This window comes from Agreia sp. Leaf283 (genome assembly GCF_001422485.1).
Lineage (GTDB): Bacteria > Actinomycetota > Actinomycetes > Actinomycetales > Microbacteriaceae > Agreia.
Window position 1 is genome coordinate 971866 of the sequence record NZ_LMNF01000002.1, and the last position, 57669, is coordinate 1029534.

Below are 57669 nucleotides of genomic sequence, written 5' to 3' on the forward strand. Positions count from 1 at the left end.
CCCCCAGGAAGTATCCGAAGGTCAGAGGGCCGCGATCGGTCCCGTCTCCGATCAGAATGCCGTAGAGCAGCGGGGCGACCGAGCCGGCGATCTGGCCGAGTGCGAAGAAGTACGAGATGGCCTGGCTGCGGATCTCGAGCGGGAAGGTCTCGCTCACGGTGAGATAGGCACTGGATGCTCCGGCCGAGGCGAAGAAGAACGACACGCACCAGAAGATGGTCTGGGTCGTCGCGTCCAGCACGTCCATGCTGAAGAGCACGGCCGAGGCGGCCAGCACCACGGCCGAGACGCCGTAGGTGAGGAAGATCATCTTGCGCCTGCCCCACACGTCGAAGAGGTGCCCGAGCAGCAGGGGGCCGAGCAGGTTTCCGATCGCGAACGGGAAGAAGAAGTACTGCGTCGATGACGGAGACGTGCCGTAGAAGTTCTGCAGCACCAGCGCGTAGGTGAAGAATATGGCGTTGTAGAGGAACGACTGGGTCACCATCATCGTGGCGCCCACGAGGGTGCGCTTGGGATAGAGCTTGAACAGCACATGCACAATGGTCTTGAACGGCACCCTCTCGGTCTGTGTGACCGTGATCGCCTTGCTCTCGTCGACGGGTTCGATGTCTCCGCCCTGGTCGTGCACGCGCTTCTCGATGTCGTCGACCGTCGACTCGGCCTCCTCCCCGCGCCCATGGGTCATCAGCCAGCGCGGGCTCTCAGGGATGTGCCGGCGCAGGTAGATGATCGCGAGTCCGAGCACCGGGCCGATGAAGAAGCCGATGCGCCAGCCGACGTTCTCGTCGAAGATATCGGGGTTCAGCAGGAACAGGTTCGCGGCCGAACCCAGCGCCGCCCCGCCCCAGTAGGTGCCGTTGATGGCGATGTCGACGCGGCCTCGGTACTTCGACGGGATGAGCTCGTCGATGGCCGAGTTGATGGCGGCGTACTCGCCGCCGATGCCCATGCCCGCGAAGAACCGGAAGACGAGCAGGAACCACATGTTCGGGCTCAGGCCCGCGATGCCACTGGCGATCAGATAGATCGCCAGGGTCAGGATGAACAGCTTCTTGCGCCCGAGCTTGTCGGAGAGCCGTCCGAAGATGAGCGCGCCGGCGATCTGCCCGAACAGATAGACCGTCCCGAGCAGTCCCACCTCGGCGGCGGTCATGTCGAGCGACTTCTGGAACCCCGCCGAGGCCACGATCTGGATCTCGAGCCCATCGAGCACCCACGAGAAGCCCAGCCCGACGACGATCGACCAATGGAATCTGGTCCACGGCAGACGGTCCATGCGGGCGGGCACGAGGCTCCGGACTCCGCCATCCTTGTCGCGGGCTGGTGTAGACGTGGACACCGGAACTCCTTCTCGTCGGTTGCAGAACGTCAACAGGTTAGTAACCCCCAGAAAGTGCTCCGCAGCCGGTGCGGATCGGGCCCCGGGAGGTCTAAACTCCGCGCGGCGATTCGTGCCATCCACGCCTCGAAGCGCTCGCTTTTCCCGCGAGCCGAGCCAGGATGTTGCGCGACGGATGCTCGTGCGCCGGTCGAGCATTAGGGTCTGGATGTGACTGCTTACGTCTCCCTCTTCGACCTGTTCTCGGTGGGCATCGGCCCCTCGAGTTCGCACACCGTCGGCCCCATGCGCGCCGCACTCGATTTCGTCGACCGGCTCCGCGCATCCGGTTCTGTCGACGCCGTGCGCCGCGTGACCTGCTCGCTGTACGGCTCGCTGGGGGCCACCGGCCTCGGCCACGGCACGCCCGACGCCGTGGTCGCCGGGCTCATGGGCCTCGACCCGGAGACGTGCGATCCCACCCTCGTTCACGGCGCCTGGTCGGGACTTGTTCGCGGGTCGTCGACCGCGCTTCGCGATGCGGGCTTCCTCGAGCTCGCGTCGGGCGGCGACCGGCGGTCGATCGAGCTGGGCGGCACGCATCCGATCGCGTTCGAACAGTCCGACATCGCGTTCGAGCCGCACACCCGACTGCCCGCGCATCCGAACGCCCTCAGCCTCACGGCCTGGGGCGACTCCGACGCCCTGCCCGTGCTGAGCGAGACGTACTACTCGGTGGGCGGGGGGTTCATCCAGCGCGACGGCGACGACTCGTCGAGCATTCAGCTGGTGGAGCATCCCCTGTCGTTCGCGAGCGCCGACGCCCTGCTCGAGATCTGCGAATCGACAGGCCTCAGCATCGCCGAGGTGGCCTGGCGCATCGAATCCGAGTTGCACGGCGAAGAGGCCGTGCGGGCGCAGCTCGACCGCATCTGGAACGCCATGGAGGCGTGCATCGACGCCGGCCTGCACAACACCGGCACCCTCCCCGGAGGACTCGGCGTGCCCCGCCGGGCTGCGCGCCTGCGCGAGCGACTCGAACTCGAGCGCCTGACCGCCACGGGCGACCACGACACGTCGACCGAATGGCTGCACGCGTACGCGCTCGCCGTGAATGAGGAGAACGCGTCGGGCGGCCGGGTCGTCACGGCCCCCACGAACGGCGCCGCGGGCATCGTGCCCGCGGTCGGCCGCTACTACCTCGACTTCGTGCGCGGCGCCGACCGCGAGGGAATCCACCGCTACCTGCTGACGGCCACCGCCATCGGCTCGCTGTTCAAATCGAACGCGTCGATCTCGGGCGCCGAGGCCGGTTGCCAGGGCGAGGTCGGCTCGGCCTGCGCCATGGCGTGCGGTGCGCTCTGCGCGGTACTGGGAGGTACGCCACGCCAGGTCGAGAACGCGGCGGAGATCGCTATGGAGCACCACCTCGGACTGACGTGCGATCCTGTCGGCGGCCTGGTACAGGTTCCGTGCATCGAGCGCAACGCGATCGCCTCGTCGACCGCCGTGAGCGCGGCGCGGCTTGCCATGAACGGCGATGGCACCCATCTGGTGTCGCTCGACATGGTGATCGAGACGATGCGCCAGACCGGTGTCGACATGTCGACGAAGTACAAGGAGACGAGCGAGGGCGGGCTCGCCGTCAACGTGATCGAGTGCTGACGGCGGATTAGAAGAGCGTGGCGTCGCCGTCGTCGAGGCGGTGCGACGAGCGCAGCACTGCCGGTCCTCTGGCGAGTTCGCCGCTGCTCAGCGGTTCGCAGCGCAGCCCGCCTCTGCCGCGCAGCGCCTTGTGCGCACCCGGGGCGAGCATCACGTCCATCCACGCGCACGGGTTGGCCGGACGGTGCGCGTGGAACAGCACCGGCCCGGAGCCCGAGTCGAGAGAGAAGTCGGCTCCCCGAAGGCGGTCGACATCCACACCGCGAATCAGGATGTTGCGGCGCGTGTCGAGCGGGTCGAGTGCGTGGGCGAGACCCAGGGTTCGTTGCACGTGTTCGACCGATTCGACGGCCATGATCGTGACAGAGGCCGTGCGATGCGCCGCCTTGCCGAAATGGCGGTCGCCGACGATGCCGAGGTGCGCCCTCACGGTCACCCGCGCAAACTCTTCCGGACCGACCGCGGGCCTGGGCCCGTCTGACGGGCGACCCTCGTAGCGGTGGATGCTCGACGCCAGCAGGTGTTCGATGCTCACCCGGTACTCGAACTCGAGAGCGGTTCCGGATGCGTCCTCCACAGCACACAGGCTAGCCGAGGCTTTGTTACCCCCGCTTACAAGGGAGGCTGCGCTGTCGGTGGCCCGGGTTAGCGTATGCGTGTGAACACCGTTACCCCGCTCGCGCCCGGGCCCTACCTCGCGTCGCCCTCCGTGTCGACCCAATGGCTCGCCGACCACCTCGGGGCCGACAACCTGGCCATCGTCGAGGCCGCGAATCGGGTCCGGCTCCGCTCACTCCAGCTCGACGTCGCCGCCACCACGGTCGTCGTCTACGACGCGAGCGACGGGCTGTGCGCGCAGGAGTCGGCACGGTCGCTCCGCGAGGCCGGCTACGAACGCGTCGCGATCCTCACCGGCGGCCGCGCACGCTGGCTCCTCGAAGAGCGACCGGGCGACCTCGACTCCCTGGCGCATCGCGGCGGCAGGCCGCCTCTATACCCGGGTCACGTCGAGCCCCGCCTCGCGCAGCTCGGCTAGCGGCTTCGCGCGGGCCGAACCGCCCGTGATAACCCCGTCGACCTGCGACACCTCGGCCACGCGGCCCAGATGCACCTGGCCGATCTTCGACCCGTCGGCCAGAACGATCCTGCGGGTCGCGGCCCCGAGCATCCGTCTCTTCACCTCTGCCTCGGGCAGGTTGATGTTCGTGATGCCCCGCTCGGCATCGACGCCGTTGCATCCGATGAAGGCGATGTCGGCGTGCAATGTGTCGAAGAGGCTGTCGGCCAGCGGATTGACCAGGGAATGCTGCAGTGCCCTGAGCGTGCCCCCCGTCACGATCACGGTGAAACGGGGCAGCGCCCGCTCGAGCTCGAGGGCGATCTTCAGGCCGTTCGTGATCACGACCACGTCGTGCAGCTCACTGCGTTCGACCAGCGCTCGCGCGAGCGCCGCGGCCGTCGTTCCGACGTCGACGATCACGGAGTCTCCCGCCGACACCAGCGACGCGGCGTGGCGCGCGATGCTCAGCTTCTCCTGCCGCTGCGAGCCGAGCGCTTCTTCGAAAGCGGGCTCCGTGCGCCTCGGCGAGGCGGCCGTTACGGCGCCCCCGTGCACCCGAGCGAGGTCGCCCGACGCCTCGAGCGCGTCGAGATCGGATCTGACGGTGACCTCGGAGACGCCGAACGATGCGCTCAGCTCGGTGACCCGCACGAAACCGCCGGCCGACAGCAGGTCGAGAATGCGCGTGCGTCGAACGGCGGCGGGCGCGCTTGCGAATTCGTGGTCGACCATGGTCTGACTTTCGTTTATTTGCGATTGCTTGTCAATTCTTGCCGTGCCATACTTTCGCATGTTCTGATCTCGAGCGCGCCCCGCGCTCCCACCGAAGGGTTCGCCATGTCCGCCATCGTTGTTCGCGAGACCGTGCTCGCAGACGGGCGCCAGCTCATCTATTTCGACGACGCCGACACGACGCTCCCTCCCGAGCGCCGGCCCGACGAGCGGATTCTCGACCCTCGCCCCGTCACCGCGACCATGAGGCAGGATGTGCTCACCGGCGAGTGGGTCTCGATCGCCGCGGCCCGCCAGAACCGGGTCTTCCTGCCGTCGAACGACGCCGATCCGCTCGCGCCGGCGACCCCCACGAACCCCTCCGAGACTCCCGACAACTACGACGTGGCCGTCTTCGAGAACCGCTCCCCCTCGTTCGGTCCTCTGCTGATCGACGACAACGCCCCCCGCGGCCTGGAGGACCTCGCCGAGCTGGGACTCGAGCGCACCCGCACGTCGGTGGGCCGCTGCGAGGTCGTCTGCTTCAGCCCCGCGCACACCGGATCGTTCGCCTCGCAGACGCCGTCTCGTGCCCGCACGATCGTCGAGGCGTGGGCGCAGCGCACGGCGGCCCTGAGCGCGATGCCCTCGATCGAGCAGGTCTTCCCGTTCGAGAACCGTGGCGCCGAGATCGGCGTCACCCTCAACCACCCCCACGGCCAGATCTACGCGTATCCCTACGTCACGCCCCGCACGACGAAGCTCCTCGACTCGATCGACCGCTTCGGGCCGGACATGTTCGCTCAGATCCTCGAGCGCGAGCAGTCCTCGGAACGCGTTCTCCTCCGCGGCGAGCACTTCACGGCGTTCGTGCCGTTCGCGGCACGCTGGCCCATCGAGGTGCATATGCTCCCGCACCGCCACATCCCCGATCTGGCGGCGACGACCGCCGAGGAGCGCGACGAGCTGGCCGTGCTCTATCTGCGACTACTGCGTGGCATCGACGCGCTCTACGACACCCCCACCCCCTACATCGCCGCCTGGCACCAGGCCCCTGTGAACCGTGGCCGCGATGACGTGAGGCTCATGCTTCAGGTCACCTCGCCCCGCCGCGCAGCGAACCGCCTCAAGTTCCTCGCCGGATCCGAGGCCGCCATGGGCGCCTTCATCGGCGATGTGCCCCCCGAGACATCCGCGGCGCTCGTGCGCGGCGCGATCGCCCGCGCAGACCTGGAGAACCCCGTATGAACCACGACGATTTCACTTCGCAGGCGGCGGCCGACTTCCTCGACCGCTTCGGCCGTGCAGCCGACGGAGTCTGGTCGGCACCCGGCCGTGTCAACCTCATCGGCGAGCACACCGACTACAACGAGGGCTTCGTGCTTCCCTTCGCCATCGATCGACGCACGTGGGCTGCGGTCGGACTGCGCGACGACAACACCGCGCGGGTCACGAGCACGTTCAGCGAAGACGAGGTCGAGGTCGAGCTCGCACAGGTGAGCCCAGAGATCCTCGACGGCTGGTCGGCCTACCCGCTGGGCATCGCCTGGGCCCTCGGAGAGAACGGCATCGACCTCGCCGGCCAGGCAGGATTCGACGTGCACATCTCCTCCGACGTTCCCGTCGGCGCGGGGCTGTCGTCGTCTGCGGCCATCGAGTGCGCCGTCGCGATCGCCCTCGACGAGCGCTGGCAGCTCGAACTCGACAGGCCGACGCTCGCACGCGTCGGGCAGCTGGCCGAGAACAAGGCCGTGGGCGCTCCCACGGGCATCATGGATCAGTCGGCGTCGCTCCTCGGGCGACGCGACTCCGCAGTCTTCCTCGATTGCCGCTCGCTCCGCTCCGAGATCGTCGACCTCGGCTTCCAGGCCGCCGGGCTCGAGATCGTGATCATCGATACCAAGGTGAGCCACGCTCACGCGACGGGCGGCTACGCGGCGAGACGCGCATCCTGTGAGGCCGGCGCCGCCGCCCTCGGCGTCGAAAGCCTCCGCGACGTCGGCGTGGCCGATCTCGATCGCGCTCGCGAGGTCATGGACGACGAGACCTTCCGCCGCGTTCGCCACATCGTCACCGAGAACGCTCGCGTGCTCGCCACCGTGCGGGCCCTGCGTGAGAGCGGCCCCCTGGCCATCGGCGAGATCCTCGACGCCTCGCACGTGTCGATGCGCGACGACTTCGAGATCTCGGTTCCCGAGCTCGACCTCGCCGTCGTCGCGGCTCGCGCTGCCGGTGCCATCGGCGCCCGCATGACCGGCGGAGGCTTCGGCGGAGCCGCGATCGCACTCACCCCGTCGCACCTGGTCGCCGAGGTCACGTCGCAGGTCGCCGCGGCTTTCGCCGAGGCCGGATACAGGGCCCCGGAGATCTTCACGGTCACGCCCTCGGACGGGGCGAAGCGGGAGCTCTAGTCGTCCGTTCCACTGAGGGTCACACCCGCCAGCTCGGAACCTACCCATAGACTCGAACGGCGCTCACGTAAAGAGGCGGGCGCCACACGGTGGGAGTTGTTGGTTTAGTGACGAGACTTCGTGAGAGCGCTCCCATCCTGGGGGCGATCCTCGTTGTCGTGGCTCTCGTCTGCGCTTTCTCGGTTGCGACATCCGCATACCTCGATCGGCAGGCCACAACCGGTCTCCGTGCCGAGCTCTCCGCTCAGACGGGTGAAGACCTCGCCCTTCGCGCGTCCCTCGACATCGCCGACGACGCCGATCAGCAGGATGCCGAAGTCAGGCGCGCGATCGCGAAAACGTTCGATCGCGTCGAGGTCGAGTTCGAGACCACTCGAACGCTGGAAGCCGGCGCCATCTATTCGACGAGCGACCGGTCGGGTCCGGCCGAGGCACTCACCGTTCCCGATCTCGCGTCTCGCGCCGCCTTCGATACGGGAGCCGCACCCGTCGGCGTTGACGAAGTGGCAGTACAGGCGGATGCCGCGGCCGCTCTCGGCCTGCACCTCGGTGACGAGGTCATTCTCAATCGCGCACCCTTCACCGTCTCCGGCACATGGCGCGCCCTCGACGCCCTCGACCCGCGCTGGTACGGCGATGAGTCGGTCGAGACGGGTGGATCATCGGACCGGTTGGGCCCGTTCGTCATCACCGAAGACGCGTGGACCCGCTTCGACCTTCCGCCGAAAGCGGTGTGGACGGTGGTGCCCGCCTCGATCGACGACTTCACCTCGATCAACGGCAGTTCTGTGAGTGCGGCGTGGGACACGGTGGAACGGGCCTGGCGCGGCGAGGTTTCGGGGTTCGATTCACTGCAGGTCCAGCGCCAGCTCGCCCGCACGCTCGATGATTTCGATGACCGTGTCGAGGGGTTGAAGGCCATCGAGCCTGCTGCCGCGGTGCTGGTTGCGGGCAGCGCACTGGTCGCGCTGTGGCAGCTCGTGCAACTTCTGGTCGCCGCACGCGAACGGGAGACTCTGCTGTTCTGGGCCCGGGGCCGGTCGACGACCGCGATCGCCTCGCGCGTGACCGGCGAGGTTGCCGTCACCGCCCTGCTGGGCGCGGTGGTCGGCGTCTCCGCCGTCGCACTCGGCCTGTTCGCGGTCTCTGAGGCAGGTCAGGGCACTCTCGTTCGACCCAGCGCTTTCGCCGTTCCGGCCGTGGTGCTGATCGGTGCAATCGTGATCGCCGCAGTGTCCTCCTACCGGTCGGCCACGAGCGTGACGCAGTCGACACAGGGCGGCCGCGGCGGCACCAGGGCCCGCCGCGCGGCACTTCCCGGCGCGGTCCTCCTCGTCGCCATCGCGGCAGCGCTCTCGGTCTGGCAACTACGGCGATACGGGTCGCCGCTCACGCCCGACGCGGAGGGGACATCGAGCATCGATCCCATCGTGGTCATCGCCCCGGCCGTCGCTCTCATCGCGGTCGTGCTCATAGCGCTGGCCGCCTTTCCCGCTGTCGTCGGGCTGTACGCGAGACGCACCCGGAACTCCGGCGTGGGCACTCACCTCGCCGCTCGCACGCTCGCGCGCCAGACGACGCGCATCGCAGCCCCTCTGGTCATCGTCGCCCTGGCGGTCGGGGCCGCCACAGTGGCGGCGACCTTCTCCGCCACGTGGGCGCATCTCTACGCCCAGAACGCCGCGCTTCATTCGGGTGCAGACGTGCGCATCTCGTCGCCGCTGGCACCGCTCTCGGCCGAGCAACGCGACACGGTGGCCGGAACGAAGAACATTACCGACGTCGTCCCGGTCGACGTGCAGACTCTCTCGGTCGGCACGGTGACGGGATCGGTGGTTGCCGCAACCCCCGATGCCCTGCGACAGGGTGCAGACGACGCGGGTGGAATCTTCTCCCCCGACGATGCGGCAGACGCCATCCACGTAGATGACCCGGGACCGATCATTCCCGTCGGTGCCACGAGCCTGACACTCCGAGTCGAGGCGCGCCACTTCGACGAGTCACCCGCCGTGAGCGCCTGGATCGCCGATTCGCTCGGCAGCCTGCGCAGGGTGGTGTTCGAGAGCCCGACGATCGACGCGGATGGCGTGCTCGCCTATACGGTCGTTCTGATCGACGGTGCCGACACTGCCCCGGGGTCACTCGTCTCGCTCGACATCTCGTTCGCCAACCAATCGTTCGATGCGGTTCGGCCGAGTTTTCGCGTCAAGAGCCTCGACGCCCAGGTCGACGGTGCAGCCGAGGCTGTCGAGCTCGGCCAGTTCTGGCTGATCGACACGCTGAGCGAGTTCTCGATTCCTCCTGAGAGCACGACCACCGGCGATGGTTTCGTGCTGGATTCGCCGCTGCCCTCCCTGCGGATGACGGTGTCCAGCGACGGCACCGCGAGCGACTACCTGCGTCCCCCGATCGTCGTCTCCGAGCCGCTCGCGCGATCCCTCGACCTGCAGATCGGCGACACCATCGCGCTCAGCCTGCGCGATGCCGTCGGCGACGCCAACGCCGTGGTCACGGCAATCGTGCCGGCGATCCCTGCCGCCGACAGCGATAATGCAGCGCTCATCGACCTGTCGGTGATCAACCATCTTCACCAACGGGTCAGCAGCGCTCCGGCCGAATCCACCGATCTGTGGGTCACGACCGCCAGGCAGCAGCAGGTGCGCGACTCCGTGCGCGGCGTCGTACCCGCGAACGCCCATATCGGACTGCGCGATGACCCGGAGGCTCGCCAGGTGTTGGGCGCCGCGGCGATCGCCTTCTGGGCCGCCGCCTCAGCCTGCTTGCTGTTCGCCTTCATCGCGGTGGGTTCGGCGTCGAGTTCGCGGCTTCGCTGGGGCCGCGCCGATATCGCGGCGCTTCGCGCACTCGGAATGCGGGCGGGTGAACAGTCGGCGGTGCTCGTGCGAGAGCTGGTGCTTGTGCTCGTCGTGGCCGTTCTCGCCGGAGTTGCCGCCGGAGCGCTCGTCAGCGTGCTGACGGTGCCACAACTCGCGCGCGCCGCCGTCGACCGCGGATATCTGTCGTCCACCGCGACTCTCGCGGTGGACTGGCCCGGGCTCCTCCTGCTGCTGGGCGCGCTCGTCGTGGGAGTCGCAGTCGTTCTCATAGACCTGAGCAGACGTGTCCGATATCTGGCATCGCGGCTCCTGCCGAGTGAGGGGCACGAGTGAACGACGTCTCCTCACCCGCGCGCCTGCTCGTCGATCACCTGCGAGCCGGACTCCGGGCATCCCTTCTCGTCGCTGTTCTTGTCGCGGCGACGGTCTTGGTCTCCGCAGCGGTGCCGAGGGCGTTCGCCGCGGTCGCAACCGCGGAACTGAGCTTCGAACTCGGCCAGGAGAAGCCCGCTCGCCTCGACCTGAGCGGCGAAGGACGTATCGGCCTGCCCCCGTCAGATGAGGGAGCGACGGCCGAGAGCATGCTCGGCGAGACGGACAGCGTGATCGACGAGCTTCCGTCGACGCTGCCGCATCCGCTGGCCGATGGTGCCGGAGCCGCTGTCTGGCTGGTCAAGAGCACAACGGGCGCGAGCTCGAGCAAGGCCGACGACAGCGTGGACCTCTCGCTGCGGCTCGCCGTAGACCTGGGGGTCGACAAGCGACTGCGGTACGTCGCGGGCGAGGCCCCGCTTGCCTGGACACTCGACCAGAACGCCTCCGCAGAACAGAATCCCATCGAGATAGCCATCTCGCAGAAGTCGGCGACGGAGATGAAAGTCGGGGTCGGAGACATCCTGCCGTATTCACCGGCCGCCCTGAGAATCGCGGGGATCTACGAACCCACCGATCCCGACGATGCGTACTGGAGCCACGCCTACGACCTCGAACACCCGTTGGTCATCCGCGAGACCGGCAAACCCCCGACGATTCAGGCGTCGGTCTACGTCGCGCCAGACTCGATAGCCGCACTGCGCGAATCGTTCGCCGCAGGTGTCCTCCTTGCCTGGATCCCCATCGACGCGACCGCGTATTCCTTCGCAGACAGGGAACAGTTGGCGACGCAGATCCGCAACCTCACGGCGACACCGGTGTCGCTTCGTGAACCCGGCGCTCTCACCCTCACGTCCTCGTTCACCGACGTGATCGAGAGTACGGCGCTGAAGGTCGCTGCGATGGTCGCCCTCGTCGCGCTGTCGGTATCCGGTCTTCTCGGCGTTCTCCTGGCGACGTACGCCCTGTGTGTTCAGACCCTCGTACGCCGTCGGCGCTTCGCGCTCAGCCTCGCATCGGCCCGGGGCGCCTCGCTCGGTCAGCTGCGCGGGGTGATGGCCATCGAGGCCGCGGTGATCTCGCTTCCCGGGTCGATCGCGGCGATGGTGGTCGCCGCGATCGTTTTGCCGGAGCGGGTCGGGCTCGATGGATTGCTCGCGCCGGTGGCCCTCGCTCTCAGCCCGATCGTGCTCGCAGCGGTCCTGGTCTCGCCCGCCGGCCTGCGCGACTCGCGCCACGACATCTCGGTGCGCTCGACATCGCGCATCCGGTGGGTTCTCGAAGCGGCGCTCGCGGGGGCCGCCGTCGTCGCGCTGGTGCTCCTGCAGCGTCGCGGACTCGTCCCGTCGAGTGACGTCTTCGGCGTCGATCCGCTGCTCGCCGCAACCCCGCTGCTCCTGGCCGTGTCCGTCGGACTTCTGGGGCTGCGAGTGTTCCCCATTCCCCTGCGCGCGGTGCGCGCGGTTGTTCGCGGGAGGCTGGCGCCGGTGGCCGAGGTGGGTTCGGCCCGCGCCATCCGCGAGCCGGCCGTCGGTGCGATCGCGGCGCTCGCTCTCGTCGTCGGCGTATCCATGGTGTTGTTCTCGACGATCATGATCAGCACCGTCGACGCCAGCCAGCGGCGCGCGGCGGCCGAGATCGTGGGCGCCGACGCACGCGTCGACGCCCACGATCTTCCCGGCACACTGCTCGACGAGATCCGCGAACTGCCGGAGGTCGACGCTGTCGCGGCGCTGACGGTGCAGGAGAACCTGGCTCTGACAGACGAGGCGGGCACCACCCGCGTCGACGTCGTGCTCGTCGACCCGGCCGCGCTCGCCGCGGTGCGAGGCGACCTTCCCGAGCTCGGGTCATCGACCCGGTCGCCGCGGCCCGTCCTGGTCTCCCAATCGTTGGCCGACCTTCTGCGGGGCACGACGGTGCGGCTGGGAGATGTCCCCGTGAAGCCCGCGGGCGTCGTCTCCGACACCGCGATCCCCGGGATGCCCGACACCTGGCTGATCATCGACGACGACGCGGCCGCCGAACTCGGCGTGGACGAGCAGGGACCGAGCAGCGTTCTCATCGATCTTGCGCAGGATTACGGCCCGGCCAGCATCGACGCGATTAGGAGCGCCGTGCTGAGTGCCCAGCCCGACCGGTTCGTCGAGTCCGCAGGCATTTACGATGTGCGCTCCGAACTCCTCCAGCGAAGGACTGCGCCTACCACCGCGGCGATAGAGGCATCTCTTGTGCTCACGGCGGGGGCGACACTCGTCTTCACGGTGCTCATCATCGCGCTCGCAGCCATGGCATCGGCGGCCTCCCGAAACCGGGTGGTGGCCGTGATGAGAATCATCGGCATGACGCCGCGACAGGTTCGCGCCCTCGTGGCGTGGGAGTTCGGGCCTGTCGCGCTCGCGGCTCTTCTGCTGGGCTCGGCCCTCGGAGTAGCTCTGCCCTACCTCGTGACGGCGGTGCTCGACCTTCGCGGATTCATCGGCGGCACGACACTGCCCACGCCGACGCTCGATCCGCTCTGGATCGCCGGAGCTGTGGGCATCTACACGGTGACGATCGTGGTCGCCGTTCTCGTCGCGGCGGCACTGGGAAGACGGTTCGCCCCCGCATCAACCCTCAAGATGGGAGAGTCATGACGCTTCAGATCGAGTGTTCAGACCTGGTCAAGATCTTCTCGACAGAGGAGGTGGAGGTGCAGGCGCTGCAGGGTCTGACACTGCGGGTCGACCGAGGCGAGTTGATCGCGATCGTCGGCGCTTCGGGCTCGGGCAAGTCCACACTGCTCGCCATCCTCACCGGCCTCGAGATCCCCACGGCGGGCAGGGCGATCGTGGCCGGCCACGACCTCCTCGCCATGTCGTCGGCACAGCGAACTCAGTACCGACGACACACCGTCGGCTTCGTCTGGCAGCAGACCTCCCGCAACCTCCTGCCGTACTACACGGCGCGCCAGAACATCGCGATGCCGCTCGCGCTCGCGGGCGTGCCCCGGGCACAGCGCAAGGGCCGTACCGAAGAGCTCATAGAACTCCTCGGCATGGGCGATTTCGCGGGGCGCCGGCCCGCACAGCTCTCGGGAGGCCAGCAGCAGCGCGCATCCATCGCGGTGGCGCTCGCGAACGACCCCGAAGTGCTCTTCGCCGACGAGCCGACCGGCGAACTCGACGAAGTCAACTCACAGCTCGTACTCGATGCCCTAGGCGCGGTGAACCGCGAGCTCGGAGTCACCGTTCTCATCGTGACGCACGACGAGGAGGTGTCGACGAAGGTGCGCCGCACTGTGCAGATCCGCGACGGCCGCCTCTCGACCGAAGTGCATCGCAGCACCGAGACCGATGAGCTCGGCCAAGAGCAGCACAGGTCGCAGGAATTCGTTGTGCTCGACCGGGTGGGGCGCCTCCAGCTCCCGCAGGAGTATGTGCGCAGTCTCGGACTCAGCGGGCTTGTTCGAGTGGAACTGGCGGATGACCACGCGCAGGTGCATCCCTCCGAACAGCCGACAGCGGCCGAAGCGAAGGAAGACGATCGATGAGCGACGACGTGGTGCTGCGAGCCGAAGGTCTGACCCGCACCTACGGCAGTGGAGCAACGGAGGTCCGGGCGCTCGTCGACGCGACGCTCGAGGTTCGCGCAGGTGAACTCGTGATGCTGCGGGGGCCGTCGGGTTCGGGCAAGACCACCCTGCTCAACCTTCTCGGCGGGCTCGACGCTCCCACCGCGGGCGTGGTGTCGCTGGGCGAGCGACAGGTGACCGGGGCGAGCGATCGCGATCTCGTCGATCTGAGACGGCGGGAGATCGGCTACATCTTTCAGACGTTTGCGCTGCTCTCTGCGCTCACCGCGGCGGAGAACGTCGAGCTGCCGATGCGGCTCGTCGGGGTCGCCGCGGGGGAACGCGCCGCACGGGTCGACGAACTGTTGTCGGTGGTCGGGTTGGCCGAGCACGCACAGCAACGGCCGGACGAACTCTCCGGCGGCCAGCAGCAGCGGCTGGGAATCGCACGAGCCCTCGCCAACAACCCCCGGCTGATCATCGCTGACGAGCCCACCGGGCAGCTCGACAGCGTCAACGCGGAGGCGATGATGTCGTTGATCTCGGCCCTCGTGCACGAGCGCGATGTCGCGGCGGTCGTGTCGACTCACGACCCGCGGATGGCGGCACACGCCGACCGCATTCTCGAGATCCGCGACGGCCACCTCGTAAGACGACGCGGACGCCACTCGCTACCCCTCGGCGTTGCCGAACGCGAGCTGTAGCCCCTCGGCGTCGGTCACCGGCAGCCTGCACACGAAGTCGGTGCACAGGTAACCGGTGTGCAGCCCGGACTGCGTCGTGCGCCCTTCGAGCAGGGCGAACCCCGCGTCCGCCCACGCGCGCGCCTCGGCGTCGGTCACGACGACCGTCGGCGACCAGGCGTGAGACCGGGCTGCGTCGACGAGGTCATCGGATGCCTCGTGGCCGGTTTCCGGCAGCACGATCACCAGTTGCTCGCTCGGCTCGATCAGCCTCTGCACGAGCTCGAGCGTGGCGCCGTAGCCGATGGGGCGCTGGAACGCCTCCTCGGCGACCGAGCCGATCGCCCCCGACACCGCGTCGCGGTAACGGCCGTCTCCCGTGAGGTCGAACAGGGTGAGGGCCGCATCGCACACCGCGCTGGTGCCCGAGGGGTACGCGCCCTCCGAGGTGTCGGCGACGGCCGCGATGTTCTGCGCCGAGAGCACGGAGTCCCGACCTCCCGGAGCGACGAAGCCCGCGTCGAGCACCGCATCGACGAGCCGACGCGCTCCGACCGCGTAGTCGACCCGGCCGGTCACCGTTCCGAGCGCCAGCAGTGCGCCGGCGAACGCGCCGTAGTCCTCGAGCGTCGCGGCCGCATCCGACCGCCGCCCACCGATGGATGTGCGCACGAGCGCGCCGCCCGGTTCGAGGTGCGACTCGAGCAGGTAGTCGGCGGCTCGCGCCGCGGCTGCGATCCACTCGGGCCTGTCGAGAGCGAAGCCCGCCCGCGCGAGGACGGCGATGGCGAATCCGTTCCAGCCGGTGAGGATCTTGGCGTCGACGGCCGGAGGCGTCTCGAGAGCCCGACCCGCGGCATCCAGCGCGTAGTAGCCGCCCTCGCTGCGCGATCCGGCAACGGTACTCTCGGAATCTTGAGCCGAGCCGAATCCGCCCTCCGGCTGCTGCAGCACGGAGGTGAGGAACGACGCGATTCCCTCGGCTGTCTCACGGGCCTCCGAGGCCGCAGGATCCGGGCTCGACCCGAGTCTCGCGTAGTCGTCGAGCAGCAGCGCATTGTCGTAGAGCATGCGCTCGTAATGAGGGTCGCTCCAGTCGCGATTGACGCTGTAGCGGAAGAAGCCGCCCTCGACCACGTCGCGCAGCGGCGAGCGACTCATGGCGAGCAGTGTGCGCGCGGCAAGCGGGCTGCCTCGGCGAAGAAGCATCGACAGCACGGGGGCGACGGGGAACTTCGGTGCGCCCCCGAAGCCGCCGTGCTGGGTGTCCTCATAGCCCTCGAGCTCGCGCTCGACCGCTCTGAGCCGAGCCTCGGCGTCGGAGGGGATCGCGCCCTGCGGCGTGGCAGCGGCCGCCTGCGTCAGCGCATCCGAGATCGCCGCTGCGGTCAGATCGACTTGGTCACGTCTCGCCTGCCAGGCGTCGTCGACGGCGTCGAGAACCTGGCTGAACGACGGGTGACCCTGAACGGGCACCGGCGGAGAGTAGGTGCCCGCGAAGAACGCCTTGCCCTGCGGGGTCACGAACACGTTCAGCGGCCAGCCGAGGCCCTGCGTGAAGGCGCCGGCCGCCGCGAGGTACACCGAGTCGACCTCGGGATGCTCCTCGCGGTCGACCTTGATCGCCACGAAGCGGGAGTTCAGCTGCTGCGCCAGCTGCGGGTCGGAGAACGACTCGCGCGCCATGACGTGGCACCAGTGGCAGGTCGAGTATCCGATCGAGACGAGAACGGGAACGTCTCGCCGCGCCGCCTCCTCGAAGGCCTCCTCGCCCCACGGAAACCAGTCCACCGGGTTGTCGGCGTGCGAGCGGAGGTAGGGACTGATCGCGTCGTGGAGCCTGTTCACGGTGTCGGCGCTCTGCTCGGTCGCTCGGTCAGTTGACCTCGTCGGGGTGCCCGCCGACGCGGCCGTCCTTCTCGAGAGCGGTGATCGAGGCCTGCTCGTCGTCGCTGAGCTCGAAGTCGAAGATCTCGAAGTTCTCGACGATGCGGTCGCGGCTGTTCGACTTGGGGAAGATGATGTTGCCGAGCTGGATGTGCCAGCGAAGGATCACCTGGGCCAGCGACTTGCCGTGCGCATCCGCGATGGCCTGCACGTTCGGGTCCTTCAGCAGCGCACCGTGCGCCAGCGGGCTCCACGCCTCGGTCGCGATGCCGTGCTCACGTCCGAACGCGGTGATCTCGCGCTGCTGGAACTCGGGGTGCAACTCGATCTGGTTGACGGCGGGAACGACGTCGGTCTCGCCCAGCAGGCGGGTGAGGTGCTCGACAGTGAAGTTCGAGACGCCGATCGACTTGGCGCGACCCGACTCGCGGATCTTCTCGAGCGCCTTCCACGCCTCGACGTAGTTGTCGTTCGCGGGGGCCGGCCAGTGGATCAGGTACAGGTCGACGTAGTCGAGCTGCAGGCGGCCGAGGCTCTTCTCGAATGCGGCGAGGCCCGAGTCGTAGCCCTGGTCCGCATTCCACAGCTTCGTGGTGATGAACAGCTCGTCACGGTCGATGCCGCTGGTCTTGATCGCGTGGCCGACGCCCTCTTCGTTGCCGTAGATCTTGGCGGTGTCGATGTGGCGGTAGCCCACCTCGAACGCCTCGCTGACGACCCGCGACGTCTTGTCGGGATCGACCTTGAAGACTCCGAAGCCGAGCTGGGGAATGGTGTTGCCGTCGTTCAGGGTGATCGTGGGGACTGAGGATTCAGAAGTAGTCATTGGACAATGCTGTCACGTTCGCCCGCCGAGGAGACGGCCTTGACGGCGTGGGCTACGAGGTTCCGACCGGTGTCGAGATGCCCGATCCGCTCCACCAGCTCGGCCGCGAGGTCTCGCGTGCCACGGCCCAACGTCGGCGCCTCGTCGAGGCTCGCCACGAGCTCGGCGGCATGCAACGCCTCCACGGCGAGGATCTGACGGTGAAGCGTCACCTGTCGCTGCAGCAGGCGCACCGCGAGGGGCGCGAACGACGCCTGGTCCTCTACCTCTGACAACGTGGTTCCGGATGTCGACACCGGGTCGGCGAGGTGCCTCACCTCGGCGAGCATGTCGGCCGCCGCGTACCAGGTGAGACCCGGAACGGCGTTTCGACCCGCGCGCCGGAGCGGCGTCGCGAGACCGGAGAGCACGGCGATGCGTCGTTCGGAGATGCCCGCCGTGTGGGCGACGGCGACGCGCAGGCTCTCGAGGGCCAGAACCAGGCCGAGCGGCTCGAAGTTGCCGTTCGACACCAGCGCTCCCCCGGCTGGAGACTCGTCGAGCACGACGAGCGGGTTGTCGGCGGGAGCATTGAGCTCGGCCTCGACGGCCGCCGCGGCGAGCGCGATGGCGTCGCGAAGGGCGCCGTGCACCTGCGGAACCGTTCGGAACGACAGCGGGTCCTGCACCGACGCCGTACGCCCGGCGTCGTCGAGCAGGCCGCCGGCCACTCGCGACAGGATGGCCCGGGCCGTCTGCTGCCTTCCGGCCGAGCGGCGTGCGTGCACGCGCGGGTCGAACGGCGCCAGCGAGCCTCCCGAGCCGACGGCGCCCAGGACCTCGAGCGACAGCGCCGCGACGGCGTCGGACTCGTCGACGAGCGCCCGCAGCTCGGAGATCGCGAGAGCGCCGACGCCGATCGAGTACGAGTTCGCGCTGATGGCCGCGAGCGCCTCCCCCGCGCCGAACGGCAGGGTGTCGCGCACGTGCGCCGCCACCTCTGCGAGCAGGGCGAGATCGGATGCGCCGACCGAGCCCGTCGTGTAGACCTCGGGAAGCGGGCCTCCGTCGAGAAGCCGCGCGTAGGCATCCGCCAGCTCGGGTCGCACGCCGGAACCGCCCAGCGAGAAGCCGACCACGCGGGCGAGAACCGTTGCGCGCACCTCGCGCTCGGCGAGAGGATCTCCGATGCTGCCGCGGTGATTGTCGATGACGCGGTTCTGGAAAGCGGCGATCTCGTCGGCCGCGACGACCGTGTCGCGACCGGCGCCGAGCTGGGTGTTGAGACCGTAGACGGCGGATCCCGACTGCTGCACCGACTCGACGACTCGACGCGCGCGACCGATCACCCCGACGACATCCGGGGCCAGCTCGACCGTCGCACCGTCGGCCACGGCGACGACATCGTCGATCGTGACCGGCTGCCCCTCGAGTCGGAGCGCGGGCATCAGAAGTCCAGGAGGTTGCCGCGCAGGCCGCCGTCGCCGAACTCGCGACGAATGAGCCCTCGTCGGCGCAGCACGGGCACGAGCGGATCGAGGGTGCGGTGCACGTTGGCGGGATGCACCTGGCCGGCGAAGAGGAATCCGTCTCCGCCGCTGGCCTCGCCGAGGGCCTCGAGGTGATCGACGATCTCGTCGGCCGTGCCGATCACGGCGAGACCGTCGCGATTGGCGCGCACCTGCAGGATCTCGCGAAGCGTCGACCCGGGGGGCGCCGACTTCACGAAGTTGTCGAGGGTTCCCTGGTTGCTGTTGGTGGTGAGTTCGGGCAGGGGCGCGTCGAGGTCGAACGCCTTGAAGTCGACTCCAGAGAGGTACGAGATCGACTGCAGCGCTTCGTCGATCGCGGCCTGGTTGAGATCGGAGCGCCGGGCCTTGACGCTGGCCGTCTCCTCGGCATTCGCGGTGACGATCGGCGTGACCGCGAAGAGCACCTTCACGTGGTCGGGGTTGCGGCCCGCCGCCAGCGCCACCTGCCGGATGCTGTCGCGGAACTCGCGGTTGCGCTCAGGCGTCGACGACAGCGCGATGATCACGTCGGAGTTCTGCCCCGCGAAGTCGCGGCCACGGCCGGATGCTCCCGCCTGCACCATCACGGGTTCCTGCGGCATGGGAGCGGTGTTGATCGGGCCGCGGACCTTGAAGAATCGGCCGTCGTGGTTGATCGGCGCCACCTTCGTGAAGTCCGCGAACACCCCGCGTTCGGCATCCTCGAGCACCGAGTCGGGCGCCCAGCTGCGCCAGAGTTTGCGGATCACACTGACCCACTCGTCGGCGCGGTCGTAGCGCAGATCGTGCTCGATCTGCTTGTCGAGGCCGTAGTTCTGGGCGGCGAGGTCGCTTCCGCTGGTCACGACGTTCCAGCCGAGGCGGCCGTCGGCGAAGTGCTGCAGCGTGGCCAGCAGGCGGGCCGCTGTGAACGGTTCGTAGAACGAGGCGCTGAGCGTGGGCACGATGCCGAGGTTCTGCGTCGCCGACAGAAGGTACGGCACCAACGGCAGCGGGTCGTGCTTGGGGGCGAACCGGGCGTTGGCGAGGTTGACCTCGCTCGTTCCGCCGTAGGTGTCGGGAACCGTGACGCCGTCTTCGATGATCAGCAGGTCGAGGCCGCTGTGCTCGAACAGCCGGGCAGCGTCCTGGTAGACGTCGGGCTTCTTCCAGTCATAGCCGATGCCGTAGGTGGGGTCACCCCATCCCTGCACGCCGAAACCCGCGCCGAGAAACCATCCGAAGTGAAGCAGAGCCATAAAAAGAGCCTAAAAGTAGAAGAGCGGGCGTGCCGGGTCGATGGGGCCGGTCAGATCGAATAGGTGCCGACGCCGATGTCGGTGAGCCACTCGTCGTCGAACGCCTTGGTCAGGTAGTTCGCTCCCGTGTCGGGGGCGATCGCCACCACGACAGATCCCTCGGGCGCCGTGGCCGCGACCCGCAGGGCGACGGCGACGGCGAGTGCAGACGACGGACCCAGGAGCAGGGCTTCCGACGCGGCGAGCGTGTGCACCGTGTCGTAGATCTCCTGGTCGGAGACCACCAGGTACTCGTCGACCACCTCGTGGTGATAGGTCTGCGGCCAGTTCGCCTGGGTCCAGCGGTTGCCCGCGCCCTCCACGTTGATCTGGCCGGCGACGTTGCCGCTGTAGGTCGACCCGGTCGGGTCGGCCCCGATGACCCGGATGCGATCGGCCGAGACGTCTTTCAGATACCGGCCCGTTCCACTGATGGTTCCGCCGGTGCCGACGGATGCGACGAGGTGCGTGACCTTGTGGGCCGTCTGTCGCCAGATCTCCGGCCCGGTGGTCTGGTAGTGCGCGCCCGGGTTGCTCTCGTTCTCGTACTGAGAGGGCCGCCAGGCGTTGGGCAGCTCGGCCGCGATGCGATCGGCGATGGCCCGCGCGTTGTTCGGGCTCTCCGGCGGCGCCTCCCAGTCGGCCTCGACCAGTCGCGCGCCGTAGGCCTTCAGCACGGCGCGCTTCTCATCGGAGATGTAAGCGCTGTGGATGATCACGACGGGGTGCCCGGTGAGGCGGCCGACGAGTGCCAGGCCGATGCCGGTGTTTCCCGAACTCGACTCCACGATCGTGGCCCCGGGCTTCAGCGCACCGCTCGCCTCGGCCGCGCGAACCATGTGCAACGCGATGCGGTCTTTCGCCGATCCGCCGGCGTTGCGACTCTCGAGCTTCACCAGCACGCGCGCCGGCAGCCCATGAGCGAGCACGTTGAGCTCGATCAGCGGAGTGTTTCCGATGAGCGAGACGACAGACGGCGTGACGTCCTCGACGAGGTCGACACAGGGCTCGTCGCCCGACGCCGCAGCGGCCAGGGGATGCGTGTCGATGTTCGTCATGGGTCGAGCGTACGACCGGAGCCGCCGTACACGGGTCGCTGTGTCGCTCTGTTACGCACAGCACGCCCTCACTCGGTGGGCGCTAGCATGGCTCGCGGTACGGGCAAGCACTCAACTGGAGGTCGTCGCATGGGCACAGGTTCACTCGTCTTCGCCGGCGGAGGTGTCGCCGGAATCGCCTGGGAGCTGGGCGTCGTGCAGGGACTTCTCGACGCCGACCCGGCTCTCGTCGATCGCCTACTCGCGCCGTCGACCCGGTTCATCGGAACATCCGCCGGTTCCGCGGTCGCCGCGCAGCTCGCGGGCACGACCGGTCTCACCGCGTCGTTCGCCGCGCAGCTCGAGGAGGAGACCGCAGAGCTCGGGGCAGACGTCGACGTGCAGGAGCTGCAGGCGCGCTTCCTTTCCGCCGTCCAGGGGGCGACCTCGCCCACCGACGCGCTCAAGCGCATCGGCCGCCTCGCGCTCGAGACGCCGTCTGTCGACGAGTCGGTTCGTCTCGAGGTCATCCGATCGCGTCTCGCCGACAGCGAGTGGCCCGAGCGCGACCTGAGGATCACGGCCGTCGAGGTCGAACGCGGCGAGTTCGTCGTCTTCGACCGGTCGAGCGGCGTCGACCTCGTCGACGCCATCGCCGCCAGCTGCGCCGTTCCGGGCGTCTGGCCGCCGGTCACCATCGGCGGTTCCCGTTACATGGATGGCGGGGCCCGGTCGGGCAGCAACGCCGACCTCGCCGCCGGCTCCGATTGGGTCGTCATCGTGACGCCCCTTCCGGGCGTGGGCGATCCCGGAGTCGGCACCGTCCCCACCGCCGAGCTCGAGGCGCTCGGCGGCGTTCCGACCGTCATCGTCTACGCCGACGCCGCGTCCATCGCGGCCTTCGGGCCGAATCCTCTCGACCCCACGACCCGGCGCGCATCGGCCGAGGCGGGCCGCGCGGTCGGCCGCGCATCCGCCGCCCGCATCGCGGCCGCGCTCGGCCAGGCCGACTGACCGTGCTGTACGAGAGCCGGGGCGCGCGGCCGAGGGTCGATCCGGATGCGCTCGTCGCGGCATCCGCCATCGTTTCCGGCGACGTGACGATCGGTGCCGGCTCGCGCATCATGCACGGCGCGGTCGTGACCGCCGAGGACGGACCGGTCGTGATCGGCGCCGACGTCGTCGTGCTCGAGAACGCGGTGATACGCGGACGGGCAGGCTATCCGGCCATCATCGGCGACAGAGTGATGATCGGTCCGCACGCCCACGTCAACGGATGCGTCGTGGGTGAGGGCGCGTTCCTTGCCACCGGTTCATCGGTCTTTCCCGGAGCGACCATCGGCGACGGCGCCGAAGTGCGCATCAACGGCGTCGTGCAGGTGAACACGCGGCTCGCTGCGGGCACCGTCGTTCCCATCTCCTGGGTGGCCGTCGGCGATCCGGCACAGCTGTTCTCCCCCGACAGGCACGACGAGATCTGGGCCGTGCAGCGCACCCTGAACTTCGTGGGCACGGTGTACGGAACCGGCCCGGCGGCGACGATGGCCGACATCATGCGGTCGCAGTCGGAGTTCTACGGGGAGCACCGCGGCGACACGGCACTCGCAGACTGACGCGCCGACGCGGCAGTGTCGGCAAATCACCCCGTTCCCTGAGCCTGTCGAATCGGCCGGGTTCGCTGCGTCGACACCCCCGTTCCCTGAGCCCGTCGAAGGGCGCCCGGTTCGCAGCGTCGAGACCCGTTCCCTGAGCCTGTCCGAGGGCACCCGCGTTCGGTCGAGACCCGTTCCCTGAGCCTGTCGAAGCTACCGCGCTGGTCGAGTAGGCCGCCCGCGGCCGTATCGAGACCCGTTCCCTGAGCCTGTCGAAGGGCACCCCCGCCAGGCCGCGTCCACTCCTCCACAACCCACGCCTCGCGACACTTATCCACAGCCTTTTCCCCTGATCAAGCATCGAATACTTGATCCGACCCAGTGTCGGTGGTCCCTGTTTGACTTATCCCATGACACCCCCACCCCCACCCTCCGAGCCTGACCCGTACATGGTCGCGCTCGACGAGGTCGCCGCCCTCGACACGCAGATAGCCCGGCTATCCGCGGTCAGGGCCAGACGCGTCACCGACGCCCAGCGGAACCTGCACCGCCAGGCCCCGGTCGATACGTCCACCGCCGGACCGGTCTGGTCCACCGCCCGGGTCGAACGCGTTGAGCTCCTCACCGAACTCGCCCTGCTGACCCGCCGCACCGAGTACCGCACTTCCGTCCTGGTCGATACCAGCGTCGCCCTGGTCAGCTCTCTTCCCCTCACTCTTCACGCCCTGTCAGCAGGGAACGTGTCGTGGGAACACGCCGAGGTCATCGCGAAGCACGCCGAGAACCTCGAGGGCGACGCGTTGGCCGCATACGACGCCCGCCTTGCAGTGTTGGCGACGGAGGTGAACCCGAAGCAGCTCGAGAAGAAGGCACGCCACGAGGTCGAACTCGCTCAACCGTCCACCGCCGTGGAACGGGCAGAGAAAGCTGCCGGGACTCGGCGCATCTACATCGATCCGGCAGCAGACGGCATGGCCCAACTCACCCTGCTCGCCCCGGCACCGGAGATCCACGCCATCGCAGACAGGGCCGTACGACTGGCGGCCGGGCTGAAGACCAGTGGTGACCCGCGCAGCATGGGACACCTGAAGGTCGATGTCCTCACCGACCTGCTCCTCAACGGGGAACCGTCGATCCCGGGAGCGACCCGCGGTATTCGCGGCAGGGTGCATGTGATGGTTCCCGTCATGACGCTGCTCGGTGTGGGTGAGGAGGCGGCGATCCTCCGCGGCTACGGGCCCATCGACCCCGCCACCGCCGCCCAGCTGACGGCGGACGCGACGTCGTGGCGGCGCATCCTGACCGACCCCATCACCGGACGCATCCTCGCCACCGACCCCCGGGACTACCGGCCGACCGCGGCGATGATCGACCACGCCCGACTGGTGCACCCGGAGTGCGTGTTCCCGGGGTGCACGGTCCCGTCGGAGCAGGCCGATATGGACCACACGGAGGACCACGCCTATGGCGGGGGCACGATCCCGGAGAACCTCGCACCATTGAGTGCGGGACATCATCGGGTGAAGCATCACACGAGGTGGGAGTTCGTCCAGAACGGAGACGACACACTGACGGCGACGTCACCTGCAGGGCACGTCTACACTGTGCGGCCAGAAGGAAGGATGCGACCAGCACCACCAGCTCTCATCACCGCAGCCACACAGAACACGACAACACCGGAGGAGGAGCTCGCCGGCTGCCCCTTCTAACCAACCCTGGGTCTCGATACGGCCGCAAGCGGCCTACTCGACCAACGCAGGGGGAGACGAGGACAGCCCGCCCACGCCTGCGCCGATCGAGTATCGGCGCGAGGAACTAGCACCGCGAATCGAGATCACCCCGTCCGACCGTGGCACACGTATGCCCTCATCCGCCATGCTGGACGCATGGAGAGCCGCCACGTCAGCCGCGTCATTTCAGCGAGCCCGCAGGCCGTCTACGGGTTCGCCTCGAACGTCGACAACCTGCCGATATGGGCGTCCGGGCTGGCACACTCCGAGGTGACCCGCGAGGGTGACACCCTAAGGGTCGACTCGCCGATGGGTCGTGTCTCGGTGCGCTTCGTCGCGCCCAACGAGTTCGGCATCCTCGATCACGATGTGACCCTGCCATCGGGGGCAACCGTCACCAACCCTCTGAGGGTCATCGCCCACCCCGACGGGGCGGAGATCATCTTCACGTTGCGCCCACTCGACCTCTCAGACGACGAATTCGATCGGGACACGGCGACAGTCGGGGAAGACCTCGACCATTTGCGCGCATTGGTAGAAGACAGGAACCGGGCGAGTCGCTCGTAGTCTGGTGCGGTGCTCCTGCTCTTAGACCTCGACAACACGCTCGTCGACAGAGACGGCGCCTTCAAGCGCTGGGCAGAGGGGTTCGTTCGAGAGATAGGCGGAACTCCTGCCGACTCCGCCTGGATCATGGCGGCTGACAGGAGCGGCTACGCGCCTCGGCGTGAACTCGCACAAGATCTGATCACAAGATACGTTCCCACCGCAGACGCCGACGAACTCGTCGATCGTCTGCGCGAGGGGGTGCTCGACGGCCTGGCCTGCTACCCCGGAGTCGTCGACCGGCTCCAACAGCTCTCGGAAGCGGGCGCCCACCTTGTCATCGTGACCAATGGCGAATCGCGGCAGCAGCGACGGAAGCTCGCGCAGACAGGGCTGGACCGGCTCGTAGACGATGTCGTCGTCTCCGCAGAGGTCGGGGTCAAGAAACCCGACGGCCGAATCTTCGCGGCAGCCAGGGCTATGGCTCCCGCCGACCCCGACGTCTGGATGATCGGTGACCACGTGCGTGCAGACATGGAGGGCGGACGGGCAGCCGGCGCATCCACTGGCTGGGTCAGCCACGGACGGTCTTGGACCCAAGAGTGGTCGCCGACCCTCATCGCCGACACCCCCGAGGCTCTGCTGGCTCGCGTTCTCCGCGCACAACCTCCGCAGAGCTAGACCACCCGGTACTTGAACCCGACGTGAGACGCCTCGAAGCCGAGCCGCTCGTAGAAGCGGTGCGCATCCACCCGGGCAGCATCTGACGTCAACTGCACGAGCGGCACGCCGGAGACGCGAGCGTCCTCGATCGCCCAGCGCATCATCGCCGCACCGATACCGCGGCTGCGTTGACTCGACGAGACCCGCACGGCCTCGATCTGCAGGCGAGACGCTCCGCGCCTGGCGAGACCGGGGATCACCGTGAGCTGCATGGTCGCAACGACCGCACAAACAGAGTCGACGACGACCAAAAGTCGCTGCGCCGGGTCCCGGTCGATGGCGGCGAAAGCGACCTCGTAGGCCTCCCGATCGCTGGCATCGGCCGAGTCACCGCGCGCCGCGCTGATCGGATCGTCGGCCAGCAGATCGATGATCACCGAGAGGTCGTCGATCGTCGCACGCCTGAGAAGCACGGAACCATCGGGCAGATCAAGAGTCACAGCATCCATTCCGGCCACGATACCGGCCGAGACATCAGCCATGAGGGCGCGACCGGTGGCGGAGAATCTAGAATGGAATGCCCATGGATTCCCTCCCCCGTATCGTCTTCCCCCCTGAACTCCCGGTCAGCCAGCGTCGCGACGACATCGCCCGCGCGATCGCAGAGAACCAGGTGGTCATCGTCGCGGGTGCGACTGGATCGGGCAAGACGACGCAGCTTCCGAAGATCTGCCTCGAGCTGGGGCGCGAGGCGATCGGCCACACCCAGCCTCGTCGACTCGCGGCACGCACGATCGCCGAGCGCATCGCCGAGGAACTGGGCCAGGAGGTCGGCGGCCTCGTCGGCTATCAGGTGCGCTTCACCGACAAGGCGTCGAAAGACACCCGCATCAAGCTGATGACAGACGGAATCCTGCTCAACGAGATGCACCACGACCGCATGCTCTCGAAGTACGACACGATCATCATCGACGAAGCCCACGAGCGCAGCCTCAACATCGACTTCCTGCTGGGCTATCTCAAGCAGCTGCTGCCGAAGCGACCCGACCTCAAGCTCATCATCACGTCGGCCACGATCGACCCGCAGAGCTTCTCCAAGCACTTCGACGACGCCCCGATCGTCGAGGTCTCGGGGCGTACGTTCCCGGTGGAGATCCGGTACCGGCCGCTGGTCGCGGACGCAGCACCGGAGGGTGACGATGACGACCCGCCTGCAACCCCCGACCGCGACGTGTTCGAGGCCATTGGAGACGCCGTAGACGAGCTGGGACGCGAGGGCGACGGCGACATCCTGGTCTTCCTGTCGGGAGAGAACGAGATCCGCGACGCCGAGGAGTCGCTCAAGGGAAAGTTCGCCAACCGCAGCTCGGCGGGCGGCGTCACAGAGATCCTCCCCCTCTACGGTCGCCTCTCGAGCGCCGACCAGCACCGCGTGTTCCAGCGCAGCAGCACTCCCGGCGTGCGCCGGCGCATCGTGCTGGCCACGAACGTCGCCGAGACCAGCCTCACCGTGCCCGGCATCAAGTACGTGATCGACGCCGGCACGGCGCGCATCAGCCGCTACAGCGTGCGCTCCAAGGTGCAGCGTCTGCCGATCGAGGCGATCTCGCAGGCCTCCGCGAACCAGCGATCGGGCCGTTCGGGCCGCACCAGCGATGGAATCGCCATCCGGTTGTATTCGCAGCAGGACTTCGAGAAGCGCCCCGAGTTCACCGAGCCCGAGATCCTGCGCACGAACCTCGCCGCCGTCATCCTGCAGATGATCTCGCTCGGCCTCGGCGACATCGCGTCGTTCCCGTTCCTTCAGCCGCCGGAGTCGCGCGGCATCAAGGACGGCCTCGACCTGCTCGGCGAGCTGGGCGCGCTGCGCACGGCCTCGTCTTCGTCGGCCTCGTCGTCAGACGCGAACACGAGAAGCAAGACACCGGATGCCCAGCCACGGCTCACGAGGATCGGTCGCGACCTCGCGCGCCTGCCCATAGAGCCGCGCTTCGCCCGAATGGTGATCGAGTCCAAAGAGACGGGCACGAGCCGCGAGGTGATGCTCATCGTGGCAGGGCTCACGATCCAGGATCCCCGCGAGCGCCCGCTCGAACGGCGCCAGCGAGCCGACGAGCTGCACGGTCGCTTCACCGACCCGACGAGCGACTTCCTCACCCTGCTCAACCTCTGGAACTACCTCGAGGAGAAGCAGTCCGAGCTGTCGTCGAGCGCGTTCCGCCGACTCTGCAAGAACGAGTTCCTCAACTACCTGCGCATCCGCGAGTGGCAGGACGTGTACCGCCAGCTGAGGCAGCTCTCGAGGCCGCTGGGGCTCACGATCGGCGAGCCCGCGGTGAACCCCGACGGAATCCACCGGTCGATCCTGTCGGGACTGCTCTCGCACATCGGCCTGAAGGACGCGGTCAAGAAGGACTACGTGGGCGCACGCCAGTCGCGCTTCAGCATCTTCCCGGGTTCGGTGCTGAACAAGAAGCAGCCCGCCGCCGTGATGAGCGCCGAACTGGTCGAGACGAGTCGCCTGTTCGCGCGCATGAACGCGGCCATCGACCCGGCCTGGGCCGAGAGACTGGCGGGCGACCTCGTCAAGCGCAGCTACTCCGAACCCCGCTGGGAGAAGAAGCAGGGCTCCGTCGTCGCCTACGAGCGGGTCACGCTGTTCGGCGTTCCCATCGTCGAGAAGCGGCGCATCCAGTTCTCTCGCGTCGACCCGTCGTACGCGCGCGAGCTGTTCATCCGCCACGCGCTCGTCGAGGGCGACTGGGAGTCGCAGCAGGCGTTCGACCGGGCGAACCGTGCCTTCCGCAAAGAGCTCGAGCAGATCGAGGAGCGCAGCCGCCGCCGCGACCTGCTGACCGACGACGAAGCGGTGTTCGACTTCTACAACGCGCGCATCCCGCGCGACGTGTTCTCGCAGCGCACCTTCGAGGGATGGTGGAAGACGGCGAAGCACGACACCCCCGAGCTGCTCACCATGACCATCGACGCCCTCGTGCCCGAGGGTGCGCCCGAGATCGACGAGAACGAGTACCCGACGACGTGGCAGCAGGAGGACCAGCGCCTGGGCCTGAGCTACCGCTTCGAACCCGGCACCGAAGATGACGGCGTAACTGCGACCGTGCCCCTCGCCTTGCTGCCGAGACTCAAGCCCGAGTCGTTCGAATACCAGGTGCCCGGCCTGCGCGTCGAGCTCGTGACGGCGCTCATCAAATCGCTTCCCAAGAACATCCGCCGCAATTTTGTGCCCTCGACAGACTGGGCGGTGCGCCTGGTCGCCGAGACGCCGGAGGGCGGAGGCGACGAGGGGTATCTCGCAGCCCTGGCCTCGACGATGTCGAGGCTCGCCCACGTCTCGGTGTCGGCATCCGACTTCGACCGCGAGCGCCTGCCGTCGCATCTGCGCATGTCGTTCCGCGTCGTCGACGAACGGGGCAAGACGCTGTCGGTCGGCAAGGACCTGCCCGCCCTGCAGCAGAAGCACCGCGGCGCCGCCCGCGAATCGGTCGCGAAGGCCACGACCCGCATCTCGAGCGACCTCGAGCGCTCCGGACTCACCACCTGGAGCATCGGCGAGCTGCCGCGGCTCGTCGACACGAAGCAGCACGGCGGAGTGATCCGCGCCTACCCCGCCCTCGTCGACGACGGCTCGTCGGTGTCGCTGCGGCTCATGACCTCGCCCGACGAGCAGGCCCTCCAGACGCCCGACGGCATCGTGCGCCTGCTGCTGCTCGCCGTGCCCTCTCCCCTGTCGTATGTGCGCGAGCACCTCACACAGAACGAGAAGCTGATGCTCGCCACCAGCCCGTACCAGAACGTGCAGGCTCTCTTCGACGACTGCCTGCGCGCGGTCGCGCAGCGCGTGCTCTTCGAGGTGGCACCGGATGGCATGCTCTGGAACGAGGCCGGCTTCCAGACGGCCCGAGACCGCCTCTCGGCGACGGTCATGGACGAGCTCTACGCGACCGTGGGCGTCGCCACCACCGTCCTCTCTGCGGCGCGCGATGCGGAGAAGGCGCTCAAGGGCGTCACGAGCATGGCCCTGCTCGCGGCGCTCGGCGATGCCCGAGAGCAGCTGAAGGGGCTCATCTACCCGGGCTTCGTGTCGGCCACGGGCACGACCCAGCTGCGGCAGCTGCCCCGCTATCTCAAGGCGCTCACGCAGCGGCTCGACAAGCTCGCCGAGAATGCGGCACGCGACCGAGCATGGATGACCGAGGTGCAGGCGGCGACGAGCCGCTACACCGATGCGGGCGGCCGCATCCCTCTCGCCCCTCATTCGCCGCCGAACATCGTACGCGCGCGCTGGCTCCTCGAGGAGTTCCGGGTGAGCCTGTTTGCGCAATCGCTCGGAACGGCGGAGCCTGTCTCTATGCAACGTATTCAGAAGGCACTTGTACCGGCTGGACGGTAGAGTAGAGAAGTTGTGAGCAGCTACTCGAATCTCTTGAAAACCCGCGGGGTCGCGCGCATCATCGCCGCGCAACTCACCGCCCGGTTCCCCTTCGGCATGCTCTCGCTCGCCTTCCTTCTGCACATCGAGAGGGTCCACGACTCCTACGGCGCGGCCGGCCTCGTTCTCGCCGCGTTGAGCATCGGCCAGGCGGTCGCCGGCCCCCTCACTTCGCGGCTGATGGGCGTCTGGGGCATGCGCCAAGTCATCACCATCACGATGATCATCTGCGCCTTCGCCATCTCGGCCATCGCACTCCTGCCCCTCACGATCCCGGCCGCCATGGGCGTCGCTCTCGTCGCCGGCCTGACCATGCCGCCCATCCAGCCTGCCGTGCGCACCATCTACCCCAAGATGGTCAACTCGAAGCAGCTCACCCCGCTCTTCTCGCTCGACGCCTCGGCCCAGGAGATCATCTGGGTCGTCGGCCCGGTCATCACCACGTTCGTGTCGACCCAGATCGGCACCGTCTGGGGCATCCTTCTCGCCGTCGTCTTCCTGGTCGGAGGAGGCACCTGGTTCATCGCGAGCCCCGAGCTGGGCCGGGTGCGCATCCCCCGCTCGCGCCGCAAGCTGGGCGCGGTGCTCGCCAAGCCTCCCGTGCTGCTGGCGACGATCGTCGGGTTCCTGCTGGTCGCGGCCTGCGCGGCGATCGAGGCCGGCGTCGTGGCCACGTTCGGTCACGACGGCCTCGAGGCCGGAATCGTTCTCGCGATCTTCGCCGTCGGCTCCCTGGTCGGCGGCCTGTCGCTCGGCCACGTTCCGATCGGGCCATGGGCGCTGGCCCGCCGCATGCTGATCGTGTTCGTCGGAACAGCACTCGCGGCCGTGTCGCTCAACATCTGGTGGCTCGCCGTCACCCTGTTCATCGCGGGTATCGGCATCGCCCCGGCCCTCGCCGTGATGTTCTCCATCGTCTCGGCGAGCGTGCGCTTCAGCGACACGGCCGAAGCCTACGGCTGGGTCGGCACGGGTCAGCTCATCGGAGCCGCCGTCGGAAGCGCGTTCGCCGGATTCCTCATCGACGGCCAGGGCGCCTCGGGCGCCTTCTACGTCGCCGGCGTGCTGGGCCTGCTCGGGTTCCTCGTTCCACTCGTCGGAAAGCGGTGGCATCCCGATCTTCGCGGAAAAGACGCCAGCCCCATTCCCGATACCGAACCCATCCAGACCGTGAGCGGACTCTGACTCCTGGAGCGTAGTGTCGATAAGGTGCACCCTCTGAGAGACAGCCTTCGTCCGCTCGCCAGCCTCGCGGCCACTCCTCCGCCGTTCGATCCGACCGTCGTGCCCGAGAACCCCCTCGAACTCTTCGTGGCGTGGTTCGGCCAGGCCGTCGAAGCGGGCCAGCTCGAACCGCACGCGATGACGCTCTCCACCGTCGACGCCGACGGCGTTCCGGATGCCCGGGTGCTGATCCTGAAGGACCTCACCGACGACGGCTGGTGGTTCGCCAGCAGCTCCGCGAGCGTCAAAGGCGCCGAGCTCACGGCGAATCCCGTCGCCGCCCTCACCTTCTACTGGCCCACCGTGGGTCGCTCCGTGCGCATCCGCGGCACGGTGACGCGGGGCTCAGACGACGAGAACGCCCGCGACTTCTCCCGCCGCAGGCTGGGCGCCCGCGCCGTCGCGCTCGGAAGCCCCCAGAGCCACCCGCTCGGCAGCCGCGACGAGAGCGAGGCCGCCATCGAGAAGGCGGCGCGCGAACTCGACGCGCATCCAGAGCTGGTGTCGCCCACCTGGACGCTCTGGTGCGTCAGGCCGTCTACCGTCGAATTCTGGCAATCGGATGCCGAGCGCCGGCACCAGAGACTGCGTTACGCGCGCAGCGCCGACACGTGGTCTACATCACTTCTCTGGCCGTAAAGCCACCCGTTCGCTGAGCCTGTCGAAGCGGGCCCTTCGACAAGCTCAGGGAACGGAGTTGTTCAGACGGCGAGCGCGTTGGCCTTCGCGACCTCGCCGTACCAGCTCGCGCTGGGCTTGGGCGTGCGCTCGAAGGTCTGCTTGTCCCAGCCGATGAGGCCGAACGTGGGAGCGAAGCCCGAGGCCCATTCGTAGTTGTCGAGCGCAGACCAGTGCTGGTAGCCCAGCAGCGTGATGCCGTCTTCGATGCACGCGTGCAGTCCCTCGAGCGCGCCTCGGGTGTAGTCGATGCGACGCGGGTCGTCCTGCGTGGCGATGCCGTTCTCGGTCACCATGACCGGAGTGTGGTCGCTCAGCTCCCACGCCGCGCGAACGCCGATGCCGGCGGCCGGAGGGAAGTACTCCCACTGCGTGAGCGTCTTCTCCACGTCGGCGGCGGGCGGGCGGATGCCCTCGGGTCCCACGATGTTGCGGGTATAGGCCTGCACACCGATGAAGTCGTCGCCGGCGGCGTTCTCGAGGTACCAATCCTCGGCGGGGTAGGCGATCTCGCGCTTCTTCTCTTCGGAGCCGGGCTCGTCGGCCGCCTCGAACGCCTGGGTGGCGATCGTCCAGCCTGTCTTGAGGCCGGAGACCTGCGACAGCACCTCCCGGGAGCGCTTGTGCGACTCGAGCAGCGCGTCGGCCACGCCGAGGTCGGGCTTGGGCAGGCCGTAGGCGACGAGGTTCGAGGCGTCCTCTCCCCCGGCGAGCATGGCGGCGATATTGGGCTCGTTGATGGTGCAGACGTAGTTCACACCCTCGGCCACGACGGGCAGCGCGAGCTCGGTGTAGCGGGCGAAGAGGTCCGCGGCATCCGGTGCCCGCCAGAAGCCGTCGTTCTCGAACCAGCGGGGCACGGTGAAGTGCATCAGGGTCACGATCGGCTCGATGCCGAACTCGTGGCAGGTGTCGACCATTCGCCGGTAGTGGTCGACGGATGCGCGCGAGTAGAGGCCGCGCTCGGGCTCGATGCGCGACCACTCGATGCTGAACCGGTAGGAGTTCAGCCCGAGCTCGGCGAGCAGGCGGATGTCGTCGCGGTAGCGGTGGTAGCTGTCGGCCGCGTCTCCCGAGGGCTCCACGATCGTGGTGCCCGGCTCGTTCTCGTGAACCCACCAGTTGCTGTTGACGTTGTTTCCCTCGATCTGGTGGGCGGCGGTGGCCGCACCCCACAGAAAGCCGTCGGGGAAGGTGAGCATCAGGATTCTCCTTTGTGTTCTCCACTCGACCAGAAGCCGTCGAGCAGCTCGGTCGTGTAGTTCGGGTTGTCGATATTCGGCAGGTGCCCGGCGTTCGGGATGACCTCGTAGCGGGCTCCGAGCCGCAGGGCCATGGCGTGCTGGGATGCGATGGGCCAGGCGTCGTCGGCGTCGCCGTGCGCCACGAGCACGGGCAGCCCGGTCTCGCGCAGCTCGTCGCTCGAATCGGGGGTGTCCCTCAGGATCGCGGCCAGGGCGAGAAAGTTGTCGTCGCTCGACGCGGCGGCACGCTCGCGCACGAACACCTCGTCGGCGTTCGTCGCGCCGAGGTGATTGTTGTGCTCCCACCAGGCCAACGTGCCGTGGCGGGCCACGAACGCGGCGTCGTCGACGTGATGATCCGGCCCTTGACCGCCGGGCCCCGAGCAGAGCATCGTCAGGTCGGCGAAGACGTCGGGGCGCCGGATGGCCGCCGCACGGGCGACGAGTCCGCCGAGGCTGTGGCCCACCAGATGCACCGGTCGACCACTGGCGATCCTTTCCGCCACGACGACCGCGTCTTCGGCGAGCTTCTGCAAGGAGTACTCGTCGACACCGCGGGGCGCGATCGAGTCCGCCTGTCCGCGCTGGCTGTACGAGAACGACTCCCATCCCCGTTCCGCGGCGAGCGCGACGAGAAAGCGATGGTCCTCCTTCGATCCCGTGAAGCCCGGCACGAACAGGGCGACGCCGCGCTCCTCATCCCGGGCCAGCGCGCGGAAGGCCGTCAGGCCGTCGAGGGTGAAGATCTCGAGCGAGTCGGGCAGCGCCAGCCCTCCGAACGTCACGCCACGTCCTGTCGGCCGGGGTTCGGGATCGCGTCGAGCAGTCTGATCGTGTACTCGTCGGTCGGATTCCGCAGCACCTCGGCAGTGTTTCCGCGCTCCACGACGCGACCTCCGTTCAGAACCATGATGTTGTCGGTCACCACGCGCGCCGACAGCAGGTCGTGCGTGATGTAGAGCAGCGAGACGCCCCACTGCTCGCGCAGGTCTTCGAGCAGTGCGAGCACGCCGGCTCGCAGCGACACATCGAGCATCGACACCGGCTCGTCGGCGATGATCACCTGCGGGTCGCTGGCGAGGGCGCGGGCGATCACCACTCGCTGGCGCTGGCCGCCCGACAGCTGGTGCGGAAGCTTCGCGGCGAACTCCTCGACCGGCGACAGACCGACGGTGTCGAGCAGCTCGAGAACCCGGCGACGCGCATCCACGCCCTTCAGACCGGTGAAGTTCACCACCGGTCGCGTCAGCGTGTACTCCACGGTGTGCAGCGGGTTGAGTGCGGCGTAGGGGTCCTGGAACACCATCTGCACGTCGCGGTGCAGGCGCCGGAACTGGCCGCGGCGAAGCGATCCCACGTCGAGGTCGCCGAAGCGCACGCTGCCCGACGACGGCTTCTCGACCGCGGTGATCAGCTTGGCGAGCGTCGACTTGCCGCTTCCGGATGCGCCGACGAGCGCGAGCGACTGGCCCGGCTCGAGCGTGAATGAGACGTCGTCGACGGCGGTGACCTGCGACTCGCCTCGACGCGGCGCCGGGTACACCTTCGAGACGTGGTCGACGACGATGGCCTTCTGGTCCTTGCGCCGGGTGCGCGACGACACGGTCGGTGGATGGGCGTCGGCCGGCGCGCGGTGCCGGTCCTCGAAGCCGGGCAGCTCCACGACCTCCGCGCGCGGGTCGGCGTAGTGCGACAGCAGCATCCTGGTGTAGTCGTCTCCGGGCTTCTCGAGGATCTGCCGCGACGGCGCATCCTCGACGATCTCGCCCTCGTGCATCACGAGCACGCGCTGCGCCGACTCGAGAACGATGCCGAGGTCGTGGCTGATCAGCAGGGCGGTGAAGTTCTCCTTCTTCTGCAGCTCGATGATGGTGTCCATCACGGCGTGCTGCACGAGAACGTCGAGTGCCGTGGTCGGCTCGTCGAAGACCATGAGCTTGGGTTCGAGCGACAGGGCGAGGGCGATCGACACGCGCTGGCGCATGCCGCCGGAGAGCTCGCCCGGGTACCGGTCGAGAACGGCGGCGGGAAGCTCGACCTTGCCCACGAGCTCGGTGGCGCGCGATCCCCAGTCGGCGCGGGCGACGTGGCCGTGCGCCCGGAAGATGTCGACGAAGTGGTTGCGGATGCTGCGCACGGGGTTCAGCGCGTTCATACCCGACTGCAGCACCATGGCGACGCCGCCGTGGCGCTGCTCGCGCAGCTCGCCGGTCGAGAGGCTCGCGATGTCGACGCCGTCGAGCAGGATGCTGCCGCCCGCGATGCGGGCCGGCGGCTTCGACAGGCCCGTGACCGCGAATCCGAGGGTGGACTTTCCGGAGCCGGACTCGCCCACCAGCCCGACGAACTCGCCGTGCTCCAGGGTGAACGACACGTGGTTCACCGCGTGCGTGCTGCCGGTGCCCTCGCCGTAGTCGACAGACAGGTCGGTGATCTCGAGCAGGGCGGTCATCGCTGCTTTCCTTCCCGGAGGCGCGGATTGGAGATTCCGTCGACGCCGAAGTTGATGAGGGTGAGGCTGGTGGCCAGCAGGGCGATGCAGAGGCCGGGTGCGAACAGGAGCGCCCACTGGCCCGTGAGGAGGGCGTTGGAGTTCTGCGCCCAGAAGAGCATCGTTCCCCAGCTCACCACCGTGGTGTCGCCGAGGCCCAGGTATTCGAGTCCGGCCTCGGCGAGGATCGCCGCGGTCGCCGCCCCGAAGAAGTTGCCCACGATGAGCGAGGTCATGTTCGGCAGGATCTCGCGGAACACGATGCGGAAGGGGCGCTCGCCGCTGAACACGGCCGCGGTCACGAAGTCGCGCGATCGCAGCGACTGGGTCTGGCTGCGCAGCACGCGCGCTCCCCAGGCCCATCCGGTGATCACCACGACCACGATGATCATGCCGATGCCGCCGCCCGAGAGATAGGCCGCGATCACGATCATGAGCGGCAGGCCCGGGATGACGAGGAACAGGTTGACGATGAAGTTGATCACGTCGGCGCCGAATCCGCGCACGTACCCCCAGCTGAGGCCGACGAGAACCGCGATCACGGTCGACAGCAGGCCCGCGACGAGGCCGACGAAGATGCTGATCTGCGATCCCCAGATGAGCTGCGACAGCACGTCCTCGCCGGCAGCCGTCGTGCCGAGCCAATGGGCGGCCGACGCATCCGCAGACCGATCGAAGCCGTTCTGGCGGGCGCCGTACGGGGCGATCAGCGGGGCGAACACGGCGATCAGGATGAACAGGCCGAGGATGACGATGCCGATCCGGGCCTTGCCGTTCGACCACACGGTCGACGCCACGCGAAGCACGACCTTGAGCGGGCTCGGGGCGGGAGCGATGGACGCCTCCTCGATGGCACGCACTGCGCGGGTCGAGGGGGGAATGCTCTGGGTGGTCATCGGCGGGTCCTCGGGTCAAGCACGCCGTACAAGATGTCGACGAGGAAGTTGGCGATGAGCACGCTCACGGTGATCATCAGGAACAGGGCCTGCATCAACGGGTAGTCCTGGTTGGTGACCGCGTTGAACAGCAGGTAGCCGATGCCCGGGTATCCGAACACCCGCTCGACGAGGATCGATCCTCCGACGACACCTCCGAGCGCGAGCCCGAACGAGGTGAGGTTGGGCAGGATCGCGTTGCGGGCGGCGTAGCGCAGGGCGACGGTGCGAGGCTTCAATCCGTTGGCCTCGGCGAAGGTCACGTAGTCGTCGCCGATGGTCGAGATCATCGTGTTGCGCATACCGAGGATCCAGCCGCCCAGCGAGGTGATGAGGATCGTCAGCGCCGGCAGCGCCGCGTGGTAGATCGCATCGCCGAGGAAGCCGATGGTGAACTCGGGCGTGGCCGTGGGTCCGTAGGCGCCCGAGGTCGGGAACAGCCTCCCCACGTATCCGGCGAAGAAGAGCAGCAGCAGCGCCGTCCAGAAATACGGGAACGCGCTGGCGAACGATCCGGCCAGCGTCGGCAGGGTGTCGAGCCAGGTGCCCCGCTTCCACGCGGCGAGAACGCCGAGCAGCGTGCCGAGCACGAAGGCGATGATGGTGACGACGCCGACGAGCACGAGCGTGTAGGGCAGCGCGGTGCTGACCAGTTCCGACACGCTCTGGGGGTAGAACGTGTATGAGACGCCGAAGTCGAGCGTCACCACCTGGTGCAGGTACGCCACGTACTGCTCCAGGATGTTGCCGGTCGGCACCCCGAGCTGGGCCTCGATAGCCGATTTGGTCGCCTCGCTCACAGGCCCGTTCTGCGCGAGCTTCGCCAGTGCGGCATCGGCCGGCGATCCGGGCATGAGCCTCGGCAGGATGAAGTTGAGCGTGATGGCCGCCCACAGCGTGAGCAGCAGGAGGCCCGCCTTGCGGGCGATGTAGCCCAGGGCTCTTCCCCGTCCCGATGCGGCGGGGGCGCCCGCGGGCGCGGCAGTTGATTCCGCGCTGCCAGGCGCGATCGTGACGCTAGTCATCGTTGACCTTCTTCAGATGGGTGAGTACGAGCAAGGGAGTGGATTCGTAGGTCTTGGGCGACGCGTACGGATCGGCCTCGCTGGGCCAACCGGTGAACTTCGCATCGCTCATCAGGCCCCACGACCCGCCGTAGTAGAGGCTGAGCACGGGCAGGTCGTTGTAGACGATGTTCTGCAACTGGAAGCCCAGCTGCTTCTGCGTCTCCGGATCGATCGCCAGCTTGTAGTCCCTCAGCACCGCATCGGCCTCGGGGTTGCTGTACCGCTCGTAGTTGAACACGGCCTCCTCGCCCACCGGCTTGAGGTAGTCGCTCGAGAGCAGCTGGTTGAAGTCACGGAAGATGGAGCCCGTTCCGCCTGTTCCTCCCATGGCGAGGTCGTACTCGCCGTTGCGCAGGGCCAGCTGATAGGCCGCGGGCTGCGGGCTCTCGACCTTCACGTCGATGCCGATGGCGCCCCACTGCTTCTGCACCTCCTGAACGCCCTTGAGCCAGTCGTTGTAGCCGTTCGCCGTGGTGATGGTGAAGCTCAGCTGCGACCCTTGGGCATCCACCAGCTTGCCGCCCTGCTGCGTGTAGCCGGCCTGGGCGAAGTACTCGAGCGCCCTCTGCTGGTTCTGAGCGATCAGGCCCGAGTCGGGAATCGACGGATCGAGCAGGCTCTGCTGATACGGCAGCAGGATGTTGGTCTGGCCGGCCACATCCATGTAGCCCTCGGCCGCGGAGTCTCCCACGGCCTTACGGTCGAGCGCGAGCGAGAGGCCCTGACGAAGGTTGACGTCGTTGAACGGCGCCTTCGTGAGGTTCGGGAACAGGGCGACGGTTCCTCCCGGCGGGAACCAGTAGGTGTTCTTGTTGCCGGCTCCGACCCAGGCCCCGTCGACGTCGGAGATGAACGAGTAGGCCCAGTCGTAGCCCTTGGTTGCCACGTCGAGCTGCGTGTTGGTGGCCGGCAGGATGATGTGCTCTGCGGCCACCTTGTCGGCCTGCCAGTACGTGGGATTCTTGTCGATCGTGTACTGCTGGGCGACGAAGTTGCCGAGCGTGTACGGGCCCGTGCCGACGGGATCCGGGTTGCGGAACGTCGATGGGTCGGCCACGTCCTTCCAGATGTGCTCGGGAACGATGAGGGTCGTCGCGATGAGCTGCGCCGCCGGAACGTCGGGCGCCTTGAGGTGCACGGTCACCGTCGTATCGCTCGTCTCGACGGTGTCGATGTAGGTCCAGATGCCCTGCAGGTCGAAGGTCGGGTACTTCTTGAGCAGCTCGAAGCTGAACGCCACGTCGTCGGGCGTGAACGGCTTGCCGTCGCTCCAGGTGACGCCATCGCGGATGGTGAACACCACGGTCGACGGGTCGGGCAGCGCGTAGCCCGTCGCGAGCCAGGGGTGCTCCTCGCCGGTCACGTTGTCGAGAACCACGAGCGGCTCGTACATGTACCAGGCGGCTGTGCGCTTGTTCGTCATGTACGGGTTGAAGTTGCGCTCGAACAGGGGCGAGCCGTTGTCGGCCGCGATGAGCATGGTGTCGTCGGGAATCGACGGATCGGGTGCGCTCTCGATCTGGATGCTGCAGGCCGCGAGCCCCGAAGTCAGCACGATGGCTGCGACGATGGCGCCCAATCGGCGTCGGGATGGGTGCTTCATGGGAACCGCTTCTCTCAGGTCGACGATGAACTGACGGGATACTGATCTATCCGCTGAGCCCAACTGTATGCGCTTACAGTTGTACTCCGCAACCCCACGACCGCAACCCCGAGCTCGCCCTTAAGGGCAGCTGTCGCGCAGAACCACCTGCACCGGAAGCACGAGCGACTGCGCCTCCAGAGACGGATCGTCGAGCCGGGCGGTGAGAGCCTGGATGGCGGCCCGGCCGAGTTCCACCATCGGCTGATGCACGGTCGTCAGGCGCGGGGTCGAATGCCGGCCCGCCGCGATGCCGTCGAATCCGGTGACCATCACGTCGTCGGGCACGCTGATCGACCGGCGACCCATCGCATCCAGAACCCCGAGCGCCGTCTGGTCGTTCGCGCAGACGATCGCCTCGGGCATCGCCTCGATGCGCAGCGCGATCTCGCGCCCGCGCACCCTGCTGAAGTCGCCGCGCACCAGCTCGACGGACACGCCCTCCGCGCCGTCGACCGCCGCACGGAACCCCTCGAGGCGCTCCCTGTCGTCGGGCGAATCCTCGGGGCCGGCGATGTACATCAGCCGCCGCGCGCCCGTGCCGAGCACGTGCTCGGTGATGGCCCGCATGCCGGGTGCGTTGTTGACGCTGACATGGTCGAACTCGTCGGTTCCCCGGGTGGCCGCGAGAACGACGACCGGGATGCGCCGGGCCACATGGGCGAGCAGCTCGTCGGGCACGGTGCGTGCGAGCACGGCCAGGCCGTCGACGCGGCCCGCGATGTCGTTCACGATCGCCTCGCGCGACGCGCCGCGACCAGCGGCCACCATCAGTGCGAAGCCGCGCCGCCACGCCTCGATCTCTGCCCCGCGCAGCACCTCGTCGAAGTAGTAGTTGTGGGTCTCGGGGTCGCCCGTCGCGTCGTCGCGCACGACGGTCACACCACCGGATGCCGCCACGAGCCGCCCGTCGGACCCTGCGACATCGTCGTGGCCGGGAAAGAAGAGTCCGATCACGTTCGTGCGCCGGGCCGCGAGTCCGCGGGCGTTCGCGCTCGGAACGTAGCCGAGGTGACGCACGGCCTCGAGCACGCGCTCCCTCGTCTGCTCCTTCACGGAGTCGGGGTTGCGCAGCACGCGCGAGACACTGGCGATCGAGACGCGGGCGCGCTCGGCCACGTCGTACACCGTCGGTGCCTTTGCCATGATCGCGTCGTCCTCCCTCGTGCCTCTAGTCTGCACGACGCCCCCGCACCGACCGCACGCCGGGAGTCGTCGATAATGGAGGGGTGCCGACCTCTCCCCTTGTGACCCTGTCCGACGGACGCGCCATCCCCCAGCTGGGCCTGGGCGTCTACAAGGTGTCAGACGGCGAGGCGACGGATGCCGTCGGTCACGCCCTCGAGGCCGGGTACCGACACATCGACACGGCCGCCTTCTACGAGAACGAGCGCGGAGTGGGAGAGGGCATCCGCTCGAGCGGCATCGCACGGCACGAGGTCTACGTGGCGTCGAAGGTGTGGCAGAACGACCACGGCTATGACGAGACCCGACGCGCCTTCGACGCCAGCCTCTCCAAGCTCGGCTTCGACTACCTTGACCTCTACCTCATCCACTGGCCGGCGCCGAAGCAGAACCGCTACGTCGAGACGTGGCGGGCGCTCGAGAGCCTGAAAGCCGACGGGGTCGTCCGATCGATCGGCGTCTCGAACTTCCACCCTCATCACCTCGAGCGCCTGGCGCAGGAGGGCGGCGAGACGCCCGTCATCAACCAGGTCGAGCTGCACCCGTGGCTGCAGCAGCAGACGACCCGGCAGTACGACGCCGCGCACGGCATCGCGACCGAGGCCTGGTCGCCGCTGGCCCGGGGCCGCATCCTCGACGATCCCACGCTCGCCGCGCTGGCCTCGAAGCACGACCGGTCACCCGCCCAGATCGTTCTGCGCTGGCAGCTCGACCTCGGCAACATCGTCATCCCCAAGTCGATCACCCCCGCGCGCATTATCGAGAACATCGACGTCTTCGACTTCGCGCTCGACGATGACGACCGCGCCCGCATCGCCGCGCTCGACAGCGGTCAGCGCACGGGAAAAGACCCTGACGACCTCGACTGACGCACCGCTCGTTCCCTGAGCCCCCGTTCCCTGAACCTGTCGAAGGGGCCGCGCCGAGACTCTACAGATCGTCGATATGAAGGTGCGTGCAGGTGTCGGCGAAGTCGGAGAAGTTCGACAGCTCGGGCTCGTTGCCGGCGGCGATGCGGCACTGCCGCTGCCCGAGACCGGAGCCCGAGGGCATCACGGTGTCAAGCACCTGGATGAGCCGCAAGGAGTTCCCGTCCGCACCCGAGAGACCCTCTCCGCCGAGACGATTGAAGTCCACGGCGTGCCCTCCCCCGTCGACGTAGTGCGCCGAATAGATGCCGGCGCCCTCGATCTGGCCGGTGCACTTGCGGTTGATGTCGCTGACGCCCGCGCTGCCGAAGGTGCGCACGGCCACCACGATGGCCGCCAGGATCTGCGTATCGATTCCGCAGTTGCCCACCGACTGGCCGGCGGCGATCCACTCGATCTCGGGCAGGTGATCGGGGTCGGCGCCCGTCAGGCGTCCGGCCTGGATGTCTCCGACCAGCTCCAGGGCGAGCGCCTGGGCGTCGTCGGAGATCGGGGCTCCCGGAGCCGAGCCCGCTGACGCTGCAGCGGCGGCAGCCGCAGCCGCAGCCGCGGCGGCCGCAGCGACTCCGGCCTGGTAGTCAGCCTCGGTCGTGGCGACGTTCTGGGTGAGCGATGCGAGCTGGGCCTGCAGCTCCGACTCGTGCGACGTCTGGGCGTTCACCGCTCCGACCGCCGCCTTCTGGGCGGCCTGAGCGTCGGCGAGCGCCGAGGCGGCCGTGTCGGCGAGAGCGGCGAGGGCATCCCTCGCCACCTGCGCCTGGTCGTTCATGGCGGCGGCGTCGTTGCTCTCGGTCTCGGCCGTCGCGTAGACGCCCGAGACGGTCTCGCTCAGCTTGCTCAACGAGCCGAGCCGCCCGAGAAGATCATCGCTCTCGGTCGACGAGTCGGTGATCAGCATCGTCGTGACGTCTTCACCACCGCCCAGCCGAGCGAATTGGGCCGCGAGCTGTGCGGCCTGCTTCTTCGACGCATCCGCCGACGCCTGCAGTGCCGCCGCACGATCCGCCAGCGAGTCGGCCGTCGCCTGGCCGTCTTCGAGCGCCTTCTGTGCCTTCTCGTTGAGAGTCCACTTCGCATCGGCCTGCTGCTGGGCCTGGGTCGCCTCGTCTTTCAACTGGGCGATGAGCTGAGTGATCTCGTCGACCTCGGACTGCTTGGCCGATTCGCTGGCCTTCGCCGCCTGCACGTCGTCCCATGACGGATACTCGTCGGCCTGCGCGACGCCTCCGGAGAGAACGCTCGCCCCGAGCAGGGCGGTGACGACCAGTGCCGTGACCGTGCGATTCGTGCGACGTACTCTGTTCACCGGTGTCCTCGTTCTCGTGGGGCCGCCTACGAAAGTAGCCCCGAGCACGGAGACCGGCGCGCAGCAACACGCCGCCGGGCGCTCACGCCCAGCAGCTTGTCACCAACGCCCGTGCACGGCCTCGCGGAAGTACCGGTCGTAGATGCTCGTCACGCCGTCTTCGAATGCCTCGCCGAGGTATCCCACCGAACCGGCAGCGGCGTTCGCCCGGGCCTGCGCCACGTTGCGCGCCCCCGGAATGACGGTGCTGACACCCGGGCGCGATGCGACCCAGGCCAGGGCGGCCGCGGCGGAAGTCGTGCCGTCGGGAACGAGCGCGGAGAACTCCTGAGCCGCCGCGACGCCGGAGGCGAAGTCGACACCGGAGAAGGTCTCGCCGACATCGAAGGCGCTGCCGTCACGGTTGTAGGTGCGGTGGTCGTCGGCGGCGAAGACCGTGTCGGCCGTGTAGCGGCCGCTGAGCAGACCGGATGCGAGGGGCACACGGGCGATGATCCCCACGCCGGCCTCGAGCGCAGCCGGAAGAACGGCGTCGAGCGGCTTCAGCCGGAACGCGTTCAGGATGATCTGCACCGTGGCGGTGCCGGGCCGCGCGATGGCCGCCAGTGCCTCGTCGCACGTCTCGACGCTCACTCCGTAGTTGGCGATGACGCCGTCGTCGATGAGGGTGTCGAGAGCGTCGTAGACGGCATCGGAGGAGAGGACCGAGGTGGGTGGGCAGTGAAGCTGCACGAGGTCGAGCGTCTGCACGTTCAGGTTGCGCCTCGACCGATCGGTCCACTCGCGGAACTTCTCGAGAGTGAAGTTCTCGGCATCCTGCGCCTCGCGGCGGCCCATCTTGGTCGCGACGGTCACCTCGCTGTCGGGATGCGCCTCGAGGTACTCCCCGATCAGCTGTTCGCTGCGCCCGTCTCCGTAGACGTCGGCGGTGTCGAAGAAGGTGACGCCCGACTCGACGGCGGCGTCGAGAACGGCGTGGGCCTCGGCCGCGCTGACGTCACCCCAGTCCGCTCCGAGCTGCCAGGTGCCGAGTCCGATGCTCGATACGGTTCGTCCAGTTCGTCCGAGGGTGCGATAGTCCATGCGCCGAGCCTAGGCGGTGCCGCTGCTCGCCCATAACGGGGCCATAACGAGAGCGTAACCATCGGGTCTCGCTCACTCCGCTCCCAGACAACCGTCCCTAGCGTGAGCGTCATGAAGAGATTCGCGCTCACCGCCGTCGCCTCGGCCGCCGCACTCCTGCTTCTCGCCGGGTGCTCGAGTTCCTCTGGAACGTCCTCCCCGTCCGAGGGCGGACGGCCCGTGTCGCCCCAGCAGGACAAGTCGGCCTCGGGCACCGCCGAAGACGGCTCCGTGCAGGCGGATGCGCAGGTCATCACGACCGGCTGGGTCTCGATCAGCGTCAGCGATCCGGCCGCCGCGAGCGCCGATGCCGCCGAGGTGGTCGAGACGCACGGCGGACACATCGACAACCGATCCGAGCAGGCCGGCACCGGATCCCAGTCCGCGAGCGCGCAGCTCACGATCCGGGTGCCCGAAGACCAGGTCACCCAGACGCTCGACGAGCTGAAGAAACTCGGCACGGTCGAGTCGGTGTCGATCTCGTCGACTGACGTCACCTCGCAGACCACCGATCTGGATGCCCGAATCACGGCCATGCAGGGATCGGTCGACCGTCTGCTCGACCTGATGGCCGCCGCCACAGACATCGACGACCTGATCACACTGGAGACGGCGATCTCGACCCGGCAGGCGGACCTCGACTCCCTGAAGGCGCAGCGCGACTTGCTGGCGGACCAGGTCGCCTACTCGACGATCGACCTGCAGCTCTACGAATCCGGCGCCGTGCCCGCGGGCGGGCCGAAGGACTTCTGGGGCGGCCTCGTCGTGGGCTGGAACTCGCTCCTCGCCGCTCTCGGTGGCGGGCTCGTCGCGATCGGTGTCGCCCTTCCCTGGCTCCTCGTGCTCGCGGTGCTCGCCGCGATCACCGTCATCATCGTCCGCGTGGCGTCCCGACGCGCTCCCACTCCCACTCCCACTCCCACTCCCCCTCCGTCGGCCGATTGATCTGACACCCGCGTTCGATAGCATGGCGGCGGCGCCCTCCGATCTGGAGGACGCCGCCGTCTTGCGAAGGAGCTCACCGTGTCAGATTCACCCGCCACCGCAGAAGAACCTCGCATCCACAAGGGTCTGGCCGGGGTCGTGGTCGACACGACCTCCATCTCCAAGGTCAATCCCGAGACCAACTCCCTGCTGTACCGCGGCTACCCCGTACAGGAACTGGCCGCCCTCTGCTCCTTCGAGCAGGTCGCCTATCTCCTATGGCACGGCGAGCTGCCGACCGACGAGCAGCTCGCCGACTTCGAGCGTCTCGAACGGGCCCAGCGCGCCCTGCCCGTCGCCGTGCGACGCATCATCGACGAGCTGCCGCTGACGGCGCATCCGATGGACGTGCTGCGCACGGCCGTGAGCGTCATCGGCGCGAGCGACCCCCGGGCATCCGATGACTCGCCCGAGGCCGAGCTCGAGAAGGCGATCGGCCTCTACGCGCGCATCCCCGCGATCGTGGCCTACGACCAGAGGCGACGCCACGGCGACGATGTCGTCGAGCCGCGCGACGATCTGGGCTACTCGGCGAACTTCCTGCACATGACCTTCGGCGACGTTCCCGAGCTGGTCGTGGTCGACGCGTTCGACGTGTCGATGATCCTGTACGCCGAGCACTCGTTCAATGCGTCGACCTTCACGACCCGGGTCATCACGTCGACGCTCGCCGACCTCTATTCGGCGGTCGTCGGCGGTATCGGCGCGCTCAAGGGCCCGCTGCACGGTGGCGCCAACGAAGCCGTGATGCACACCTTCGACGAGGTCGGCCGTGCAGACAAGGCGGCCGCGTGGCTCGACACCGCCCTCGCCGAAAAGCGCAAGATCATGGGCTTCGGCCACCGCGTCTACAAGCACGGCGACTCGCGCGTGCCCACGATGAAGACGAGCCTCGACGCGCTCCTCGAGCACTACGACCGTCCCGACCTCGGCGCCCTCTACGATGCGCTCGAGACCACCATGACCGCGCGCAAGAACATCCTGCCGAACCTCGACTACCCGTCGGGCCCGGCGTATCACCTCATGGGTTTCGACACCGAGACGTTCACGCCGCTGTTCGTTGCGAGCCGCGTCGTGGGGTGGACTGCGCACATCATGGAGCAGCGTGCCTCGAACTCGTTGATCCGCCCGCTGAGCGCCTACTCGGGCCCCGACGAGCGGCACGTCGAGGGCTGACGATCAGCACCTGCTGAGGTCTTAGAAGGACAGTTCCGGGTGCTGGCGCAGCCAGAGTTCGCGCCGCAGCTCGAGGTCGCGGGTCACCGCGTCGTCGATGATCGCCGCATCGATCCGGCCCGACTCGACGGCGCCGACGACCGCGGCGATCATCGCATCCACGTCTCCCGGCGTCACGTAGAGCAGCAGGTCGTTGCCGGCTGCCACGGCCCTGATGGCGTTCTCGTCGGGATTCGCGTACTCGGGTATCCCTGAGGCCTCGAGCATGCCCATATCGTCGGTGACGGTCACCCCCGTGAAGCCCAGCTCGTCGCGCAGCACGGAGTGCCAGGTCGCGGAGAGGCTCGCGGGCTGCGCGTCCACAGGCGTGTAGGCCAGATGGCCGAACATCACGAGTTCGGCACCGGCGTCGATGCCGGCCTGGAACGACGGCGCATCGCGTGCGCGCCATCCGCCCAGGTCGACGTCGCTCTGCGGCACGCTGGAATGGGAGTCGCCCGTCGTCTCGCCGTGACCGGGAAAGTGCTTGAGCGTGCTGAAGACGCGACCGTTCTCGCCGGCCACGGCGGCCGCCACTCGCGGCGACGCTGCCGCTGCATCGCCGCCCAGCACCCGGCTGAACATGAACGAGGAAGGGTCGGCCGTGACGTCGGCGACGACGCCGAAATTGACCGAGACACCGGATGCGGCGAGCAGTTCCGACCTGCCGGTGAACGCGTCCTGCGTGGCCGACTCGGGCTCGGCAGACAGGGTGTCGGCGCCGGCGAAGCCGTCGTAGGGCAACCGTGTGACGTCGCCGCCCTCCTCGTCGATGGCGATAAGCGGAGCCAGGCCCGCGCCGCCCGACGAGACACCCGCCGTGAGGGCGGCCAGTTCCTCCGGTGTCGCCGGCACGTTGTCCCCCATGAGGATGAGACCTCCCAGTCCCCTCGACGACACCGTGGCCTGCCACGCCGGCCCGTCGACACCGGGCGCGCGCACGATGAACATCGAGGCGACCTTCTGCTGCAGGGTCATCGCGTCGAGTCGCACTGCGACGTACTGGGCCGTCAACTCGTCGACGGATGGCGCGGGCTGGGCGGCCGCCGGCTCGGGCGTCGCCGACGACGACGATGATGGCGACTGCGCCGGCCCGGTGTCTGCTCCTGCATACGGGCCGCCCGGGAACGACGTGCACGAGCTCAGGAGCAGAGCGAGACAGACGATTGCGGGCAGCGTGGCGAGACTACGACGCACCATAGGCCCGGGAGAGCTCGACGTAGTGCCTGGCGTTGGCACGGATGCCCTCGCGCTCGTCTGCGCTCAACTCGCGACGTACCTTGCCCGGCACTCCGGCCACCAGCGAGCCGTCGGGAATGACAGTGCCCTCGAGCACGACCGCTCCGGCGGCGATGAGGCAGTTCGCGCCGACCACTGCGCCATTCAAGACCGTGGCGTTCATGCCGACGAGGCTGTCGTCTCCGACTGTGCAGCCGTGCAGCACCGCGCCGTGTCCCACGCTCACCCCGTCGCCGACGAGAGTCGGATAACCGGGATCCGCGTGAACCACGACGTTGTCCTGCAGGTTGCTGCGCTCCCCCACGGTGATGTCGGCGGAGTCGCCCCGCAGCACGGCGCCGAAGAAGACGCTGCTGTCGGCACCCAGCCGAACCCGACCGACGACGGTGCTCGTGGGGGSGAGCCAGGTCGTCTCGGCCGCCTGCGGCGCGTGGCCGTCGAACGATAGCAGACTCATTCGGCCACCGGCCCCAGCAGTGAGTTGGCAACAGTCGCGTGGGCGGACTCATCGTCGGACGGATGGAACAGCCCGGCGAGCACGTCGCGGTAGAGGCGCCCCAGCTCGCTCGAGTTCGACATGGCCGAGCCGCCGGTCACTCGAATCGCCTGGTCCACCACGAGCCGCGCGGTCTCGGTCGCGCGCACCTTGAGCCCGACCAGCTTCGCGAACCAGGCGGCGCCGTGGTCGACGAGACCGTCGACATCCTGCGCCATCCGGTCGATCTGCGGCGCGAGCGCGTCGAGCGCGATGCCCGCCTCGGCCACCCGATGCCTGATGTCGGGGTCGGATGCGTAGGGTCGGCCTCCCGACTTCAGGCTCGTGCGGCGGTGGGCCGCCTCGACGGCGAGCTCGAGCGCACGGTCGGCGATGCCGGCATACACGGCGGCGACGAGCACCTCGAAGTTCGCGAAGATGGCGAAGACCAGCGGGTCCGCGCTCGGCCCCGGCGCGATGCGGCGGAACACCCGGTCGGCCGGCGCTGTCACTCCCTCGAGGATCGTCGTGTGGCTCTGGGTCGCGCGCATGCCGAGCGTGTCCCAGTCCTCGTCTATGCGGTATCCGTCGGCGGCCCTGTCGATGAACGCGTGCACGAGCTTGGGCGCATCCGGGCTCGTGTCGTCGCGACCGAACACGCCGAGCCTCGTCCACACCGGCGACAGCGAGGTGAAAATCTTGCGCCCCGTGAACGAGTACGACCCGTCGGGGTGGGCGTCGGCGCGGGTGCGCGAGTCGAGCAGAACCAGGTCGTTGCCGGCCTCACTGTTGCCGAACGCGAAGATCTCGCCCTGAACCGCCTCGTCGAGCACGAAGGCCAGCGAGTCGTCTCCTCTGTCGTGCAGCGCCTTCGCCACGCCCGTCCACACGAGGTGCATGTTGATGGCCAGGGCCGTGGCGGGCGCGGCCGCGGCGAGGCGACGCTGCGCGCGGGCGACCTCGGCGAGGCCCAGCCCGAGCCCGCCGCGCGCGATCGGTGAGAACAAGCGCAGGTAGCCGAGGCGGGTCAGCTCGTCGAGGTCGTCGTGCGGAAAAGCGTTGTCACGGTCGTAGCCGGCTGCGCGCGAACGGATGCGTTCGATCACGTCGTCGGGGATCAGCGGGGAGGACACCCACCCACACTACGCCCGGCGCTTCTTCGCGGCCGCCGGCTCCTTCTTCGCAGCGGGCTTCTTCGCGGCAGGGGTCTTCGTGGTCGGGCTCTTCTTGGCCGCCGGTTTCTTCGCCGGCGACTTCTTCGTCGACGTCTTCTTCGCGGCGTTCCGCTCGACGCTGCGCCTCAACGCCTCCATGAGGTCGATCACCTCGCCGCCGGACTCCTTCTCGGGCTGCTCGCCGAACGTCGCCTCGGTGTCGAGGGCCTCGCCCTGCTCGAGTTTGGCCTCAATGAGCGTCCGCAGCTGCTCCTGGTAGTCGTCGGTGAAGTCCTCTGGCGAGAAGTCGCTGGCGAAGCTGTCGACGAGTGCGCTCGACATCTCGAGCTCCTTCGCGGTGATGCGCACCCGTTCGTCGAGAGCGGGAAACGTCGCCTCGCGCACCTCGTCCGACCAGAGCAGGGACTGCAGCATCAGAACGTCGCCGTGCACCCGCAGAGCTCCGAGTCGCGTCTTCTGACGCAGGGCGAAGTGCACGATCGCGGTGCGGTCGGTCTGCTCGAGAGTGCGCCGCAGCAGCACGTACGACTTGGCCGACGAGGAGTCGGGTTCGAGGAAGTAGCTGCGGTCGAGCATGATCGGGTCGATCTGGTCGCTCGGCACGAACTCGACGACATCGATCTCGCGGCTCTTCTCCTCGGGCAGGCTCGCCAAGTCGTCTCCCGTGAGCACGACGGTGCGTTCGCCGTCGTCGTACGCCTTGTCGATGTGGGCGTAGTCCACGACCTTGCCGCAGATCTCGCAGCGCCGCTGGTACCGGATGCGCCCGCCGTCCTCGTCGTGCACCTGGTGGAGCGCGAGGTCGTGGTCTTCCGTCGCGGCGTACACCTTGACCGGCACGTTCACGAGGCCGAACGTGACGGCGCCTTTCCAGATCGCTCTCATAGACACGAGTGAACTCCTCTTACGGCGCAAGCACTAGCCCTTGACCCTCGCGGCGTGAGGAGAATGTCAGCATGAGCGCGACGAAACAGGTGGTGTCGGTGGGCGGACAGCGCCTCACCCTGACCAACCTCGACAAGGTGCTGTACCCCGAGACGGGCACGACGAAGGGCGAGGTGCTCGACTACTACGCGTCGATCGCCCACGTGCTGATCCCGCACTCGCGAGCGAGGCCCGCCACACGCAAGAGGTGGGTCAACGGCGTCGGCACCGACGAGCATCCGGGCGAGATGTTCTTCCAGAAGAACCTCGACGATTCGACGCCCGACTGGATTCCGCGCGGCACGATCGAGCACAAGAACCACTCGAACGACTACCCCCTGGTCAACAACCTCGCCACCCTCACCTGGTTCGGCCAGATCGCGGCCCTCGAGATCCACGTTCCGCAGTGGCGCTTCGCCCGAACCGGCGAGCCGAAGAACCCCGACCGCCTCGTGCTCGACCTCGACCCCGGAGATGGTGCAGGCCTGCAGGAGTGCGCGGAGGTCGCGAGGGAGGCCCGCGCGATCCTGCGCGACATGGGGCTCGACCCCATGCCCGTCACGAGCGGGTCGAAGGGAATCCACCTCTACGCCGCCCTCGATGGCGGGCAGACCTCCGACGAGGTCTCCGCGGTCGCCCACGAGCTCGCCCGCGCCCTCGAGGCCGCTCATCCCGACCTCATCGTCAGCGACATGAAGAAGGAGCTGCGCCGCGGCAAGGTGCTCGTCGACTGGAGCCAGAACAACGGGTCGAAGACCACGATCACGCCGTACTCGCTGCGGGGCCGCTCGCATCCGATGGTCGCAGCTCCCCGCACCTGGCGCGAACTGGCCAGCCCGTCTCTCGCCCAGCTCGATTTCCAGGAGGTGCTGCGGCGAGTGAAGCGCCGAGGCGATCCGCTGGCCGACCTGGTGAAGGGGCACCTCGACGCGCTGGAGCCCACGACCGACCGGCTCGCGACCTACAGGCGCAAGCGCGACGCATCCAAGACGCCCGAGCCCGTGCCCAGCGAGGCCGCAGAGCCGACGGAGGGGCAGTCTTTCGTCATCCAGGAGCATCACGCTCGGCGCCTGCACTACGACTTCCGGCTCGAGCACGACGGTGTGCTCGTGAGCTGGGCCCTCCCGAAGGGTGTGCCGACCTCGAAGACAGAGAATCACCTCGCTGTGCAGACCGAGGATCACCCGCTCGCCTACGGCTCGTTCGAGGGCACGATCCCGGCCGGCGAGTACGGCGGCGGCGAGGTGAGCATCTGGGATGCCGGCACCTACGAACTCGAGAAATGGCGCGACGGAAAAGAGGTGATCGCCACCCTGACCGGCACGAAGCCGTCGGGGCTCGGCGAGCCGCGCAGGTTCGCGCTCATCCACACCGGGGGCAGCGGCCGGGCGGAGAACAACTGGCTGATCCACCTGATGGACCCGGTGCAGCAACCGGACCCGTCGCAACCGGGCCCGTCGCAACCGGGCCCGTCGCAACCGGGCCCGTCGCAACCGGGCCCGTCGCATCCGGTCGCGAAGCAGGCACCCCTGTCGCCCATGCTGGCGACGCTCGGAACGGCGGAGTCGGTGCGTGCCGACGACTCGCCCGCGGGCTGGGCCTTCGAGATGAAGTGGGACGGCATCCGCGCGATCGCCCGGGTCGAGGGCGGTGCCGTTCGGCTCACGAGTCGCAACGGCAATGACCTCACCCGCAGCTTCCCCGACATCGCCGAGGCTGTGGCGCACTCGATCGACGCCTCCGTCGACTGCGTGCTCGACGGCGAGATCGTCGCACTCGATTCCCGGGGCCGGCCCGATTTCGGACGCCTCCAGGGCCGCATGAAGCTCACGAAGAAGGCCGAGGTCGAGCGCGCGATAGACCAGACGCGGGCCCACTACTTCGTCTTCGATGCGCTCGAACGGGGAAGCGAATCGCTCGTCTCCCGGGACTATGACTTCAGACGCGAGGCGCTGGAGGAGATCGTGCAGACCGACACCTCGTCGCTCGTGCAGTGTCCACCCGCCTACGAGGGCGACCTCGACGAGGCCCTCGCCGCGAGCGCCGAGCTCCACCTGGAGGGCGTCGTAGCGAAGAAGCGCGACTCCACCTACAGGTCGGGCAAGCGGTCGCCCGCGTGGGTCAAGCTCAAGCTCCACAAGACGCAGGAGGTCGTGGTCGTCGGCTGGAGGCCGGGGGCGGGCAGGCGAGCGAACACCATCGGCTCCCTGCTGCTGGCCGTTCCTCAGGACGGCGCGCTGCGCTACGCCGGACGCGTCGGAACGGGGTTCAGCGAGCGGGACCTCGCCGAGCTGCAGGCGAAGTTCTCCCGGATGGAGCGCAAGACCTCGCCCGCCGAAGATGTTCCTGCCGCCGATGCGCGAGACGCCCATTGGGTCACCCCGTCCGACGTCGGAGAGGTGGAATTCGCGGAGTGGACGTTGACGAACCGCCTGCGCCAACCGGTCTGGCGAGGGTGGCGCGTCGACAAGAAGCCCGACGACGTCGTGATCGAAGATCCACGGCCCGCCTAGACCCCTAAAATCGATTCCATGACCACCCCCCTCGACGCAGCCTCGCTCGTCTTGGAGGTGTTGTCGTGGGTCGGCCTCATTATCGGCGTGCCGCTTCTGATCGGCGGCTACGTTCGCCGACTCGCGTTCAGCGGCTGGACCGAGACCATGGCCGTGATCGTCTCTCGCCAGCCGATCCCGGATGCGGCGGGTGGCGACGACTCGGCCGCCCACGTCTTCCGGTGGCTGGGCGACGACGGCCACCTCTACGAGCTGCCCGCAGACACCGAGGAGACTGCCCATCTCGAGGAGGGCGACGACGTCACCGTCTTCGTCAACCCGAGACGCCCCGACCAGGCCCGCACCGACCCCGCGCACAGGGAAGGACACCTTCTTCGCCTGCTCGGCTACATCTTCCTCGGCGTCGGAGTGCTCAGCGTCGTGCTGTCGATCGTGATCGCCGTCGTCGAGTAGCGGCGCTCTGCTGCTCTACAGCTCTGCAGCTCTACAGCTCGAAGCGGGCCGGCTCGATGTCATCGAGGGCGTACCGGATGCGCGTGCGCATGTCGAGCGACATCTCCGGCAGGGCGTCGAGCGCGAACCAGCGGGCCTCGGTGTTCTCCCCGTCGGCCGGATAGGGGTCGCCGGAGACGTAGCGCATGCGGAACGTGAGATCGAGGTACTCGGACTGGTCGCCGTTCTCGTAGGTCAGCATCGGCAGGGTGTGCACCCAGGAGAGCCGCTCGGCGACGGCCACGATCCCTGCCTCCTCGAGCACCTCTCGGGCCGCCGCCGTCGCGGGCTGCTCCCCGGGATCGATGATGCCCGTGACAGGAGTCCAGGCGCCGTTGTCGGCACGCCGCACCATGAGCACGCTGCCCTCATGCGTGACCACGGCCGTGATACCGGAGAGCCACAGAGGAGCGTTGCCGATCTTCTCGCGCAGGGCCAATACGAAATCTGGAGTCGCCATAAGACGAGACTATGGTGCCAAGCGGGCGCGGGTAGAATCGACCGGTTATGACAGACCTCCCCCCGCACCCCGAAGCGCCGCAGAGCGGCTTCACCGCCGACGAACTCGAGGTGACCCTTCGGGTGCTGGCGCAGTTGCACACACTCGAGCAGGAGCATCCGGATTTCGTGGCCGTGCGACGCGCGACAGCCAAGATGTTCAAGGCCGTCAAGAACCACGGCCGGCAGGAGAAGCGAGCCCGCATCGCCGCGGCCGACAGAGCCGTCGTGGCCGCCACCGCCACCGGCGCATCCGATCGCATCGACGACGAGACCCGGGGCATCCCGCTCGCCACGGCCACCGAGGCGCCGACGGCCGGCACGCTGCTCAAGTCGCGCGCCTGCTACATCTGCAAGCAGCACTACACCGTGGTCGACGCGTTCTACCACCAGCTCTGCCCCGACTGCGCGGCCATGAGTCACGCGAAGAGGGACGCCCGCACCGATCTCACCGGCAAGCGGGCGCTGCTCACGGGCGGTCGCGCAAAAATCGGCATGTATATCGCTCTCCGTCTGCTGCGCGACGGGGCGCACACCACGATCACGACCCGCTTCCCGCGCGACGCCGTTCGCCGCTTCTCCAGCCTTCCCGACGCCTCCGAATGGGTGCATCGGCTCAAGGTCGTCGGCATCGATCTGCGGGATCCGGCCCAGGTCATCGCCCTCGCCGATGCCGTCGCCGCCGACGGGCCCCTCGACATCCTCATCAACAACGCCGCCCAGACGGTCAAGCGCTCCCCCGGGTCGTACGCACCGCTGACCGACGCCGAACTGGAGCCGCTGCCCACCGACAGGCCCCTGCCCGAGCTGGTCACCTTCGGCCACACCAACGATCCGCACCCGCAGGCGCTGGCGGCCTCGGTGGCCGCGCACCCCATCCTCGGATCGACCGCGCTCGTCGCCGACAAGCTCACGGCCTCGGAGCTGACCAGCCTCGCGATGGCGCCGGGATCGAGCTCGCTCGACCGACTCGCGGCCGGAACCGCGATCGACGCCGGCGGCCTCGTCCCCGACCTGCACGACGTCAACAGCTGGACCCAGAACGTGGAGCACGTCGACCCGCTCGAGATGCTCGAGGTTCAGCTCGCCAACACCACGGCACCGTTCATCCTGGTGAGCCGTCTGCGCCCCGTGCTCGCGGCGTCACCCGCGCGACGCACCTACATCGTCAACGTCTCGGCGATGGAGGGCCAGTTCGGCCGTCGCTACAAGGGCCCGGGGCATCCGCACACGAACATGGCCAAGGCGGCGATGAACATGCTCACCCGCACCAGTGCCGGCGAGATGCTCGAGAACGACGGAATCCTGATGACCAGTGTCGACACCGGCTGGATCACCGACGAGCGGCCCCACCCCACCAAGGTGCGGCTGGCAGAGGAGGGCTTCCACGCCCCGCTCGACCTCGTGGATGGTGCGGCCCGGGTATACGACCCCATCGTGCAAGGCGAGGCGGGCGTCGACCTGCACGGCGTCTTCCTGAAGGACTACAAGCCCGCCGCCTGGTAGCGGCGCCGGGCGGGCGGCGCTAGGCGCGGTCGAGCCACCGCAGAACGCTCATGGGCACGAAGACCGCGGCCGACGAGAGCAGCACGCCGCCCACGAACACCTCGGCCAAGAATCCGCCCTCGCCATCGAATGCGTACGCCATGACAACCATCCCGGCGACGAAGGCAGCCAGGCACAGGACGAAGACGATCACTCTCATGGAAACAACTACCGTTCGGTCATTGCGGCACCGCTGACGCCGCGTGGAAAAGACTGTTGTCCCAGACTATCGCGAGCCCGAGTCCCCCGGCTCACGCAGCTCGCGCCTCAGGATCTTACCCACGTTCGTCTTGGGCAGCTCGTCACGGAACACGATGTACTTCGGCCGCTTGTAGCCGGCCAGACGCTCCTTGAGGTACCCGCGGATATCGCCCTCGGTCAACGACGGATCCTGGCGCACCACGAACAGCTTCACGGTCTCGCCGGAGTGCTCGTCGTGCACGCCGATGACGCCCGCCTCCTTGACCCGGGGATCGCTGAGCACGGCCTCCTCGACCTCTGCCGGATACACGTTGAAGCCGCCCACGACGATCATGTCCTTCATGCGGTCCACGATCGTCACGTAGCCGTCGGCGTCCATGATCGCCACGTCACCGGTGTGCAGCCATCCGTCGGGCCCGATCGCCTTCGCGGTCTGCTCGGGCTTGTTCCAGTAGCCCTTCATGACCTGGGGGCCGGAGATCACCAGCTCGCCGCGTTCGCCGAGCGCAACGGCACGATCGTCGTCGTCTCGGATCTCCACATATGTCGAGGGCAGAGGAAGACCGATCGTGCCGAGGCGCGCTGTTCCGACCGTGGGGTTGACCGATACGACAGGAGACGCCTCGGTCAGGCCGTACCCCTCCACCATCTGGGTGCCCGTTCGCCGCTCCCACTCCTCGGCGACCTGAGTGCGCAGGGCCATGCCGCCGGCCACGCTCAGCTTCAGCGGAGCGAAGTCGAGCGTGTCGAAGTTCGGCCTGTCGAGCAGGGCGGCGGCGAGTGTGCTCACGAGGATCAGGACGCTCGGGCGGTACTTGGCGACGGTCTTGATGAGGGCATCCGTCTCACGGGGATTCGTGATGAGCACGTTGTGCGCCCCGAAGTGGAAGAAGCCCAGGCAGTTCACCGTCAGACAGAACACGTGGTACAGCGGAAGAGCGGCGATGACCGTCTCCGCGCCCTCCTGCAACGCTACGCGAATGGGCCCCATGATCTGGAACTGGTTCGCCAGCATGTTCTGGTGCGTCAGCATGGCGGCCTTCGTGCCGCCTGTCGTGCCGCCCGTGTACTGCAGAAAGGCCAGGTCCTCAGGGTTGAGGCTCGGAGCGTCGAGAACGAGCTGCCCTCCCCTGCTGAGGGCGTCGCGGAAGGAGATCGTTCCCGCCAGCGAGTGAGCGGGAACCATCTTCTTGACGTAGCGCACGGCGAAGTTCGTGAAAGCGCGCTGAGGCAGCGGCAGCAGGTCGCCCACGGACGTCAGGATGACGTGCCGGATGTCTGTGCCGCCGATCTCCTGATCGAGTGTCACGGCGAAGTTCTCGAGCACGACGATGGCCACGGCACCCGAGTCGACGAGAATCGACTTGAGCTCATGGGCCGTGTACAGCGGGTTGGCATTGACCACGACGAGTCCCGCCTTCAGCGCCCCGAACATCGCGACAGGGAACTGCAGCAGGTTGGGCAGCTGGATGACGATGCGGTCGCCCGGAACGAGGCCCAGTTCCTTCTGGTAGAACGCGGCCATGCGGTCGGACAGCTGGTCGACCTCGCGGAACGACAGGGCGTGCCCCATGTTGGAGAACGCCGGCTGATCGCCGAACTTCTCGCACGTGGCCGCGACGAGTTCTGGAATCGAGCGGAAGGTTATCTCCGGAATGTCGGAGTCCTGTCCGGACGGATAGCTCGCGAGCCATGGTCGGGGTGATTCGGGATGATTCTCTGCTCTGAGCACCCTACGACTTTACCCGTCTCTCAAGACGGTCGTGCTCTACGGGCAGTCGTGGTTAAACGCGAAATGGCCACCCCGTGTGGGGTGGCCATTCGTGTAATAGGAGTCCGGCGGTGTCCTACTCTCCCACAAGGTCCCCCTTGCAGTACCATCGGCGCAGAGAGTCTTAGCTTCCGGGTTCGGAATGTGACCGGGCGTTTCCCTCTCGCTATGGCCGCCGAAACACTAGAGATGTAACTATCTAGAAGTTTCAAACAGACANCCGGCTTCGGGGGCATGCTCCCCTTGCAGTACCATCGGCGCAGAGAGTCTTAGCTTCCGGGTTCGGAATGTGACCGGGCGTTTCCCTCTCGCTATGGCCGCCGAAACACTAGAGATGTAACTATCTAGAAGTTTCAAACAGACAACAACGATCCATCTTTCGATGGTGTTGTGTGTGTTTGGTTCTCGACCGTACATCGAGAACCACATAGTGGACGCAAGCAGTGCTTTTCGTTTCGCAAAATTTTGGGTGTTATCAAGTTATCGACTTATTAGTACAGGTCAGCTCCGTAGGTCTTTAGTCCCTACTTCCACATCCTGCCTATCAACCCAGTAGTCTAGCTGGGAGTCTCTCACCATAATGGTATGGAAATCTCATCTCGAGAACGGCTTCCCGCTTAGATGCTTTCAGCGGTTAGGTGACGTTCTGAATGGCTTGCATGGTGGTGCTCCTTTAGTTGGAAACGGGGATGACGCCGTAGAT

General features: G+C 68.0%; 47 protein-coding genes and 3 rRNA genes (1 of these 50 only partly in view). 22 read left to right on the forward strand and 28 right to left on the reverse strand.

What is annotated here, in order from left to right:
• Positions 1 to 1279: the 5' portion of an MFS transporter gene (locus tag ASF51_RS13395; RefSeq protein WP_055930494.1), read on the reverse strand. It extends 110 nt beyond the left edge of the window; 1279 of the gene's 1389 nt are visible here — the first part of the coding sequence; the start codon lies at positions 1277 to 1279; its stop codon lies off the left edge, out of view.
• Between the two features lie 273 nt (positions 1280 to 1552).
• Between ASF51_RS13395 and ASF51_RS13400 the strand changes: the two genes are divergently transcribed.
• Positions 1553 to 2986, forward strand: coding sequence for an L-serine ammonia-lyase (locus ASF51_RS13400; protein WP_055930498.1), 1434 nt, complete (start codon positions 1553 to 1555; stop codon positions 2984 to 2986).
• A 7-nt stretch (positions 2987 to 2993) separates the two neighbouring features.
• Here ASF51_RS13400 and ASF51_RS13405 read toward each other — a convergent pair whose 3' ends face one another.
• Entirely contained in the window at positions 2994 to 3563 is a 570-nt protein-coding gene (locus ASF51_RS13405; protein ID WP_055930502.1) for an MOSC domain-containing protein, read from the reverse strand.
• An 81-nt stretch (positions 3564 to 3644) separates the two neighbouring features.
• Between ASF51_RS13405 and ASF51_RS13410 the strand changes: the two genes are divergently transcribed.
• Positions 3645 to 4022: a rhodanese-like domain-containing protein gene (locus ASF51_RS13410; protein WP_162236962.1), complete on the forward strand. Its 378-nt coding sequence runs from the start codon at positions 3645 to 3647 to the stop codon at positions 4020 to 4022.
• On the opposite strand, the gene ASF51_RS13415 is transcribed toward ASF51_RS13410, so the two are convergent.
• Complete coding sequence (locus tag ASF51_RS13415; RefSeq protein ID WP_055930507.1) at positions 3978 to 4778, reverse strand: DeoR/GlpR family DNA-binding transcription regulator; 801 nt, start codon at positions 4776 to 4778, stop codon at positions 3978 to 3980. The genes ASF51_RS13410 and ASF51_RS13415 overlap by 45 nt on opposite strands.
• 105 nt (positions 4779 to 4883) lie before the next feature.
• Here ASF51_RS13415 and galT point away from each other — a divergent pair, with 105 nt between their 5' ends.
• From galT to ASF51_RS13445, 6 genes are all read left to right on the forward strand, one after another.
• On the forward strand, positions 4884 to 6005 hold the full coding sequence (galT, locus tag ASF51_RS13420; RefSeq protein WP_055930510.1) for a galactose-1-phosphate uridylyltransferase: 1122 nt from the start codon (positions 4884 to 4886) through the stop codon (positions 6003 to 6005).
• A complete protein-coding gene (gene galK, locus ASF51_RS13425; protein ID WP_055930513.1) occupies positions 6002 to 7168 on the forward strand; it encodes a galactokinase in 1167 nt (388 codons plus the stop codon). Before galT ends, galK begins: the two co-directional genes overlap by 4 nt.
• Positions 7169 to 7275: 107 nt before the next feature.
• The gene (locus ASF51_RS13430; protein WP_055930516.1) at positions 7276 to 10338 is read left to right on the forward strand and encodes an FtsX-like permease family protein; all 3063 of its coding nucleotides are present in this window, start codon (positions 7276 to 7278) and stop codon (positions 10336 to 10338) included.
• Complete coding sequence (locus ASF51_RS13435; protein ID WP_055930518.1) at positions 10335 to 13013, forward strand: FtsX-like permease family protein; 2679 nt, start codon at positions 10335 to 10337, stop codon at positions 13011 to 13013. The genes ASF51_RS13430 and ASF51_RS13435 overlap by 4 nt, the downstream gene beginning before the upstream one ends.
• A complete protein-coding gene (locus tag ASF51_RS13440; RefSeq protein WP_055930522.1) occupies positions 13010 to 13909 on the forward strand; it encodes an ABC transporter ATP-binding protein in 900 nt (299 codons plus the stop codon). The genes ASF51_RS13435 and ASF51_RS13440 overlap by 4 nt, the downstream gene beginning before the upstream one ends.
• Positions 13906 to 14634 carry an ABC transporter ATP-binding protein gene (locus tag ASF51_RS13445; RefSeq protein ID WP_055930524.1) on the forward strand — a complete coding sequence of 243 codons (729 nt, stop codon included), beginning with the start codon at positions 13906 to 13908 and terminating at the stop codon, positions 14632 to 14634. Before ASF51_RS13440 ends, ASF51_RS13445 begins: the two co-directional genes overlap by 4 nt.
• On the opposite strand, the gene ASF51_RS13450 is transcribed toward ASF51_RS13445, so the two are convergent.
• From ASF51_RS13450 to ASF51_RS13470, 5 genes are read right to left on the reverse strand one after another with little or no spacing between them, the layout of a single operon-like run.
• The gene (locus ASF51_RS13450) at positions 14602 to 16461 is read right to left on the reverse strand and encodes a thioredoxin domain-containing protein (protein ID WP_055930529.1); all 1860 of its coding nucleotides are present in this window, start codon (positions 16459 to 16461) and stop codon (positions 14602 to 14604) included. The genes ASF51_RS13445 and ASF51_RS13450 overlap by 33 nt on opposite strands.
• A gap of 28 nt (positions 16462 to 16489) precedes the next feature.
• Positions 16490 to 17326 carry an aldo/keto reductase gene (locus ASF51_RS13455; RefSeq protein ID WP_055930531.1) on the reverse strand — a complete coding sequence of 279 codons (837 nt, stop codon included), beginning with the start codon at positions 17324 to 17326 and terminating at the stop codon, positions 16490 to 16492.
• On the reverse strand, positions 17323 to 18753 hold the full coding sequence (locus ASF51_RS13460; RefSeq protein ID WP_055930535.1) for an aromatic amino acid lyase: 1431 nt from the start codon (positions 18751 to 18753) through the stop codon (positions 17323 to 17325). Before ASF51_RS13460 ends, ASF51_RS13455 begins: the two co-directional genes overlap by 4 nt.
• A complete protein-coding gene (locus ASF51_RS13465) occupies positions 18753 to 20054 on the reverse strand; it encodes an NtaA/DmoA family FMN-dependent monooxygenase (protein WP_055930537.1) in 1302 nt (433 codons plus the stop codon). Before ASF51_RS13465 ends, ASF51_RS13460 begins: the two co-directional genes overlap by 1 nt.
• 50 nt (positions 20055 to 20104) lie before the next feature.
• Positions 20105 to 21151, reverse strand: a complete 1047-nt coding sequence (locus ASF51_RS13470; RefSeq protein ID WP_082479882.1) for a PLP-dependent cysteine synthase family protein — start codon at positions 21149 to 21151, stop codon at positions 20105 to 20107.
• 129 nt (positions 21152 to 21280) lie between these two features.
• Here ASF51_RS13470 and ASF51_RS13475 point away from each other — a divergent pair, with 129 nt between their 5' ends.
• The 5 genes from ASF51_RS13475 to ASF51_RS13495 all read left to right on the forward strand — a co-directional run bounded on the left by ASF51_RS13475 (position 21281) and on the right by ASF51_RS13495 (position 25679).
• Positions 21281 to 22144, forward strand: coding sequence for a patatin-like phospholipase family protein (locus ASF51_RS13475; RefSeq protein WP_055930540.1), 864 nt, complete (start codon positions 21281 to 21283; stop codon positions 22142 to 22144).
• A gap of 2 nt (positions 22145 to 22146) precedes the next feature.
• Positions 22147 to 22743 (forward strand): gamma carbonic anhydrase family protein, encoded by a 597-nt coding sequence (locus tag ASF51_RS13480; protein ID WP_055930543.1) that lies wholly within the window; start codon positions 22147 to 22149, stop codon positions 22741 to 22743.
• Between the two features lie 389 nt (positions 22744 to 23132).
• Positions 23133 to 24431 (forward strand): HNH endonuclease signature motif containing protein, encoded by a 1299-nt coding sequence (locus ASF51_RS13485; protein WP_082479883.1) that lies wholly within the window; start codon positions 23133 to 23135, stop codon positions 24429 to 24431.
• 177 nt (positions 24432 to 24608) lie between these two features.
• Entirely contained in the window at positions 24609 to 25019 is a 411-nt protein-coding gene (locus ASF51_RS13490; protein ID WP_055930549.1) for an SRPBCC family protein, read from the forward strand.
• A 9-nt stretch (positions 25020 to 25028) separates the two neighbouring features.
• Positions 25029 to 25679 (forward strand): HAD family hydrolase, encoded by a 651-nt coding sequence (locus tag ASF51_RS13495; protein WP_055930552.1) that lies wholly within the window; start codon positions 25029 to 25031, stop codon positions 25677 to 25679.
• Here ASF51_RS13495 and ASF51_RS13500 read toward each other — a convergent pair.
• Positions 25676 to 26203, reverse strand: coding sequence for a GNAT family N-acetyltransferase (locus ASF51_RS13500; protein ID WP_235497238.1), 528 nt, complete (start codon positions 26201 to 26203; stop codon positions 25676 to 25678). The two genes, ASF51_RS13495 and ASF51_RS13500, sit on opposite strands and share 4 nt — an antisense overlap.
• A gap of 41 nt (positions 26204 to 26244) precedes the next feature.
• Between ASF51_RS13500 and hrpA the strand changes: the two genes are divergently transcribed.
• Genes hrpA through ASF51_RS13515 form a run of 3 tightly spaced genes read left to right on the forward strand, consistent with a single transcriptional unit; the run spans position 26245 to position 31974 of the window.
• The gene (gene hrpA, locus ASF51_RS13505) at positions 26245 to 30072 is read left to right on the forward strand and encodes an ATP-dependent RNA helicase HrpA (protein ID WP_055930555.1); all 3828 of its coding nucleotides are present in this window, start codon (positions 26245 to 26247) and stop codon (positions 30070 to 30072) included.
• Between the two features lie 12 nt (positions 30073 to 30084).
• The gene (locus ASF51_RS13510) at positions 30085 to 31296 is read left to right on the forward strand and encodes an MFS transporter (RefSeq protein WP_055930558.1); all 1212 of its coding nucleotides are present in this window, start codon (positions 30085 to 30087) and stop codon (positions 31294 to 31296) included.
• Between the two features lie 24 nt (positions 31297 to 31320).
• On the forward strand, positions 31321 to 31974 hold the full coding sequence (locus ASF51_RS13515; protein ID WP_055930561.1) for a pyridoxal 5'-phosphate synthase: 654 nt from the start codon (positions 31321 to 31323) through the stop codon (positions 31972 to 31974).
• Between the two features lie 62 nt (positions 31975 to 32036).
• On the opposite strand, the gene ASF51_RS13520 is transcribed toward ASF51_RS13515, so the two are convergent.
• The 7 genes from ASF51_RS13520 to ASF51_RS13550 all read right to left on the reverse strand — a co-directional run bounded on the left by ASF51_RS13520 (position 32037) and on the right by ASF51_RS13550 (position 40538).
• Positions 32037 to 33215, reverse strand: a complete 1179-nt coding sequence (locus ASF51_RS13520; RefSeq protein ID WP_055930564.1) for a glycoside hydrolase family 1 protein — start codon at positions 33213 to 33215, stop codon at positions 32037 to 32039.
• Entirely contained in the window at positions 33215 to 34042 is an 828-nt protein-coding gene (locus ASF51_RS13525; RefSeq protein ID WP_055930567.1) for an alpha/beta fold hydrolase, read from the reverse strand. Before ASF51_RS13525 ends, ASF51_RS13520 begins: the two co-directional genes overlap by 1 nt.
• Positions 34039 to 35709 carry an ABC transporter ATP-binding protein gene (locus ASF51_RS13530; protein WP_055930570.1) on the reverse strand — a complete coding sequence of 557 codons (1671 nt, stop codon included), beginning with the start codon at positions 35707 to 35709 and terminating at the stop codon, positions 34039 to 34041. Before ASF51_RS13530 ends, ASF51_RS13525 begins: the two co-directional genes overlap by 4 nt.
• On the reverse strand, positions 35706 to 36644 hold the full coding sequence (locus ASF51_RS13535) for an ABC transporter permease (protein WP_082479885.1): 939 nt from the start codon (positions 36642 to 36644) through the stop codon (positions 35706 to 35708). The genes ASF51_RS13530 and ASF51_RS13535 overlap by 4 nt, the downstream gene beginning before the upstream one ends.
• Complete coding sequence (locus ASF51_RS13540) at positions 36641 to 37621, reverse strand: ABC transporter permease (RefSeq protein ID WP_055930913.1); 981 nt, start codon at positions 37619 to 37621, stop codon at positions 36641 to 36643. The genes ASF51_RS13535 and ASF51_RS13540 overlap by 4 nt, the downstream gene beginning before the upstream one ends.
• A 79-nt stretch (positions 37622 to 37700) precedes the next feature.
• The gene (locus ASF51_RS13545) at positions 37701 to 39353 is read right to left on the reverse strand and encodes an ABC transporter substrate-binding protein (RefSeq protein WP_055930573.1); all 1653 of its coding nucleotides are present in this window, start codon (positions 39351 to 39353) and stop codon (positions 37701 to 37703) included.
• Positions 39354 to 39473: 120 nt separating this feature from the next.
• Complete coding sequence (locus tag ASF51_RS13550; protein WP_055930576.1) at positions 39474 to 40538, reverse strand: LacI family DNA-binding transcriptional regulator; 1065 nt, start codon at positions 40536 to 40538, stop codon at positions 39474 to 39476.
• Positions 40539 to 40621: 83 nt separating this feature from the next.
• On the opposite strand from ASF51_RS13550, the gene ASF51_RS13555 reads away from it, so the two are divergent.
• Positions 40622 to 41446 (forward strand): aldo/keto reductase, encoded by an 825-nt coding sequence (locus ASF51_RS13555; RefSeq protein ID WP_055930580.1) that lies wholly within the window; start codon positions 40622 to 40624, stop codon positions 41444 to 41446.
• 61 nt (positions 41447 to 41507) lie between these two features.
• Here ASF51_RS13555 and ASF51_RS13560 read toward each other — a convergent pair whose 3' ends face one another.
• Together ASF51_RS13560 and ASF51_RS13565 are read right to left on the reverse strand one after the other, a co-directional pair.
• Positions 41508 to 42812 carry a hypothetical protein gene (locus ASF51_RS13560; RefSeq protein ID WP_055930583.1) on the reverse strand — a complete coding sequence of 435 codons (1305 nt, stop codon included), beginning with the start codon at positions 42810 to 42812 and terminating at the stop codon, positions 41508 to 41510.
• 99 nt (positions 42813 to 42911) lie between these two features.
• A complete protein-coding gene (locus ASF51_RS13565) occupies positions 42912 to 43895 on the reverse strand; it encodes an aldo/keto reductase (RefSeq protein WP_055930585.1) in 984 nt (327 codons plus the stop codon).
• A 111-nt stretch (positions 43896 to 44006) separates the two neighbouring features.
• Between ASF51_RS13565 and ASF51_RS13570 the strand changes: the two genes are divergently transcribed.
• Complete coding sequence (locus ASF51_RS13570; RefSeq protein WP_082479886.1) at positions 44007 to 44879, forward strand: DUF4349 domain-containing protein; 873 nt, start codon at positions 44007 to 44009, stop codon at positions 44877 to 44879.
• 78 nt (positions 44880 to 44957) lie between these two features.
• On the forward strand, positions 44958 to 46094 hold the full coding sequence (locus ASF51_RS13575) for a bifunctional 2-methylcitrate synthase/citrate synthase (RefSeq protein ID WP_055930591.1): 1137 nt from the start codon (positions 44958 to 44960) through the stop codon (positions 46092 to 46094).
• Between the two features lie 21 nt (positions 46095 to 46115).
• Here the strand turns inward: ASF51_RS13575 and ASF51_RS13580 are convergent, their stop codons facing one another.
• The 4 genes from ASF51_RS13580 to ASF51_RS13595 are packed head-to-tail and all read right to left on the reverse strand — an operon-like array spanning position 46116 to position 49907.
• The gene (locus tag ASF51_RS13580; protein WP_055930593.1) at positions 46116 to 47333 is read right to left on the reverse strand and encodes a glycoside hydrolase family 3 N-terminal domain-containing protein; all 1218 of its coding nucleotides are present in this window, start codon (positions 47331 to 47333) and stop codon (positions 46116 to 46118) included.
• The gene (locus ASF51_RS13585) at positions 47320 to 47829 is read right to left on the reverse strand and encodes a gamma carbonic anhydrase family protein (RefSeq protein ID WP_055930596.1); all 510 of its coding nucleotides are present in this window, start codon (positions 47827 to 47829) and stop codon (positions 47320 to 47322) included. The genes ASF51_RS13580 and ASF51_RS13585 overlap by 14 nt, the downstream gene beginning before the upstream one ends.
• Positions 47826 to 48980: an acyl-CoA dehydrogenase family protein gene (locus ASF51_RS13590; protein ID WP_055930599.1), complete on the reverse strand. Its 1155-nt coding sequence runs from the start codon at positions 48978 to 48980 to the stop codon at positions 47826 to 47828. Before ASF51_RS13590 ends, ASF51_RS13585 begins: the two co-directional genes overlap by 4 nt.
• A 9-nt stretch (positions 48981 to 48989) precedes the next feature.
• Positions 48990 to 49907, reverse strand: a complete 918-nt coding sequence (locus tag ASF51_RS13595; protein ID WP_055930601.1) for a Ku protein — start codon at positions 49905 to 49907, stop codon at positions 48990 to 48992.
• Positions 49908 to 49978: 71 nt separating this feature from the next.
• Here ASF51_RS13595 and ASF51_RS13600 point away from each other — a divergent pair, with 71 nt between their 5' ends.
• Both ASF51_RS13600 and ASF51_RS13605 read left to right on the forward strand, forming a co-directional pair.
• Positions 49979 to 52459 carry an ATP-dependent DNA ligase gene (locus ASF51_RS13600; protein ID WP_055930604.1) on the forward strand — a complete coding sequence of 827 codons (2481 nt, stop codon included), beginning with the start codon at positions 49979 to 49981 and terminating at the stop codon, positions 52457 to 52459.
• An 18-nt stretch (positions 52460 to 52477) separates the two neighbouring features.
• The gene (locus ASF51_RS13605; protein WP_055930607.1) at positions 52478 to 52912 is read left to right on the forward strand and encodes a DUF3592 domain-containing protein; all 435 of its coding nucleotides are present in this window, start codon (positions 52478 to 52480) and stop codon (positions 52910 to 52912) included.
• A gap of 31 nt (positions 52913 to 52943) precedes the next feature.
• On the opposite strand, the gene ASF51_RS13610 is transcribed toward ASF51_RS13605, so the two are convergent.
• Positions 52944 to 53411 carry an NUDIX domain-containing protein gene (locus ASF51_RS13610; protein ID WP_055930610.1) on the reverse strand — a complete coding sequence of 156 codons (468 nt, stop codon included), beginning with the start codon at positions 53409 to 53411 and terminating at the stop codon, positions 52944 to 52946.
• A gap of 47 nt (positions 53412 to 53458) precedes the next feature.
• On the opposite strand from ASF51_RS13610, the gene ASF51_RS13615 reads away from it, so the two are divergent.
• Entirely contained in the window at positions 53459 to 54955 is a 1497-nt protein-coding gene (locus ASF51_RS13615) for an SDR family NAD(P)-dependent oxidoreductase (RefSeq protein WP_055930613.1), read from the forward strand.
• 19 nt (positions 54956 to 54974) lie between these two features.
• On the opposite strand, the gene ASF51_RS19645 is transcribed toward ASF51_RS13615, so the two are convergent.
• From ASF51_RS19645 to ASF51_RS19430, 5 genes are all read right to left on the reverse strand, one after another.
• Positions 54975 to 55097: a hypothetical protein gene (locus ASF51_RS19645; protein WP_255354436.1), complete on the reverse strand. Its 123-nt coding sequence runs from the start codon at positions 55095 to 55097 to the stop codon at positions 54975 to 54977.
• Positions 55098 to 55220: 123 nt separating this feature from the next.
• Positions 55221 to 56927, reverse strand: a complete 1707-nt coding sequence (locus ASF51_RS13620; protein ID WP_055930616.1) for an AMP-binding protein — start codon at positions 56925 to 56927, stop codon at positions 55221 to 55223.
• 102 nt (positions 56928 to 57029) lie between these two features.
• Positions 57030 to 57146, reverse strand: a 5S ribosomal RNA gene (gene rrf, locus ASF51_RS13625).
• Between the two features lie 44 nt (positions 57147 to 57190).
• A 5S ribosomal RNA gene (gene rrf / locus ASF51_RS13630) occupies positions 57191 to 57291 on the reverse strand.
• Positions 57292 to 57437: 146 nt separating this feature from the next.
• Positions 57438 to 57669: ribosomal RNA gene (locus tag ASF51_RS19430) — 23S ribosomal RNA — on the reverse strand; the annotation flags it as partial.

Bases quoted from the DNA above. Each gene is read 5' to 3' on its own strand.
- ASF51_RS13415 (WP_055930507.1), bottom strand. From the start codon at position 4,778: ATGGTCGACCACGAATTCGCAAGCGCGCCCGCCGCCGTTCGACGCACG.
- galT (WP_055930510.1), top strand. From the start codon at position 4,884: ATGTCCGCCATCGTTGTTCGCGAGACCGTGCTCGCAGACGGGCGCCAG.
- galK (WP_055930513.1), top strand. From the start codon at position 6,002: ATGAACCACGACGATTTCACTTCGCAGGCGGCGGCCGACTTCCTCGAC.
- ASF51_RS13440 (WP_055930522.1), top strand. From the start codon at position 13,010: ATGACGCTTCAGATCGAGTGTTCAGACCTGGTCAAGATCTTCTCGACA.
- ASF51_RS13445 (WP_055930524.1), top strand. From the start codon at position 13,906: ATGAGCGACGACGTGGTGCTGCGAGCCGAAGGTCTGACCCGCACCTAC.
- ASF51_RS13455 (WP_055930531.1), bottom strand. From the start codon at position 17,326: ATGACTACTTCTGAATCCTCAGTCCCCACGATCACCCTGAACGACGGC.
- ASF51_RS13460 (WP_055930535.1), bottom strand. From the start codon at position 18,753: ATGCCCGCGCTCCGACTCGAGGGGCAGCCGGTCACGATCGACGATGTC.
- ASF51_RS13465 (WP_055930537.1), bottom strand. From the start codon at position 20,054: ATGGCTCTGCTTCACTTCGGATGGTTTCTCGGCGCGGGTTTCGGCGTG.
- ASF51_RS13470 (WP_082479882.1), bottom strand. From the start codon at position 21,151: ATGACGAACATCGACACGCATCCCCTGGCCGCTGCGGCGTCGGGCGAC.
- ASF51_RS13475 (WP_055930540.1), top strand. From the start codon at position 21,281: ATGGGCACAGGTTCACTCGTCTTCGCCGGCGGAGGTGTCGCCGGAATC.
- ASF51_RS13485 (WP_082479883.1), top strand. From the start codon at position 23,133: ATGACACCCCCACCCCCACCCTCCGAGCCTGACCCGTACATGGTCGCG.
- ASF51_RS13490 (WP_055930549.1), top strand. From the start codon at position 24,609: ATGGAGAGCCGCCACGTCAGCCGCGTCATTTCAGCGAGCCCGCAGGCC.
- ASF51_RS13500 (WP_235497238.1), bottom strand. From the start codon at position 26,203: ATGGCTGATGTCTCGGCCGGTATCGTGGCCGGAATGGATGCTGTGACT.
- hrpA (WP_055930555.1), top strand. From the start codon at position 26,245: ATGGATTCCCTCCCCCGTATCGTCTTCCCCCCTGAACTCCCGGTCAGC.
- ASF51_RS13520 (WP_055930564.1), bottom strand. From the start codon at position 33,215: ATGCTCACCTTCCCCGACGGCTTTCTGTGGGGTGCGGCCACCGCCGCC.
- ASF51_RS13530 (WP_055930570.1), bottom strand. From the start codon at position 35,709: ATGACCGCCCTGCTCGAGATCACCGACCTGTCTGTCGACTACGGCGAG.
- ASF51_RS13535 (WP_082479885.1), bottom strand. From the start codon at position 36,644: ATGACCACCCAGAGCATTCCCCCCTCGACCCGCGCAGTGCGTGCCATC.
- ASF51_RS13545 (WP_055930573.1), bottom strand. From the start codon at position 39,353: ATGAAGCACCCATCCCGACGCCGATTGGGCGCCATCGTCGCAGCCATC.
- ASF51_RS13550 (WP_055930576.1), bottom strand. From the start codon at position 40,538: ATGGCAAAGGCACCGACGGTGTACGACGTGGCCGAGCGCGCCCGCGTC.
- ASF51_RS13565 (WP_055930585.1), bottom strand. From the start codon at position 43,895: ATGGACTATCGCACCCTCGGACGAACTGGACGAACCGTATCGAGCATC.
- ASF51_RS13570 (WP_082479886.1), top strand. From the start codon at position 44,007: ATGAAGAGATTCGCGCTCACCGCCGTCGCCTCGGCCGCCGCACTCCTG.
- ASF51_RS13580 (WP_055930593.1), bottom strand. From the start codon at position 47,333: ATGGTGCGTCGTAGTCTCGCCACGCTGCCCGCAATCGTCTGTCTCGCT.
- ASF51_RS13595 (WP_055930601.1), bottom strand. From the start codon at position 49,907: ATGAGAGCGATCTGGAAAGGCGCCGTCACGTTCGGCCTCGTGAACGTG.
- ASF51_RS13600 (WP_055930604.1), top strand. From the start codon at position 49,979: ATGAGCGCGACGAAACAGGTGGTGTCGGTGGGCGGACAGCGCCTCACC.
- ASF51_RS13605 (WP_055930607.1), top strand. From the start codon at position 52,478: ATGACCACCCCCCTCGACGCAGCCTCGCTCGTCTTGGAGGTGTTGTCG.
- ASF51_RS13610 (WP_055930610.1), bottom strand. From the start codon at position 53,411: ATGGCGACTCCAGATTTCGTATTGGCCCTGCGCGAGAAGATCGGCAAC.
- ASF51_RS13615 (WP_055930613.1), top strand. From the start codon at position 53,459: ATGACAGACCTCCCCCCGCACCCCGAAGCGCCGCAGAGCGGCTTCACC.
- ASF51_RS19645 (WP_255354436.1), bottom strand. From the start codon at position 55,097: ATGGCGTACGCATTCGATGGCGAGGGCGGATTCTTGGCCGAGGTGTTC.